The sequence below is a fragment of the Amycolatopsis albidoflavus genome (assembly GCF_039525725.1).
Classification (GTDB): domain Bacteria; phylum Actinomycetota; class Actinomycetes; order Mycobacteriales; family Pseudonocardiaceae; genus Amycolatopsis; species Amycolatopsis albidoflava.
In genome coordinates, this window is the sequence record NZ_BAAAHV010000007.1 from 1 (window position 1) to 55,818 (window position 55,818).

Sequence of the window (55,818 nt, forward strand, 5' to 3'; positions counted from 1 at the left end):
CGGTCAACCCACCATGACCAGCACAAACCAAGATGAAAAACCCCCAATGTGGCATTGGGTGCATGCGACGCACCCAATGTGGCGTTCGGTGCGCCTGACGCACCCAATGCCGCGTTGGGGTTGTTCAGCGGTGGGCCTTGGGGAGGTTTGTGAAGGACGTCTGCGGGAGCGGGGAGCGGCGCGGCGAGGGTCGGCCGCATCGCCGCAGCTGCCAGCGGCCCCGCGCCGCATGCAACCGCGCAGCCCTGCGGGGAGACCCCGTTTTGCGCGGGGTTCTCGCGTAGCGCGGCCGGGCAGCAACGGAGCCACGCGGCCCGGCTGGCCGCAGGCGGTGCTCCGCATCTCCTGGCCAGCCACCGCTACAACGAACCCGCCACACACCGCACCACTGAGACAACCCCAATGTGGCATTGGGTGCATGCGACGCACCCAATGTGGCGTTCGGTGCGCCTGACGCACCCAATGCCACATTGGGGCGTTGCGGATCGTGGCGGCGGTGGCTCAAGATGCGGGCTTGCCCTGCTGCGGGATCGGGCGGCACGCCATTGCGGCACCTGATTTTTCGGATGGCACCACGCTCTGAACTGGGGTTTTGCTCTCAACGGTGCCGTAGTGGTGCCAAAGTGAGCCATGATGGCTTGTGGTGGTGCCAAGCGTGTGCCATAGTGGTGCCATGGACTTGACCACGTACGTAAGCAACCTCGGGCGGGAATTCGCGACGCTGGCCGAGGCCAGTGGCGAAGAGGGGCGCGCGCTGGTCGAGCGGCTGACCGGATCGCTCGAATCGGCGATTCGGATGACCCTCCTGGACACGCTGTCCGGCGCCGTCGACGAGATCACCCGGGACCTCGCGCCCGGCTCGGTCGAACTGCGCCTGCGCGGCCGCGACCCGAACTTCGTCGTGGCCGCGCCGCCCGCTGAACCCGCTCAGCCCGCCGCGGCCGCGGCCGAACCGGCTCCGGAGCAGAGCGAACCGCTGTTCTCCGAGGACGGGCCGTCGGCGCGGATCAACGTGCGGCTGCCCGAACAGCTCAAGGCCGCGGTCGAGGAGGCCGCCGCCAAGGAGGGTCGTTCGGTCAACGCCTGGCTCGTCCGGGCGGCCACCGCGGCGCTGCAGCAGCGGCCCGAACGCGAACAGCGCTTCGAGCAGCCCGGCGGCAGTTTCTCCAAGCAGAGCTTCACCGGCTGGGTCCGGTAGCTCCCTTCTTCGCTAACTCCTTCACCCGTCTCTGACCTGCGGAGACGGCACACCTAACCGAAATGTGGGGACAACCATGCCTAAATTCGACACTCCCGAACCGATTTCCGTCACCGTCGACCTCGGCGTCGGCCACGTCCGGTTCGCCGCGAGCGACCGCGCCGACACGGTCGTCGACGTCCGCCCGACCGACGAATCGGACGACTCCGATGTCAAGACCGCCAAGCAGATCCGCGTCGAGTACAGCAACGGCGCGCTGCACATCACCGGCCCGAAGATGCGGGCGTTCGACTTCTCCCGCAAGACCCGCTCGGTCGACGTGACGGTCGAACTGCCCACCGGCTCGCGGGTTTCCGCCGAGGTGCAGGCGGGCGCCTTCCAGGGCTCCGGCGAACTCGGGCAGGCGCGGCTCAAGACCGCGGCCGGGAACGTCAGCCTCGACCGCACCGGCCCGCTGCGCGTCGACACCTCGGTCGGCCACGTCACGGTCGACGCCATCGCGGGCGACGCCGAGGTCACCACCGCGTCCGGGCGGATCCGGCTCGGCCCGGTCGACGGGACCGCGGTGATCAAGAACTCCAACGGCGACACCACGATCGAGTCCGCGGGCGGCGACGTCCGGGTGCGCGCGGCCAACGGCGACATCACGGTCGAGCACGCCGGCGCGGGGGTCGACGCGAAGACGTCCAACGGCGCCATCTCGCTCGGCGAGGTCGTCCGCGGTTCGGTCGTGCTCGAGAGCGCGATCGGCGACCTGCGGATCGGCATCGCCAAGGGCACCGCGGCCTGGCTCGACGTGAAGACCAACTTCGGCCACGTGCGCAATCAGCTCGAGACCTCGGCCAGCCCGGGGGAGTCCACCGAAACCGTCGAGGTCCGCGGGCACACCGCGTTCGGCGAAATCGTCATCCACCGCTCCTGATCACAGTCTTGGAGAAACCTGTGTCCAGCAACCATTCCCGGCCGGCGATCGCCGCCGCCGGACTGCGCAAATCCTTCGGCGACCACCTCGTGCTCGACGGCATCGACCTCACCGTCGCCCGCGGCACCGTCTTCTCGCTGCTCGGCGCGAACGGCGCGGGCAAGACCACCACGGTCAAGATTCTGTCCACTTTGATCAACGCGGACGGCGGCGCGGCGCAGGTCGCCGGGTACGACGTCGCCTCGGAAGCCGACGGGGTGCGCGCCTCGATCGGTGTCACCGGGCAGTTCTCCGCCGTCGACAATCTGCTGACCGCCGAGGAAAATCTGCTGCTGATGGCGGATCTGCACCACCTCGACCGGTCCACTCGGCAGCGGCGCGCGGCGGAGCTGCTCGAACAGTTCGATCTCGTCGAAGCGGCGAAGAAGCCGGTGTCGACCTTCTCCGGCGGCATGCGGCGGCGGCTCGACCTGGCGATGACGCTCGTCGGGAGCCCGCAGGTGATCTTCCTGGACGAGCCGACCACCGGCCTCGACCCGCGCAGCCGCCGGGCGATGTGGGAGATCGTGCGCAAGCTGGTGGCCGGCGGGGTCACGATTTTCCTTACCACGCAATACCTCGAAGAAGCCGACGAACTGGCCGACCGGATCGCCGTGCTCGACCACGGCCGGATTGTCGCCGAAGGCACCGCGGAAGAGCTCAAGCGCCAGATCCCCGGCGGACACGTCCAGTTGCGCTTCGAGGAAGAGGCCGACCTCATCCACGCGCAGCGCGGGCTGAGCGAGGCGTCCCGGCAGAACGACGCGCTGGTGCTGCGTGTGCCGAACGACGGCAGCCTGCAGTCGCTCAAATCGCTGATCGACCGGCTCGACTCGCTTTCGGTGAAGGTCGACGAGCTTTCCGTGCACACTCCTGATCTCGACGACGTTTTCCTTGCCCTCACCGGCAACTCCACTGACGAAAAGGTGACTTCCCGATGACTGCTCCCGCTCTCGCCGGACCAGATCTGCGCTTCCACCCGGTCCGCGACTCGATGACCATGCTGCGCCGGAATCTCAAGCACATGCTCCGGTATCCGTCGCTGACGATCATGCTGGTCGGGATGCCGGTGGTGTTCCTGCTGCTGTTCGTCTACGTTTTCGGCGGCACGCTCGGCGCCGGATTAGGCGGGGCCGGCGGAGGCAGAGCCGAATACGCCAATTTCGTCGCGCCGACGATTCTGCTGATGACCATTACCGCCACCGTGCAGGGAACGGCGATTTCGGTGGCGATGGACCTGACCGAAGGCGTCATCGCCCGGTTCCGGACCATGCACATCGCCCGGGTTTCGGTGCTGACCGGGCACGTGCTCGGCAGTGTGCTGCAAGCGTTGTTCGGGCTCGTGGTGGTCACCGGGGTCGCGTTGCTGGTCGGTTTCCGGCCCGCCGCCAGCGTCGGTTCGTGGTTCGCCGCGGTCGGGTTCCTCGTGGTGGTGGCGCTCGCGCTGGTGTGGCTGTGTGTCGCGCTCGGACAGGTGAGCAAGAGTGTCGAATCGGCCAGCAACACCCCGATGCCGTTGCTGCTGCTGCCTTTCCTCGGCAGCGGGTTCGTGCCCGCGGATTCGATGCCGGGTGCGCTGCGGTGGTTCGCCGAGTACCAGCCGTTCACGCCGATCATCGAGACCCTGCGCGCGCTGCTGCTCGACAAGCCGCTCGGCAACCACCTGTGGTTCGCGCTCGGCTGGTGCGCCGTGATGGGCGTCGGCGGATATCTCTGGTCCAAGAAGCTTTTCAATCGCGAATACGCACACTGAAAGGGGCACGGGGATGACTGGGGAAGACGTTGTGCAAGGGGTTCCGATGGGGCGGGCGCAGGGGTGTCCGTTCGATCCGCCGCCGTCGCTGACCGAGGTGCGGGAGCGGGCTCCGCTGACGCGGATGGCGTTTCCGGACGGGCACGTCGGATGGCTGGCCACCGGGCACGCGGAGGTGCGGGCGATTCTGGGGGACCAGCGGTTCAGCAACCGGTACGAATTGTGGCACTACCCGTTTCCCGGGATGGAGCAGTTTTCGGAACTGCCGCCGGCTCCGGTCGGGGACATGACGGGGATCGACGCGCCGGAGCACACCCGGTTCCGGAAGTTGCTGACGGGGAAATTCACGGTTCGGCGGATGCGGTTGCTCAGCGACCGGGTGGCTGAGGTCGCGGACGAGTATTTGGATGTGATGGAGAAGGCCGGTCCTGGCGTCGATCTGGTCGCGGCTTACGCGCATCCGGTGCCCGCGGTGATGATTTGCGAACTGCTCGGGGTGCCGTATTCGGATCGGGCGTCGTTTCTCGGATCTGCCGCGGCGATCAACGATATCGGTCTTTCCGAAGAGGAGAGGATGATTGCTTATGGCCAGTTGCAGGACTATGTGGCTTCGTTGGTACCGGCTAAGCGGTCCACGCCCACGGATGACTTGTTCAGCGATCTGACCAGCAGTGATTTGACTGACGAGGAACTGGCTGGGCTGGGGACGTTCCTGCTCGCCGCTGGGCTGGACACCACGGCGAATATGGTGGCGTTGGGGACGTATGCGCTGTTGAGGAATCCGGAGCAGTGGGCTGTGGTCCGGGATGAGCCGGAGGCTGCCGGCGGGGCGGTCGAGGAGTTGATGCGGTATCTGTCCATCGCGCACACCGGGGTTCGGGCCGCGTTGACGGATGTTGAGGTCGGCGGACAGGTGATTCGGGCTGGGGAGTCTGTGGTGTTGTCCGTGCAGGCGGCCAATCGGGATCCGGTGAAGTTCGAGCGGCCGGATGAGCTGGATGTGCGGCGGGTCGCGACTGGGCATGTGGGGTTCGGGCACGGGATTCATCAGTGTTTGGGGCAGCAGTTGGCTCGGGTGGAGATGACGGTGGCGTTGCCTGCGTTGGTGCGGCGGTTTCCGACGCTGCGGGTGGCGGGAGAGGTGCCGTTGCGGTCTGAGTATCAGAATATTTTCGGGGTTGTGAAGTTGCCTGTTTCTTGGTGACGGGGTGGGTTGGACTCCCTCGCTTTTGATTGTTGAGCCAGTGCTAACTGCGGCGGGGGCGAGGGGCGGGGGTGGAGTGGTCGTCTTGGCGAGTTGCGAGGGAGGTGGCGGTTGTGGTTGTGGTTGACGCGGATGTGGTGTGTGCGGGGGTTCGGGAGTTGGGGGTTGCTGAGGGTGGGGTGGTGATTGTGCATTCGTCGTTGTCCGCGTTGGGGAACGTGGATGGCGGGGCGGATGCGGTGGTGCGGGGGTTGTTGCGGGCGGTGGGTTCCGCGGGGACGGTCGTGGTGCCTGCGTTTACGCCGCAGGTGGCGGATCCGTTTCCGGAGGTGCCGGGGCCGGGGGACGCTGAGGTTGAGGAGGCGCGGGGGCGGGTGCCGTTGTTTCACGAGGGGCTGGTGACGCCGATGGGGGCGGTTCCGAACGCGTTGCTGAGGTGGGAGGGGCGGCGCCGTAGCCGGCATCCGCAGGCGTCGGTGGCGGCGGTCGGGGCTCGGGCCGAGGAGGTGACGCGCCGGCAGCCGCTGGGGTATGCGGTGGGGGTGGGGTCGCCGTTTGACTGGCTGTATCGGGAGCGGGCGCGGATTGTGCTGCTCGGGGTCGGGCATGATCGGAACTCGTTCCTGCACTACGCCGAATCTCTGGTGCCGCGTCATCGACGGAAGGTTCGGCGGTTTCCCTACCTGGTGGACGGGGAGCGGGTGTGGGTGCGGACCGACGACGTCGGGGACGACAACGGGCGGTTCTTTCCTCAGGTCGGGGCCGAATTCGGCGAGGCGGGCGGCGTGCGTCGGGGGAAGATCGGTGCGGCGGACTGCCAGGTGATGGACTGTGTACCGTTCGTAGGCTTTGCCCAGCGGCGGCTGGGTGAGCTGCTGCGGTGAAACCGGCACCTATACTCGGGCGTTGTGACTGAAGGGTTCTCGCGGGTGGTGGAGCGGTGCCGGGCGTTCCTGGAGGAACGACGGCCGCCCACGCCGTGTCTCGTGGTGGACCTTGACGTGGTGCGCGGGAACTGCGAGCGGCTCCAGAAGATGGTGCCGGAAGCTCGGATGTACTACGCGGTCAAGGCCAATCCGGCGCCGGAAGTGGTGCGGGTGCTTCGGAAAGCCGGAGCAGGGTTTGACGTCGCCGGGCGCGAGGAGATCGAGTTGTGTCTCGCGCAAGGGGTGCGGCCGGAGCTGCTGTCCTATGGCAACACGGTGAAGAAGGCGCGGGACATCGAATTCGCGCACCGCGTGGGGGTGCGGCGGTTTACCTTTGACAGCCTTGAGGATCTCGAGAATCTCGCGGAGTTCGCGCCGGGGGCGACTGCTTCTTGCCGGATTCTCGTGGACAGTCCGGGTGCGCTGACGCCGTTCGGGCGGAAATTCGGGTGTGCGCCGGACATGGCGGTCGACCTGTTGGTTCGGGCGGCCGAGTTGGGGCTTGATCCGGAGGGCGTCGCGTTTCATGTGGGGTCTCAGCACAGTGATCCGCGGGCTTGGGACGCCGGGATCGCTGCGGCGGCGGAGGTGACGCGCGCGGTTGCGGAGCGCGGGGTTTCGTTGCGGGGCTTGAACATTGGTGGCGGTTTTCCGGTGGGGTATCTGACCGCGCCGCCGCCGTTGGAGGAGTACGCGGCGGTTATTCGCGAGTCGGTGGGGCGGCATTTCGCGGTCGCGCCCGCGTTGTCGTTCGAGCCGGGGCGGGCGGTGGTGGCGTCGGCGGGGGTGATTCGCAGCGAGGTGGTGCTGGTGTCGCGCAAGTCTTCAGCGGACGAGCGGCGCTGGGTGTACCTCGACATCGGCCGGTACGGCGGGCTTGCCGAGACGGAGAACGAGGCCATCGCGTATCGGCTGGTTACCGCGCATGACGGCGGTCCGGACGGGCCCGTGGTGATCGCGGGGCCGACGTGCGACGGGGACGACGTGCTTTATCAGCGCACGCCTTATCGGATGCCATTGGCGTTGCGGGCGGGGGATTACGTCGACATTCCGAGTGCCGGAGCGTACACACAAAGCTACTCTTCGGTGTCGTTCAACGGATTTCCGCCGTTGCGGTCGTACTTCGTCGGCGGGGAGGCCGCTGGGGTCGGGGAGTTCGCCGGACGGCATGTGCTGGCCGAGTTTTCCGGGGTGTCCGCGGAGTTGCTCGACGATCCGGCCTTGTTGTGCGAGAGCTTGGAACGTGCGCTGGACAAGGCCGGCGCGACGGTGTGCGAGTTGACGTACAAGCAGTTCGAGCCGCACGGCGTGACGGCGATGGCGCTGCTGTCGGAGTCGCACGCTTCGATTCACACGTATCCGGAGCGGGGGTCGGCGTTCGTGGATGTGTTCACGTGCGGGCGCAAGGCGGATCCGGAGCTGGCCGTTCAGGTGCTGCGCGATTTGCTCGGCGCGAGCGTTTCGCGGGTCACCACTATCCACAGAGGACAGGAAGACAGTTGAACATCGAGGAACCAGTCGGCGCTGGGCTGACCCGGTTGTGGCAGGTCTCGGACGTGCTGGTCGACACGCGGACTGCCTGCCAGCACGTGGTGATCGGCAAGACGGCGCAGGGGATTTCGCTGTTCTGCGACGACGAGCGGCAGAGCACCGAGTTCAGCCAGCTGGTGTATCACGAGGCGCTGCTGGTGCCCGCGCTGCTGCTGGCGTCCACTGTGGACCGGGTGTTGGTGGTCGGGTCCAGCGAAGGCGTGGTGTGCCAGATCGCGGCCGAGGCGGGAGCTTCGGTCGATCACGTGGACATCGATGTCGAGGCGGTTCGGCTTTGCGCGGAACATCTTCCGTACGGGTACTCGCCGGCCGAGCTGGCTCGGGCGGAGCGTGGCGAGGGGCCGGTGCGGGTGCATTACGCCGATGGGTGGGAGTACGTCCACACCTGCGGCGAGAAGTACGACGTGGTGCTGGTTGATCTGCCGGACGAGCAGGATTCCACGGAAGCTCAGCACAATCGGTTGTACAGTGCGGAATTCCTGGCTCAGTGCCGGTCGTTGCTGACGCCTGGCGGGGTGGTCGCGTATCAGGGCGGGTGCCCGACATTGTGGCGGAACTCGACATTGGTGAAGTGCTGGCGTCGGTTCGAGGAGGTCTTCCCGTCGCCGGTTTACTTTGGTTCGCCGGAGCACGAGTGGGCGTTTTTCTTCGGCACGGACGTGGACGCGCCGGTGGAGAAGATGGTGGGGCGGTTGGAGACGCTGTCGTATCGGCCCGTGACGATTGACGCTTTGACGTTGCGTGGGGCGACGGTTCCGCCGATCAGCCTTCGCCGGTGAGCGGTACCGGGCGGAGTCTGCAGTTCTCCGTGCGGCCTTTGCTCAACCGGACTGGTGCGTTCCCGGATTCGGCAAGGGCGTCGGGGTCGTGACGGGCTCGTCGGACGGGCCGGTGTTGCCGGACTTCGTTCCGGGTTCCCAACCGGCTCCGGGGACCTGGCCTTGAGGCCGCGGGTTGAGCGGTGGCTGGTAGACGCGATCGCGGATTGCGTCGCTGGGGGCGCGGTCGCTCGTCGCTGAATGTGCGGGCTTCGGCACCGGGTTGCTGTGGTGCGGGGGATGCGCGCTGGCGGGCTTCGCGGCGGGCGGCGGAGGAACCGGCGAAGTTGGCGAGGCGGCGGAGGGGGAGGGCGAAGCGGCGGCCGGGGAAGGGGACGCCGGAGCCGAGGAAGGGGCGGAAGCGGCAACCGGAGTGGGCTGTGGCTGTTCGGTGCTGGACGCCAGCCCCACGGTCACCGCGATTGCCGCGCCGGTCGTTGCGGCGGCGGCCAGCAGGATTCCCCGTCTTCGATGCATGAGCGGATCCAACTGCCGGTCCCGATCGGTGTCAAGCGCCGGAGAACCAGCCTGGCAGGTCCAGTCGGGCGGACTCCGGCGAGGCGACCTTCCGCAGGTCCTCTTCCAATGCGCGAAGCCGTCCGGCGCCCAGGGTTTCAGACCACTCCGCGCGTAGTCGGTCGAAGATCTGCGCTGACTTGGCGAGGCAGTCGAGGCCTCGGTCAGTCAGCCGCACCAGCATGCGGCGGCCGTCGTCGGGGTCGCGGTCTCGATGGACGTAGCCGAGTCGTTCCAGGGTGTCGATTGTCTTTCCCGCGGCCTGTTTGGTTACGCCGAGGGTGCGGCCAAGGTCGACGGCGGTCGTGCCGGACGGGCCGATCGCCTGGAAGACGAAGCCGTGCATCGGCCGTACGTCGGGGTGGCCTTGCTTCGCCAGTTCGGCGTGCAGGTCGTCGATCAGGCTGCGGAAGCCGAACAGCAGGCGCAGTGGCAGTTCGTATCCGGGCGGATCGCTTGACATAGGTAGACAACCTCGTTGACTATATGGACAACCGTGTTGTCGATTGTAAGGGGAGTGGCAAGTGGTGGTCATCAGGGACAGCCGTCGGACGGAGACGCCGAACGCGGTGATGACGACGCTGGCGTCGCCGACTCAGGGCGGCAGCCAGCAGGCGGTCTGGAGGGTTGAGATGGCACCGGGCGCGGTCGGGCCGGTGCATGCGTTCGACACCGAGCAGGTGTGGACGGTTCTCGGTGGCGGGGCGGAGATCGAGCTGGGCGGCGTCGTTGAGGTCGTGCAGGAGGGGGAGACGGTGGTGATGCCCGCCGACGCCGAGCGGCAGGTGCGGGCCGATGCGGACAACGGCATGGTGGCGATCGTGTGCGCGCCGGGCAGTACGCGGGTGTACCGGACGGGCGTGGTGCCGGCGTGCGCGACGGCGGACGGCGACAAGATTCTTCCGGACTGGGTGGCCTGAGCTGTGGCGGGCGTCACGGAATGTTCGGCGATCTTGAGCGCTACAACGGATATGTCTGCTCCCACCACGCCGCCCGCCGCGTCCGAAGAAACCGCCTCGGTCGTTCCCGTTCTGGACGACTTCGACTTTCCGCTCGTCGACGGCGCCGCCTGTCGCATCGACGACCCGGATTGCGAAGCCTGCCAGTAATAACGCACGTACGGGGCGTGACGGGTGGTCACAACACGAGTGACCGCTTGGTGACGGCTCGGGAAACACGGTAACTGCCGGGCACTTCCGGCAGTTACCGTCATTCCGCGGGCGTTGACATTGATCAAAGGTCATTTCCGGGTCGTCGGGGCTTCGCCGGACGGGGACTCGGTCCGGTTCTATCCCGACCGGGCGGACGCGTTTTCCGCCGCGAACCTCAAGGTGCGCACCAATTCCCGGGGCGGGGTGCAGTTGCGCCTCGACGGGATCGACGCGCTCGAGACGCATTACCGGCCGCGCGTCGCGGGAGCTGAGTTGTGGCGTCAGCCGAAAGAACTGGCTGACGCTGCCGGGGCGGAACTGTTGCGGTACCTCGGTTTTACGAAGGTCGAGCGCGACGAAGGCGGTCGCGTTTCCACCAGCACGCCGGGCGAGACGAGCGGGCACATCCTGACCCGGTTCGCCGACAAGTACGGCCGCGCGGTCGCTTTCGCGTTTCCCGGGCAGCGGGCGGGTCGGTCCACCGACGGCGGAGACGTGCATCTCGATCCGAAAGCGCTGAAGGCGTCGGCGAATTTCCGGCTGCTCGAAACTGGGCTGGCGTATCCGACGTTCTACTCCAAGCTCTACCCGGATCTCCGGCAGGCGATGGCCGACGCGGCGGTCGCGGCGCGCACCGCGGGCAAGGGCGTGTGGGAGCACGACGTGACCACCAGCGGGTTCCGGCTGACCAGCCGCGCCCAGTTGCGCGACGACGTGGTGCTGCTGCCGAAACTGTTCCGCCGCCTCGTTGATTACTTGAGCCTGGACGAGAGCGACGGCGTCTCGCTCGCCGGGTTCGCGGACTACGTCGACACCCGCAACGACCGGCTTTTCACCATCCCGGACGGGCACGCCACCGAACTCCACACGCTCCTGTCCGTCCGGCGGCAGACACTCAAGCTCACGACTCCGCCGGAGCAGATCGTGTTCCAAGAGGCTTGACCGGCTGCCGCAGAACCGTCTTCAACTTGTCCGGCGCGGTGCGGCGCGGGTCGCTCAGGTAGATCTCGTGGTGGTCGCCGTTGAAGGTCAGGCCGTGCTCAGGCAGGTATTCGTGGTGGAGCCGGTTCAGCGTGGGCGTTTCGTCGTCGTACGAGCCGAGGTGCAGGATCTGGACGCTCGTGCCCTCCGTCAGCGTGCGTAGCCGGACCCCGGCGAGCGCTGGGTTGTCTTTCTTCTTCGCGACGCTTTCAGCGGCCTCCCGGACCATCTCCTCGGTGACCCAATCCGGCTGGCTGATCAGCATCGTCCAGTCCCATTTCCCTTTGTCCCGAGCGAGAAAAACGCTGGGGTCGTCCGCTCGCCACAGGCCCTCGAGCGGTCCGACGACGAAGTCCCGGCCGAGGTTTTTCTTGCTCGCGAACTTCACCGAATAAGCGATTCCGTACAGCGCTTCGACGGCGTTCGTGTACTCCGGGGCGGTGTTCGGGTCGCCGTGACCGTCGGCGGCGAGGTACTGGAGCGCGGGCACGTCCACGACGGTGAAGTCCTTCGACGGCGGCGAATACAGCGCGCGGTGGGCTTTCTTGACGTCGTACTTGTCCACCGTGGTCTCCTTGGTGAGGACGCTTTCGGTCCAGGTGAGGTCGGCCGTGAGCATGGCTTCGCTGTAGTCGAAAATCGCCGCCGCCGCGTCCGGCAAGGGTTCCTGGCGGGCGCGCGTCGCCCGGACTTCGGCGAGTTGTTCGCGCAACGCGGCGAGCCGCGCGGTCAGCCCGGCGCGTACTTCCGGGTCCGGCAGGCCGGGGCTGTTGGCCATCGCGACAAGGACTCGTGCGTGGATCGGGGTCAGCGCGGTGAGCGCTTCGCGGGTGGCCTCCGCGCACAGTTCGACGCCGGCCCGCGTGGCCTGGATGGTCGCGCGCGATTTGCCGGAGCGGGGAGCGCCGGTGGCTTCGATCAGGCCGCGCTTGGCCAGCTTGTCGAGGACGTAATAGATCGAGGAGAAGCCGAGCGCGGTCCACGTGCGGATGCCGCGTTCCTCCACCACCCGCTCCAGCGCGTAACCGTGCTGAGGCTGCTCGACGAGCAGGCCGAGGATGGTCAGTTCGGCGTCGGTCAGGGCGGCCATGCCAGCTATTCTAGTACTAGAATAGCTGAGCCTCCAGGACCGCGACCTCCGGTGCCGGGTCGAAGCCGTGCCCGACCAGGAAGTGGACGACCCGCAGGCTGCGCAGCGACCACCACGCGCGGAGCACGTCGAGGTCGATGCCGCCGCCGTATCCCGCCAGGACGTCGTCGAGGTGTTCCTGGTGCGCGAGGGTCAAGGCGGCGAGGTCGAAGTGGGCGTCGCCCTGGGCGGCTTCGGACCAGTCGAGAACGCCGGTCACCTCGTCGCCCTCGATGAAGATGTGCGCGACCTGCAGATCGCCGTGGATGAACACCGGGGTCCGCGGCCGGAGCGCGGCTTCGGCGAGGCGGCGGTTGCCGGTGACCAGGTCGGCGGGCAGGACCTCGTTCGCGATCAGCGACGCGCATTCGCGGTCGAGGTCCGCGGCGAGTTCATCGAGGTTGAAGCCGGGGGTCGGCGGCAGCGGTGCTTCGTGCAGTTTTCGGGCGGCGGCTCCGGCCGCGGCCCAGGCTTCCGGCGACGCGGTCGACGGTTTTCCGGGACGACCGAGTTCCCGTCCGGGCAGCGCGGCGAGGGCGAGCACGGGCGGTTTCCGCCACAAGATCTCCGGCGTCGGGAGCGGTGCCAGCGCCATCGCGGCGACCTCGGCGTCGGCGCGCGCCTGGTCGGTGTCGACCTTCAGGAACACGTCGCCGACGCGCAAGGTCGCGCGTTCGTGGTGGGCGACGACGATTTCGACTTCCTCCATGCCCGCGATTGTCACGAAGACGATCACGGACGGCACCGGATTTTCGCTCGAGCGGCGGCGAGTACCCCCAGCACCCGCCCCTCCCCCCTCGATCCCGACGGCACCGAGATGCGGTCCGGAACCGGTTATGCGGAGGGTGTCCGCCCGGCCCCACCGCCGCCGGCCCCCGAGCCGGCGACCAGGTCCCCACCTCGGGGGCCGGACGTGGTTCCACCGTGCCCGGCGTCGTCCCCAACCTGTCCTCGGTCTGTCCCTTCCTCCTCCGCGAGGCCGTTGACCTGCGCGGGTATGCTCAGCCCCGCAGCGGTGCCGGAGCCGAGGGGGGAACCGCGGAATGGATTTTCGCGTGCTCGGAGCGCTGGAAATCCAGAATGGATCCGACCGGCTGACGCTGCCCGGCGCACGCCATCGCCGCGTGCTCGCGTGTTTGCTGCTGTCGCCGAACTCCGTCGTTCCGCTGCCGAAGCTGATCGAGGCGACCTGGGACGGCGAACCGCCCGCGACGGCCACCAAGCAGATCCAGAACTGTGTTTCGGTGCTCCGCGAGCGGCTCGCCGATCCCGGGCAACAACTGATCGTCACCGATGGCTCCGGCTACCGGATTACGGTCGACAATCAGCAAGTCGACTGGCTTCGATTTACCGACGCTGTCGCTGCTGCCCGCCAGTCGGCGGCGGGCGGCGCGCTGATCGAGGGCGTCGAGAAGATCCGGTCGGCGTTGAAGCTGTGGCGCGGTCCGGTGCTGGACGGTCTGGACGCCGCGGCGCTCGCCGGGCGGGCGGCGCGGCTGGAGGAGCAGCGGCTCGCCGCGCTGGAGCTGTGCATTGACTGGCAGCTGAAGCTGGGCCAGTACCGCGAGGTCGTGGACGAGCTGGCGGAGATCGTCGAGGAACATCCGCTGCGGGAACGGCCGTACGCACAGCTGATGCTCGCGTTGGATCGCAGCGGGCGGCAGGCGGACGCGCTGACGGTGTTTCAGCGGTTGCGGACGCAGCTCGCCGAGGAGCTCGGGGTCGATCCCGGTGCCGAGGTGCGCCGGTTGCACGAACAGATCCTGCGCGGCGAGACGGAAGAACCGGCGGCCGAGGAAACCCCGAGCCCGCCGGAGCAGCCGTCGAGTCAGCTCGATCGCGCGGCCGACGAGCTCGCGGCGGCGATCGTGCGGCAGTGGACCGCGGAGGCCGAGATCCGTTCGCTGCACCGTCCGGAGCCGGTACCGCTGACCTGGACGAGCACCGAGCGCCCGGTCGCCGCGGCGGCGTCGGCGGTGCTCGGCCGGCCCGGCGAGCAGAGCAGGCTGACGTTCAGCGGCGATCTCACCGACGTCGTCGCGAAGTTCCGGCAGGTTCCGGCACGGCAGCTGGTCGTGCTCGGCGAACCGGGCGCGGGGAAATCGGTGCTGGCCATTCTGCTGACGCTCGGGCTGCTGGCCGACCCGCCGCCGGGCGAACCGGTGCCGGTGCTGCTGCCGCTGTCGTCGTGGAATCCGCGCGAGGAACACCTGCACGGCTGGCTGGCCCGACGGCTGGTCGAGGAGTATCCGGGCCTGGCCAACATCGGCGCGTACGGCAAGGGCGCGGCGCTGCGGCTGGTGCTCGAAGGCCGCGTCATCCCGGTGCTCGACGGCCTCGACGAGCTGGCCCCCGGGCTGCACACCGCCGCGATCGACGCGCTGGACCAGGCGGTTTCCGGAGGCCGGCCGCTCGTGGTGACCTGCCGCAGCACTGAGTACGAGTACGCGGTGCGGCAGTCCGGGACGTTTCTGTCGCGGGCGGCGGTGGTGGAGATCGAACCGGTCGAGACCGAGGACGCGATCGACTTTCTCACCGCGCGGCAGCGCTTCGGCGAAACCCGTTGGGAGCCGGTGGTCCGGCAGCTGCGGCAGAACCCGGAAAGCCCATTGGCACAGGCACTTCGCACACCGCTGATGGTCGACCTGGCGAGGACGGCGTACGCGCATCCCTCGACCGATCCCGGCGAACTCTGCGAGACGACCAGGTTTCCCGACCGCGCGGCGATCGAGGGACATCTGCTGGACGAGTACCTGCCGGTGGTCTACACCTCCCGCCCGGCACCGCCCGCGCGGCTCGACCGGCCGACCCGGCCGCGCGATTACCCGGCGGACCAGGCACAGCGCTGGCTGAGCTTCTTCGCCCGGCAACTGGAACGCGACCAGAGCCGCGATCTCGCGTGGTGGCAGCTGGATCGCGCGGTGCCGAGGCTGGTCCTCGGGCTCTGCCTCGGGCTGCCGCCCGCGTTGCTGTTCGCGCTCACCGGCTGGATCGCGGCGGGGCCGGTGATCGGCGCGATCTACGGGTTGTCGTTCGCGGTGGCAGGTTGTGTAACGCATACCGTCGGCAGCCGACCGGGGCCGCTGCGGGTGGAGGCGCGGTTCCGCGGCACGGCGGGCCGATTCCTGCGGCGGTTCGCGGTCGGGGTGCTGATCGGGGTCTGCCTCGGGCTGGCGTGGTCGCTGTCGGCCGGGGTGATCGCGCTGCTCGCGGTGGTGTTCGGGCTGGCGATCGGGGTGCACGTCTGGCTGGACACGCCGCTGGAGGCGAGCCGGGTGTCGAGTCCGGCGAGCGTCCTGCGCAACGACCGCGCCGCGACGCTGTCGTTCACCTTGTCCTTCATTGTTTCGCTGGGCTTGTTCTACGGAATGGCGTTCGCCTTCACGAAGGAAACGCGGTTCCTCGGCGTTTTCCACGACCATTACGACCTGGCGCTGGCCTTCGCCGGCGGGCTGGCGTCGGCGTTGCTGGGCCGGTTTTTGGTGCGGAGCCCGGGAAGTCTCGCCTACGGCCTCGCTGGCGTGATCATCGGCGGCCAGGTCTTTTCGCGGGCTTCGAGCACGGCGCAGGCGATCGCGGCGGGGCTCGTGTTCGGGCTGGCGGTGGGGCTGAGCGTGTGGATCGCCCGGGCCTGGGGCGCGTACACGTTCAGCCGGTTGTGGCTGGCCTCCCGCAAGCGGATCCCGTTGGACCTCATGGGTTTCCTCGACGACGCGCATCGCCGGGGCGTCCTGCGGCAGGTCGGCGAGGTGTACCAGTTCCGGCACGCTCGATTGCAGGAACGGCTGGCGGATCCGTCCTAGGCCTGCAACCTCGGGTCCTGCGAAGGGTCGGCGTACATCGGCGGACAGCCATGGAGGACGGCTTCGGGACGAAGCTCGTAGTGCCACGGTTCGTTGTGGTAGATCTGGCACAGTCCATACGCGGCACCGTGTTTCGACAACCAGGCCGTGGCCTCGAAAGGGCCGAGGTCGATCGCGTTCCCCAAGACGTGCGCGGACCGGTCGGCGGTGGCTACCCAGCGCGCGGCTTCTTGTTCCGAGCCGTATCTGGCGATTGCCTTGCGCCGAAGCTGATTCTGATACGCCGGTGATCTCCAGCCGCTGTTGACGCGGAACTCGACGCCGTCGTTCGCGGCGTCCTTCGCCGCGCGGCGCAGCGCCGCCAGGAACGCCGGGTCGAGATTGGCCACGGCCGGAACCTCGGCGAACACCGTCGTGCCGGACGGGACGGCTCCGTCGGCCTCGCTGAGCGCGCCACGACGGCGAAGCACGCGGCGGACGGTTCGCCGGAAGGGACTTCGTGCTGATTCGCTGCGGGTCATGGCGTTCAGCCAAGGCGAAACGGTGTTGCCAGCGTGTACGCGGTTTCGGATATGCCAGCGATACGCGTCTGCTCGTAGCATCGACGGCATGCGTGTGCTGATCGTCGAGGACGAGCCCTACCTGGCCGAGGCCATCCGGGACGGGCTGCGGCTGGAAGCGATCGCGGCCGATCTCGCCGGGGACGGGGACACCGCGCTGGAAATGCTGAGCGTCAACGCGTACGACATGGCTGTGCTCGACCGGGACATCCCCGGCCCGTCCGGCGACGAGATCGCGAAACGCGTCGTCGCGTCCGGCAGCGGCATGCCGATCCTGATGCTCACCGCCGCCGACCGGCTCGACGACAAGGTCTCCGGCTTCGAACTCGGCGCCGACGACTACCTCACCAAACCCTTCGAGCTGCGGGAACTCGTGCTCCGGCTGCGCGCGCTCGACCGCAGGCGCGCGCACAACCGGCCGCCGGTCCGGGAAATCGCGGGACTGAAGCTGGACCCGTTCCGCCGCGAGGTTTATCGGGACGGCCGGTACGTGGCGCTCACCCGAAAGCAGTTCGCTGTCCTCGAAGTGCTCGTCGCCGCGGAGGGCGGCGTGGTCAGCGCCGAAGAGCTCCTCGAACGAGCCTGGGACGAGAACGCGGACCCGTTCACCAACGCTGTCCGCATCACGGTCTCGGCGCTGCGCAAACGGCTCGGCGAACCGTGGCTGGTCGCGACCGTCCCCGGGGTCGGCTACCGGATCGACGACGGATCGGCTCGCGGATGATCCGCGAGCCGGGGATGAGCGTCCGGCTCAAACTGACCCTCAGCTACGCCGGATTCCTCATGCTGGCCGGGACGCTGCTGCTCGGCGCGGTGGCCCTGTTCCTGCTGAACTACCAGGACCGGGCGCTGGAAGTGATGCCGGTGGTGATGGCCCCGTCCGGCCGCGACCTGATCAAGGACTTCGCGCCCGACGCGGCCGTCGTGATGCTGCTCCTGCTGGTATTCGGCCTGCTGGGCGGCTGGGTGCTGGCCGGGCGCATGCTCGCCCCGCTGACCCGGATCACCGCCGCGACCCGGCGCGCCTCGACCGGGTCGCTCGCGCACCGGATCGAGCTGGAAGGCCGCGACGACGAGTTCCGCGAACTCGCCGACAGCTTCGACGCCATGCTCGCCCGTCTCGACGCGCACGTCGCCGAGCAGCGCAGATTCGCCGCCAACGCCTCCCATGAGCTGCGCACTCCGCTGGCGATCACGCAGAGCCTCCTCGAAGTCGCCCGCAACGACCCGGACCGGGATGTCGGCGAGCTTCACGAACGCCTCCGCGTCGTGAACGCCCGGGCGATCGAGCTCACCGAAGCCTTGCTCTTGCTCAGCCGCGCGGACCAGCGGTCGTTCACTCGGGAACCTGTCGATCTGTCGCTTCTGGCCGAAGAAGCCGCGGAGACGCTTCTTCCGCTGGCCGAGAAGCACGGGGTCGTTATCGAGACTTCGGGAGACATCACTGCCGTTCGTGGATCGCGGGCGCTGCTGCTGCAGTTGACGACGAACCTGCTGCACAACGCGATCGTCCATAACCTGCCGGAAGGCGGGACTGTGCAGCTTCGCGCCTCTGCCTCCGCGACGGCGGGCACGCTCATTGTGGAAAACACCGGGGAGGAAGTCAGCCCGGAGAAGATCTGGACGTTCACCGAGCCGTTCCAGCGCGGTACCGAACGGATCCGTCGTGACCACGCCGGGGTCGGGCTGGGGCTGGCGATCGTGAAGAGCATCGCGCAGGCGCATGACGGGACGCTTTCTCTCGCGCCGGGCGCCGCCGGCGGGCTTCGGGTGACAGTGCGGCTACCTGGCGGGGCGATGTCGCTCGGCGATCGTCAGGACGTGCCGGGCTAGGACGGTGTCGGCGTTGGGTGCGCCTTTTGCGGAGGCGCGGGCGGACATCGCCGCGATTCGGGCTGGGTCGGTGAGGATCGGGATCAGCGTGGAGGCGATCCAAGCGGGGGTGAGTTCGGCGTCGGGGACGAGCAGTGCGCCACCTGCCGCGACGACTGGCCCGGCATTCAGGCGTTGCTCGCCGCCGCGGTCCGGCAGCGGGACGAACGCGGCAGGGAGTCCGACTGCGGCCAGTTCGGCGCAGGTCATCGCGCCTGAGCGGCAGATCGCGAAATCGGCTGCGGCGTAGGCGTAGTGCATTTCGTCGACGTAGGGCAGGACCACATACGACGGGTCGCTCGCTTCGACGGTGTGCTGGCGGCCGGTGATGTGCAGGACTTGGACCCCGGCTGCTCTCAACTGTTGAGCTGCCCCGGAGGCGGCGGCATTGATGGCCGTGGCGCCTTGGGAACCGCCGGTGATCAGCAGGACCGGGCCGTCGGGGTGCAGGCCGAACTTCCGGCGAGCTGCATCGCGGGTTGCGGGGCGGTCGAGTCCGGTGATCGCCGGGCGCAGCGGGATGCCGATCGCGGTGCCGTGCTTCAGCCGGACTTCGGGGGAAGCGGTGTACACGTGCGTCGTCATCCGGGCGGCGAGGCGATTGGCCGCGCCTGGGCGGACGTTCGCCTCGTGGATGACGATGGGCAGGCGTCGCTGGCGGGCGGCGAGGTAAGCGGGGGCGGCGACGTAGCCGCCAAAGCCCACTACGACGTCCGCCTGGACCTGGTCGAGGACAGTCCTGGCGGCGCGGACCGAATCGCGCAGCCGGGACGGCGTTTGCAAGAGGGCGCGGGTTACCTTGCGTGGCAACGGCGCGGGAGGGATGAGTTCCAGCGGGTAACCGCGGGCCGGGATGAGCGTCGTGTCCAGGCCGCGGACGGTGCCGAGCGCGGTGACCTCGGCGGCGGGGGCCAGCTTTCGCAGTGCGTCGGCGAAGTTCAGCGCGGGTTCGATGTGCCCGGCCGAATGGCCTCCGGCGACCACGACGCGGGGTGCTCTGGTGGTCATCTAGGCGACGAGGAAATCGAAGTACGTTTCCGGGTAAGGCTCGTCCTTCAGCGTGTAGTGCCACCATTCGGCTTCATAGGCGGCGAAACCGCAATCCTCCATAATGGACCGGAGATGCTGACGGTTCGCTGCCTCTGCTGCGGTGATGCTGCGCGCGCCGTGGTGCGAGACGGCGTCCATCAGGTCGAAGCCGCCGCCCATGGGGACGAGTTCGCCGGAGTCGAGGCGGTACAGCGTCAGATCCGCTGTGCTGCCTCGGGTGTGGCCGGATTTGGTTGCCACGTAGCCGTTTTCGAACATCTGCGACCGGTTGAGGTTCGGGTAGTGCTGGTGTTTCTTCCGGCCGTCTTCGGGTTGCTTCGCCCAGCGCAGGAAGCAGTCCACGGCGCGCTGCGGCCGGTAGCCGTCCCAGATCAGCAGGCCGAATCCCAGCGTCGCGGCCTTGTCCTGGGCGCTTCGCAGGGCGGTGCACAAGGCGTGGGTGCCGACGATCCGGTTCGCCAGGTATCCGTCGACCGGTTTGCCGGTGAAGTTGTCCCAGGTGGCGTACTTGGCGTCCCACCGGATCCCGGGCGCTGCCTCGTCCAGGAAGGCGAAACCGTGCTTCATCGGGATGCCCCGGCGAGCGCGAGCGACACCATCCGGTCGAGCATTTCGGGGAACGGCAACCCGGCCGCCGCCATCATCCGCGGGTACCGGCTGTAGGAGGTCAGGCCGGGGAAGGTGTTGACCTCGTTCAGCATGGCGGTGCCGTCTTCCAGCAGGAACAGGTCGACCCGGGCGAGTCCCTGGCAGCCCAGCGCGCGGTAGATGGTCCGGGCGGTCGCCTGGACGCGGGCGCGCGCCTGGCCGGAGATGTCCGCGGGCACGAGGATGGTCGAGTTCTCGGAGCCGCTTTCGGGGTTGTCTTCCTGATGGATCTTGAAGAACCCGTGCGACAGCCGGATCTGGTCCGGTTCGCCGACGAGCAGGTCCGCGCCGTTGCCCAGAACCGCGCAACCCACCTCGCTGCCTTCGACCGCTTCCTCGATCAGCACCTTGGAATCGAACTGCGCCGCCTCCGCGATCGCGGCCGGCAAGTCCTCCTCGCGCGAGACCTTGGTGACGCCGAACGACGAACCGGACCGGGCCGGTTTCACGAAGACGGGGTAGGCGAACTTGCTCGCGTCGACGTTCTCGTCCGCAGTCCCGGCCCAGAAGTTCGGCGTCGCGATGCCCGCGCTGCCGACGACCAGGTAGGCGAGGGATTTGTCCATGCACAGCGCGGAACTCTGCACGTCACAGCCCGCGTACGGGATCCCGGACAGCTCCAGGAGGCCCTGCATCGCGCCGTCCTCGCCGAGTTTGCCGTGCAGCACCGGCAGCACCACGTCCAGCCGGACCGGTTCGTATTTTCCCCGCTCCTCGACCAGCAGCCCGTGGACGCTCCGGTCCGGCGACAGCATCGCCGGGCGGCCGCCGTCCTCCCACGCTTCGACGGGGCCGTCGCACAGCTTCCAGGAACCGTCCTTGGCGATCCCGATCCAGTACGGCTCGTACTTTTCCCGGTCGAGGTTCTTCGCGACCTCTCGCGCGGATTTGACCGAGACGGGGTGTTCCTCGGAGATTCCCCCGAAGATCACGCCGACCTTGAGCTTAGTCATGGTTCGTCCAGCTTTCGAAATTCAGGCAGTTGAGGAGACTGTTTTCCACCGCGTCGCGCAAGGCGTGCTCGGTGTAATACGCGGTGTGCGGGCTGATCAGGACGTTCGGCAGTTTCTGCAATCGCGCCAGATTCGTGTTCTCGATCGGTTTTCGGCGGCAGTCGGCATAGAACATCCCTTCCTCCCCTTCGAGGACGTCCAATGCCGCGCCGCCCAGCCTGCCGCTTTCCAGCGCGGACAGGAGGGCTTCGGTGTCGATCAGCCCGCCGCGGCCGGTGTTGACGACGATCGCGCCGGGCTTCATCAGCGCGATTCGCTGCCGGTTCAGCAGGTGGCGAGTCTCGGGCGTGAGCGGGGTGTGGAGGGTGACGATGTCGCTCTGCCGCAGCAAATCGTCGAGCGGAACGTAATCCGCCGAGGTGCGCGGACGGAGGTCGTAAGCCAGCTTCTGGCCGCCGAAACCCCACAGCCGGTCGATGACCGCCGCGCCGATCCGTCCGGTTCCGATGACTCCTACGGTGAGGTCGCGCAGTTCTTTTCCGGGAAGATCGCTCAGCCGGTAATCGTGCGCGTCGGTCCGCCGGATGAGCGATTTCGCGCTGCGGATCGCCATCAGCATCAACATGAGCGTGTAGTCGGCGACGCTGTCGGGCGAGTACGCGACGTTTTCCACCGTGATGCCGATCTTCTCGGCGTAGGCGACGTCGAGATGATTGCACCCGATGCTCCGCGTGGAGAGATACTTGACGCCGACCTCGCCGAGCGCGCGCAAAGCGGCGTTGGTGATGCGGGTTTTGTGGCTGACACTGACGCACCGGTTCCCGGCGGCGAGGTCGGCGTTGGCTTCGGACAGCGCCGCCGAGGTGACAGCCGGTGCCACCCCCAAACGAGACACCGCCTCCCGGACCAAGGCGGCTTCCTCGGGCCCGCACCCGTAGATCGTGATGCCGGCCGCCGGAACCAGCGCCCGAAGCCCCGCGGCGCGTGCCGGTTCGCGGTAGGTCATGCCTGCCAGTCAAGGCAGAACGATGTTGCCAGCACGTATGCGGTTTCCGATACACGGACGATATCTCCGGCCCCGTGAAGAAGGAAAACCGCACCGCGTGCGGCAACGACCGGCGTGATAGCCACAAATCCGGGAGTGATACCACTGTTTTCGCAGTTCAGGTGCTCGGACGTCGTCGTGGACCGGCACCGGCGCGATATCGGGCAACTCTTGTCCAGCGGCAACAAACCGTGCGACCGTTGACCGGACGAGCGACCTGCCCGGATCACGCCGGTCGTTCGAGGTGGCGGGCCGGTGGCGGCGCTGGGGGCGAGAAAGGGCGGACGCGCAAGGGGAGAAGCGGCAGTGACGGCGGTCGTGGCAGTGCATGTCCCGCGCCGGACGGTTCTGGACGTCGTCTTCGTCCACGGGCTGGACGGCGATGCCCGCGCGTCGTGGCGGCGCGGCGGGGACGGCACGTTCTGGCCGCGGTGGCTGGCCGCGGACGTCGCCGGCGTCGCGGTCTGGACTATGGGGTACGAGGCTTGGTCGAGCGGATGGCGCGGCCAATCGATGCCCGTGCCGGACCGGGCGGTCAACCTGATGGCGCAGTTGCGGAACACCGGCCTCGGCGAGCGTCCGTTGTGCTTCGTCACGCACAGCATGGGCGGGCTGCTGGTGAAGGAGATCCTGCTGCACGCAGCCGAAGGCCGGACCGATTTCGCGTGCTTCGCGCAGGCGGCGAAGGGCGTTGTCTTCCTGAGCACGCCGCACACGGGTTCCGGGCTGGCGCGAGCGGTGGACGCGCTGGGCGTGCTGTACCGGGGCACGCCCGCGGTCGAGGACCTGCGCCGCAACAGCGCGTACTTGCGGCAGCTCAACGACCGCTACCGGGACTGGGCGGACGAGACCGGGATCGCGAACCTGGTGTTCTTCGAAACGCGGCTGACCCGCCGGGTCCGGGTGGTGGACGAGGCGTCGGCCAATCCCGGGCTGCCCCGGGTCCGGCCGATTCCGGTGGACGCGGACCACGTGGGCATCTGCAAGCCCGAGGACCGCGGTTCGCTCGTCTACGGGCAGGTCAAGCGGTTCGTGCTCGGCCTGCTGCCCGGGCGGGGCGACGGACAGTCCCGGCCGGCCGCGGTGCACCGGACGATTCTCGTCGCCGACGTCGAAGGGTTCAGCGACCGGAGCCGGACGAACCGGAACCAGCTGTCCGTGCGCGACGCGATGTACCAGACGCTGCGCCAGGCGTTCCGGGAAGCGGACATCCCCTGGGAGGCGTGCTACCACGAGGACCGCGGCGACGGGGTGCTGGTGCTCGTTCCTCCGGACGTGCCGAAAGCGGCGTTCGCCGAATCGCTTCCCGGCGCGATCGTCGAGACGCTGGAGGTGCACAACCGGGTCGCCGGCGCGGAGGAACAGATCCGGCTGCGGCTGGCGGTGCACGCCGGCGAGGTCCACTACGACCAGCACGGCGTGACGTCGAACGCGGTCGTGCTGGCGTTCCGGCTGGTCGGCTCGCCCGCGTTGAAGTCCGCGCTGGCCGGGTCCTCGAGCGTTCTCGCGACGATGGTTTCGGCGTGGTTCTTCGACGAGGTCGTGCGGCACGGCCGCGGCGGCCTCGCGGAGACCTTCCGGCCTTTTCCGGTGCCGCTGCGGGGAAGCCGGACGACCGGGTGGGTGAGCCTGCCCGGCGATCCCTGGCCCGCCGACCGGGCAGGCGAGGCTCCGGACGTCCTCGCTCCGCCCGCCGATCAGCCTCTCCGGTACTCGCCGGAGCGGGAAGACGGCGGCGCGAACGGCCAGCTGGCGAAACGGACGCTTCCCCGCGACGCGCCCGCGTTCACCGGCCGGACCGCGGAACTGGAGCACGTGCTCAGGGAAATCACCGACGCGGTGCACACCGGCCGGATGGTCGCGATTCACGCGATCGACGGCATGGCCGGAGTCGGGAAAACCGCGCTCGCCGTGCACGCCGGCCACCTTCTCGCGGACCGGTTCCCGGACGCACAGCTGTTCCTTCGGCTGCACGGGCACACCCCGGGCGAGCGGCCGGTCGGACCGGCGGACGCGCTCGCGTCGCTGCTGACCCTGATCGGCGTCACCGCACAGCAGATGCCCGCGGACCTGGACGCCAGGGCGGCGCTGTGGCGCGACCGGCTGGCGGGCAAACGGGCGCTGCTGATCCTGGACGACGCGCTGAGCCACCAGCAGGTCGAACCGCTGCTGCCGGCCGCGGCCGGATCGCTGGTGATCATCACCAGCCGCCCCCGGCTCATCGCTCTCGACGGGGCGGTTTCGCTGGCGCTGGACGTGCTGCCCGCCGAGGAGGCGTCCGCGTTGTTCGTGCGGCTGTCCGGCAGGACGATCCGGCCCGAGGAGGGCGAAGCGGTCGATCGGGTGGTGCGGCTGTGCGGATGGCTGCCGCTGGCGGTGACGCTGCTGGCGGGAAGGCTCCGCAGTCGTCCACAGTGGACGGTGACCGACCTGGCGGACGAACTGGACTCGACGCACGACCGGCTCGGCCGGCTGCGCGCGGAGGACATCGAGGTGGCCGCCGCCTTCGACCTGTCCTACCGCGAACTCGGCCCCGGCCAGCAACGGTTCTTCCGCCGCATCGGCCTGCACCCCGGGCCGGAACTCGACGCGCACGCGACGGCGGCGATGGCGGACATTCCGGTGGCCGAGGCCGGTGCGCATCTTGGAACCCTCTACGACGACCACATGCTCGAAGAACCGGCCTTCGACCGCTACCGGATGCACGACCTGATCCGCGAGTACTCCCGGAATCTCAGCCACGAGGACGGCGAGCAGGAGGCGGAACGAGCGGTCGGCAGGCTTTTCGACTACTACTGCGACACCGCCGCCGACGCGGCCGCGCGCATCGCCAAGGACGTGACCACCGACGGGCTCCGCGAAACCCGGTCGCTCCGGCGGCGGGCGGCCCGTGACACCCGGGTGGCCAGCAGCATCGAGGCGTGGCGGTGGATGCGGGTCGAGACCGTCAACCTGCTCGCCTGCGCCGACCACGCGATCCGGCACGGCTGGCACCAGCAGGTCGTCGATTTGTCGGCGTGCTTGGCCAAATTCCTCTACATCGCCGGGCCGTGGGACCGGGCGTCGCGGCTGCATCAGTCGGCGGTGCGCGCGGCGGAGCACAACGGCGACGAGGCGGCGCGGGCGCACGCCTTGAACCATCTGGGAAGCGTGCAGCGGCGCATCGGCGACTACCTGTCCGCGGCCACGTCGCACACTGCCGCCCTGGCGAGTTACACGGCATTGGGGGACGAGGCGGGACAGGCTGCCGCGCTAAGTCAGCTCGGGGCGGTGCGGCGCTGCCTCGACGACTATCCCGGTGCCGCCGAGGCCTTCCAGCGCGCGCTCGCCATGGCGATGAAACTCGGCGATCGCAGCGGGGAAGCGCACGCACGCAACGAACTGGGCATCCTGTATCTGGTCAACGGCGACTACCGGGCCGCGGTCGGCTCGCACGAGCACGCCTTGAGCATTTACGAGGAGCTGGACGACCTTCTGGGGCAGGCGGACGCCTGGAACGAACTGGGGGTCGCGCGGCGGGCGATCGGCGATTTCCCCGGCGCGGTCGACGCGAACACCCGCGCGGTCGGCGGCTTCCGCAGGCTCGGCGACGGCTTCCACGAGTCGTTCGCGCTCAACAGCCTCGCCGTGGCCTGGCGGATGATCGGCGAACCGCGGAAAGCGGCCGCCGCGCACAACGAGGCGCTGGCGATCTCCCGAGCGCTGGGCGACCGGCTCGGCGAAGGGTTCGGACTCAACGAACTCGGCGCGGCGCTGCGTCTTCTGGGGGAACTCGAGTCCGCGGAAAAGTGCCACACCGAGGCTCTGGACATCTTCTCCGAGCTGGGCAACCAGCTCGGCAAAGCCGAGACGCTGAACCACATGGGCGCGCTTCTGCTGGCGACCGGGCAAGTGGAGGACGCGGGCGAGCGGTACCGGAGCGCGCTGCCGCTGGCTCGCGAGGTGAACAGCCCGCTGGAAGAGGCACAGGCCCTGGCCGGGCTCGGCCGCTGCGCGCTTTCGTGCGGCGATCAGGACGCCGCGCGAGACTGCCTGCGTGCCGCGCTGGAGATCTTCGACCGCATCGGCTCGTCGGAAGCGGGTTCGGTCCGGGACTATCTTCGCTTCGGCCGTGGATCGCCTTGACCCTCGGGCGATTCGGGGAAACGCGGTGGAGTTCGCGGACTTGAGCGTGGTCGGATACCCGGATGCGAGAGTGGGAGCGGAAGTACGCCGAGCACCGGGCGAAGGTCTTGGCCCTGCCGACCGTTCCCGTCTGGCACCATGCGCGGATCGTGCCGCCGCAGCAGGGGGATGTGCGGATTTCGGAGTCGATCGGGCCGTTCGGCGAGTTGACGGCGCTGTGGTCGGGCCCCGAGAACCAGCTGGAGAGGTTTCCGCGCGCGCCCGAGTCGCGTCCGACGCCGGCGCGGGTGACCGTGCACGTGCCGGAGATGGCGGTCGCCGCGCGGATTCCTGATCTTCGGCTCGCGTATCCGAGCGTGCAGCCGCTGCCGGACGGTCGCGTGCTGGTGGTCGGCGCACGGTGCGAGTGGCGCCCGGACAGCCCGGACCGCAACGCGATCGTCTACGGCCCCGACGGCGAAGTGCTGGCCGAGCAGACGTTCGGCGACGGGATCGACCACGTGCAGGCCACGCGGAGCGGCGAGATCTGGGTCGGCTACTTCGACGAAGGCGTCCTCGGCTCGAACGGCTGGGGCGGCGACGGCGCCGCGTCTCCCGTCGGCCAGAGCGGGTTGGTCCGGTTCTCGGCCGGCTTGGCTGAGGAATGGCATTACCCCGGGTCCGTCCGGGCGGCGTGGGGCGACTTTCTGGATTGCTACGCACTCAACGTCGACGGCGACACCGCCTGGACGTGCTACTACACCGATTGGCCCATCGTCCGGATCCGCGACGACGGCGTGACCGGGTGGACCAACGACATCAGCGGCGCCACCGCCTTGGCAGTGCGCGGTTCCCGGGTGGCGTTGTACGGCGGTTACGAGCCGTTGCGTGATCGGCTGGTGGCCGGGGTCCTGGACGACGGCCGCTTCCGGGTGACCGGCGAGTACCGGCTCGTCCTGCCCGACGGGCAAGACGTGCCGCGGCGGGCTCGCGTCTTCGGAAGGGGCGCGGAGCTGCACCTCGTGAGCGGAGACGACTGGTTCCGGCTCAGCCTCGACGACCTCCCGGCGTAAGAAAATCCCTGCCACCGCCCGAATTTCGCCACCGCGCCACCGAAGACTCCGGTTGTTCATCGACCGTTCACGCGGAAACCCCCGTGCCGCGCGGCAAAAGCTGAAGGATTCGAGGTGACGCGTCGGGGGACGTGCGAGAGGGTGGATCGTGAAGCGCCGGTTGTCGATCGGGCTGGCTGTGGTTTTGGTGCTCGCCGTGGCGGGGGTGGTCGTCTGGGGGCGATCCGGGGACGACTCCGCCGCGGGTGGCGGGATTACCGTCGTGCGCGGGGTGATCGGGTCGGAGAAGCAGGCCTTCTTCACTGATCAGCGGGTGGTGGACGCGTTCGCCAGACAGGGGCTGAAGGTCGAGGTCGACACGGCGGGGTCGCGGCAGATCGCGACTGCCGTCGACCTCGGGAAGTACGAGTTCGCGTTCCCGTCCTCGTCGCCGGCGGCGCAGAAGATCCAGCGCGACAAGAAAGTCACGACGGTCTACACGCCGTTCCAGTCGCCGATGGCGGTCGCGACCTTCGAGCCGATCGTGCAGCTGCTGAGCGGCAACGGCGTGGTGCGCAAGGGCGCGGGCGACTACCAGGTGCTCGACATCGCGAAGTACCTGCAGCTCGCGGGCACCCGCTGGGATCAGCTGCCGAACAATACGGCCTATCCGGTGCGCAAGAACGTCCTCGTGACTACGACTGACCCGCGCGAGTCCAATTCCGCGGCGATGTATCTGTCGATCGTTTCGTTCGTGGCCAACGGGAACAACGTCGTCTCCAGCCCGGACCAGGAGGCGAAGGTCCTGCCCCAGGTCGCGAAGTTGTTCCTGGACCAGGGGTACACGCAGAACAGCACCGAGGGCCCGTTCGAGGACTACCTGTCGGCGGGCATGGGCAAGACGCCGCTCGCGTTGATCTACGAATCGCAGTACGTCGATCGGGTGCTGCGGAACGACGGCTCGATTCGGCCGGACATGCGGATGCTGTACACGGCGCCGACGGTGTATTCCAAGCATACGCTGGTTCCGTTCTCCGCCAACGGAAACAAGGTCGGCCAGGCCCTGTCGACGGATCCGGAGCTCGGCAAGCTCGCCGCCGCGTTCGGGTTTCGCACGACGAATCCGCAGGTGTTCCGCGAGGTCGCCGCGCGGGCCAAGGTGCCGGGGGAACTCGTCGACGCCGTCGAGCCGCCGAGTTTCGAGACCCTGGAACGGATGCTCGACGCGATCCAGAAGCAGTACTGATGGACGAATTCACCCTCACCCCGCCCGAACCGGTGGCGGCGGTGCCCGTCGAACGCGCTGCCGGGCTCATCACGCTCGGCGAGGAGATCCGGGCCGGGATTTCCCAGCGAGCCGACGAATTCGCCGAGCGACTCGAAGCTCTCGACGTCAAATCGCCTGAGTTCACCGCGCTGCTTGACGAGATCCTCGCGGTCGGCGAGGCGGACATGCGCACGGCGGCGACGGTCGCGGGCACGATGCTCGACCGGTCGACCAAGGCACTCGACACTGCGCGTTCGCCGCACCAGGAAGTGACGACAAGCCTGACCGAGTTGCGCCGCACGGTCGCGGAACTCGATCCGGCGAAGCTGCCGATCACCGGACGCAAACTGCTCGGGATCTTCCCCGCCGCGGCGAGCGCGAAACGAGCGCTCGACCGGTATCGGGCGGCGAACGAGCCGGTGAACGCACTGGTCCGCGAGCTGCGCGTGCGGCAGGACGTGCTGCGGCGCGACAACGCGGCGATCAAGGGCGAACGCGAGCGGCTCTGGGCGACGCTCGGCAAACTGGCTGAAGCCGCGGCGTTCGCCGAAGCGGTCGACGGGGCGATCGACCGGCAGGCGGGCGTCTTCGACCTCACGGATCCCGCGCACGCCAACGCCTTGCGCGCCGATCTGCTGTATCCGATTCGCCAGCGGCACCAGGACGTGCTGACGCAGTTGGCGGTGAGCGCGCAGGGGTATCTCGCGCTGGATTTGGTGCGGCGCACCAACGACGAGCTGATCCGCGGCGTCGAGCGCGCGGCGACCACGACGGTTTCCGCGCTGCGTGTCGCGATGCTGGTGAGCGCGGCGCTGGCCAACCAGCGTGACGTGCTCGACGAGGTCAACGCGTTGCAGGCGACCACGAACGGTCTGCTGCGGGCGAATGCGGAGTTGTTGCAGTCGCAGAGCGAGGAAATCCGTAAGGCATCGAGTGATCCGGCGGTCGCGGTCGACACCCTGCGCGAGTCGTTCGACCGGATTTACTCGGCGTTCGACGCGATCGACGGGTTCAAGGCCGAAGCAGTGTCGCGCATGGCGTCCACTGTGGATTCTCTGTCCGGGGAGTTGCGTCGCGCGGAGGATCGGCTGCGCCGGTCGCACGAGGGGGAGTTGTGAGAAGACTCGGCGTATTCGCGTTGGCCGTGTTGCTGCTGGTGGCTGGTTGTTCGTCGGCGGAACCGGCCGATCCGAGCCAGCCTGCGGCGGGCACGTTGCGGGTGTTCGCGGGCAGCGAGCTGGCCGATCTGCAGCCGGTCCTCGATGAGGCCGCGAAGGCGACTGGCGTGCAGGTCAAGTTCACGTTCACCGGCACGCTGGAAGGCGCGGAGGCGCTCGCGAAGGGCAGCGTCGACGGGAAGTACGACGCGGTGTGGTTCTCCTCGAACCGTTACCCCGCAGGCATTCCCGACGCGAACAAGCGGCTCGGCAATCAGGCGAAGATCATGCGTTCGCCGGTGGTGCTCGGGCTCTCGGCACCGGTCGCGCAGCGGCTCGGCTGGGACAAGAAGGCACCGACCTGGGGCGACATCGCGGCGGCGGCCGGGAGGAAGGAGTTCAGCTACGGGATGACCGACCCGTCGGCGTCGAACTCCGGATTCTCCGCGCTCGTCGGGGTCGCTTCGGCGCTCGCCAGCGCGGGGACGGCGATCGACGCGAAGCAGATCGAGACGGTCACGCCGCAGCTCACGCAGTTCTTCAGCGCACAGCAGATGTCGGCGGGCTCGTCGGGCTGGCTGTCCGATGCCTTCCAGAAGCGCGCGACCGGGCAGGATCCCGGGCAGAAGGTCGACGGACTGATCAACTACGAGTCCGTCTTGCTGTCGTTGAACGCCTCGGGCAAGCTGCCGCAGCCGCTGACGCTGATCTATCCGACGGACGGCGTCGTCACCGCCGACTATCCGCTCACCCTGCTCAACGGTGCGAGCGATGCCGCGCGCACGGCACACCAGAAGCTCTCGGACTACCTGCGCACACCCGATGTGCAGCGCCGGATCATGACCACTACGCAGCGCCGTCCGGCCGTCCCCGGCGTGCAGCTCGGGCAGCAGTTCGCGTCGCACGACCTGGTGGAGCTGCCTTTCCCGGCGACGCAGCAAGCCGTCGATGCGTTGCTTTCGGCCTACTTCAGCAAGATCCGCCGCCCGTCGCGGACGTTGTACTTGCTGGACACGTCGGGCTCGATGCGGGACGGCCGGATCGAGGCGCTGCGTTCGGCGCTGTCCGGGCTCACCGGCGCGGACAGTTCGCTGGTCGGCCGCTACCGGCAGTTCCGCAGCCGCGAGGAAGTCACCATGCTTCCGTTCAACACTCAGCCGGGGATGCCGACGACGTTCACCGTGCCCGAGCAGTATCCGCAGCCTGAGCTGGCGAAGATCAAGGACTACGTCGGCGGCCTGACCGCTAACGGCGGCACGGCCATCTACGACACCCTGCAGCACGGGTACCAGGTGCTGGAGCCGCTTGTCGCGAAGGATCCGGACCGCTTCAACTCGATCGTGCTGATGACCGACGGCCAGAACGAGAACGGCTCCGACCTCGCCGCGTTCAAGGCGGCGTTCGGCTCGCTGCCGCCCGCGATGCGGCAGATCCCGGTGTTCACAGTCCTGTTCGGCGAGGGCAGCGGCGACGAACTCGGCCAGGTCGCCTCGCTGACCGGGGGCAAGGTCTTCGACGCTCGGAACGTGCAGCTGGCCAGCGTGTTCCAGGAGATTCGCGGATACCAATGAGACGCTGGTTCGGGTCCACCAAGAACCTCTTCGGCTGCGTCGGCGCGCTGGCCGGGCTGCTGCTGTACGTGCTCGGCGTGATCGGTCCGTTGTGGCTGATGTTCGTGGTGCTGGCCGTGTTGTACGCCGCGGGCGCGCTGCTCGGCCCGCCGGAGAAGGTGCGGCTGGTTGTCGATCCGTCGGTGGAGGCCGCCGAGGTCCGTTCGTCGCTGGACACTCTGGTGCGGACGGCTTCCGGCCGACTTCCGGAGTCCACAATGGACGCGGTGCGGCGGGTGGCGGAGATGTTGTCGGACCTGCTCGCGGATCCTCGGCGGCTGGCAGGGAATCCGGATCTGCAGCATCGGGTGTTGTTGCTGGCGCGGACGGATTTGCCGTTGTCGGTGCAGACGTATCTCAACTTGCCGCGGTGGTTCGCCGCGCATCGGGGCGAGGCGGGGCAGGAGCTGGTGACCCAGTTGGGGTTGATCGAGCACCGGGCGCATCGGGTGGCGGAGGAGTATTACGCGGCGGAGGTCAACCGGCAGAAGGACCAGACGCGCTACCTCGGCGAGGAGCCGTAGCGAGATCCGCCGGGGCTTGCCACCGCGCGAGCCGGTCGTAGAGCCGGGACAGCCGGACATGGAAGGTCTCCAGCGCCCAGGCCAGTTGCCAACCGGCGGGGTTCCGTTCGAGCGTCGTCGCGGTGTGCTGCGCGGCAAGCAAACAGGCGTGTTCCGTATTGCACCAGGCCAGCGCTGCCAGCGCGTCGGGCAGCGGATGGAGCAGGACGTCCGGCGCGGGTGGATCGAGCGGGACCGAGTCCTGGCGTGGGTTCAGCAGCCGGTCGGCGGCGTGGGCGGTGTGCGTGTAGAAGTACAGGATCCGCCGCAAAGCCGCGTCGCGCGCGTCTTCGGTGACGGTGTGCTGCGCGGTGTCGCTGGCGTAAAGGCGGATCAGGTCGTGCATTCGATATCGGCCCGGAACGTGTTGCTGTACCAGGGAAGCGATCTCCAGTTCCCGCAACACCGTCCGCAGCTGGGCGGCCGGAAGCGCCACCAAAGCCTCGGCGGCGGCCAGGCTGATGTCCGGGCCCGGGGCGATGCCGAGCAAACCAAAGAGTCGCGTCGCTTGCGGGCTCAGCGCGCGGACTGACCAGGACAGCACCGCGCGCAGGTTTACCCGCAGGCCACCGGCGTTCAGGCCGTCCAGCCGGGCGGAGGCGTCGCGCAGTTCCTCGGCCAGCACGGCCAGCGGGAACGTCGGGTGGTGCTGGGCGCGGGCGGCCACGATCCGCACGGCCAGCGGCAAACCCGCGCACATCGTGAGCAGGTCGGCGACCGTGTCCGGTTCGGCGGCCAGGCGGTCCGGGCCGAGGTGTCCGGCGAGGAGTTCCCGGGCGTCGGAGTCCGGGAGCACGTCCAGGTTGAGCAGGTGGACGCCGTACAGCGCGGCGAGGCCGACCAGGTGGCGGCGGCTGGTGATCAGGACGGTGCAGGTGGGAGTGCCCGGCAGCAGCGGCGTGACCTGGTCGATGTCGCGGGCGTTGTCCAGCACGAGCAGCATCCGTTTTCCGGCGAGCAGGCTGCGGTACAACCCGATCTGGGCTTCCAGGTCGACCGGGATCGCGGAGGGGACGACGCCGAGCGCGTCCAGGAAGCCGCGCACCGCCTCGGCGGCGGACACGGGCTGTCCGGTGGGATCGAAACCGTGCAGGTTGACGTGCAGTTGCCCGTCCGGGAACCGGCTGAGCCGCTGATGCGCCCAGTGCAGCGCCAGCCAGGTTTTGCCGATTCCGCCGGTGCCGCCGATCGCCACCGTTCCCGCGACGTCCATGTGCCGGTCCAGTTGGACGAGTTCGCCGCCGCGGCCGGCGAACAGCCGGGGCGGGCACGGGAGTTGCCGGGGGACCGGCGGCCGGGTCGCGGGTTCCGGCGCGGGAGCGGTCAGCGCGGGGTCGGCGGCGAGGATCTGCCCGTGCAGTTCGCGGAGCGGACGGCTGGGGTCGGTGCCGAGTTCGTCGGCCAGAACGCGTTGCAGGCGGTGGTAATGCTGCAGCGCCTCGGCTTGGCGGCGGCTTCGGTAGAGGGCCAGCAGGTACTGCCCGGCGAGGCGTTCGTCGAACGGGTGGCTCGCGGTGTCGGCGGCGAGTTCGGCGAGCAGTTCGGCGTGTCTGCCTTGGCGCAGCCGGATGTCGGTCAGGTCGAGGCGCGCGGTTCGCTGGCGGGCGGTCAGCGCGGCGCGCAGCGCGCACAGCCACGGGATGTCGGCCGCGGCGGCGAGATCCGAGAAAGGCTTGCCTTGCCACAGGGACAGCGCCTGTTCGAGGGCGGTCGCGGCGACCTGGTCGGCGCGGGAATCGCGCTGCGATGCGGTGCGGGCTTGTTCGAGAAGCGTGTGGAAGCGATGCAGATCGATCGCGTCCGGTTCGACGGAAAGCCGGTAGCCGCAGCCGTTGCGGGTGAGGGCGACCCCCGGAATCGGAGCGAGAACCTTGCGCAGCAACGGAATGTTGTGCTGCACCGCCCGCCGCGGCTGCCGGGGGAGCGCGCCCTCGGGCCAGACGCGGTCGATGAGCTCGTCCATCGCGACCGTCTGGTTGGCTTCGATCAGCAGCACCGCCGCCATGCAGCGCAACTGCTGATGGCCGAGCGCGATCGCGCACTCGTTCACCGTCACGCCAACAGGGCCGAGCAGACGGAATCGTACCGTCATCGTGACCACCCGTGAGCCGGTCGCCGGACCAGGACTCAGTGTGTCTAGCGTCCGCCGCCCGGCTCGTGCAACGGCAAGGGCGGATCTGCGGCGCTACGGGCGAGCAGTTTCGGCCAAGCGGACCGGAAACGCGTCCGGGGCGGCCCCGCCGGATGGCCGCCCCGGACGCATTCCGGACTAGGACAAGGATTGCCAGTTAATGGTTCGCACCGGGACGCCCGGGCAGGAAAGAACGAAACGGTAGATGTTGCCCGCGTACATGACCGGGCCGTAGACCTGGGCATTGTTCGAGCAGACGAGGTAAACCCGCATCACGCCCGCCCGGACCGCGCAGCTGATGGCGACGTCGTGGAACGGGGCCCGGGAGTAATAGTTGCAGTTGAACACCGGCGGGACGGCGTCCGGCGCGGTGTGCGAGCCCGCTGAGCTGAGGGTTCCGGTCAGCGGCTCCGCGGCCGGGGCCGCCGTGGCGACGCTCGCACCGGCGAACAACGCGACGATAGTCAATGCGATGGCAATGAAGGGCTTGGCCGCTCTTTCGGAAAGAGAACCAGGGCCGGTGAATCGAACCATAACGAATATTCCTTCGCGCCTGGGCGCACCTCGGATGGTGTGCCTCGCGCCCCATGCTGTCGGGTCGCGGCGTCGCGGATGCGGCATCGATGCGTCATCGCGGAAACCGTGCCCGGCCCTTGCGCGGCTTCAGTTATTGCTAGCGCTGGCCGTTCTGATAGTTGAGCGCGTAGCGGACCGCGTCGGCGCGCGAGTGGAAACCCGCTTTGGCGAAAAGGTTGTTGATGTGGGTTTTCACCGTGGCTTCGCTGATGACTAATGCGGCCGCGATTTCCGGATTGCGCAGGCCGTCGCCGATCAGGCCGAGGATTTCCCGTTCGCGCGCGGTCAGCGAGAGATCCGGCTCGGCGGGTGGGGCCGGTTTGGCGGCCAGCGCGAGCAGCCGCCGCTGCACCTCGGGCGAGAGCACGGTCTGGCCCTGGGCCGCGGTGCGCACGGCGTGCAGGATCGTGGTGCGGTCGGCTTCCTTGGTCAGATAGCCGCTCGCGCCCGCCTGCAGCGCGGCCAGGATCGATTCGTCGTCGTCGAACGTGGTCAGCACGAGAACTGTCGTGTCCGGCTGGGCTTGGCGGATGCGCCCGGTCGCGCCGACGCCGTCCAGCACCGGCATGTTGAGGTCCATCAGCACCACGTCCGGACGGTGCTGCTGCGCCGCCTCGACGGCCTCGGCGCCGTTGGTCGCGGTCGCCACGACGTCGACGTCTTCGGCGAGGTCGAGCATGACCGCGAGCGCCTCGCGGACAGTCGCCTGGTCGTCGACGACAACGAGGCTGATCGGGCGGTCGGTCATCGAGGCAGCTCCAGTTCCACGGTCCAGCCGTCGCCGGCCGGGCCTGCTCGCAGGGTGCCGCCGAGCAGGGCGGCCCGTTCGCGCATTCCGACGAGCCCGACCCCGGAACCTCCGGCCAGTTCGGCGCGCAGCGGTTCGGTCGCGGGCCCGTTGTGCACGGTCAGCCTTACATGATCAGCCGTGAAGGCCAGCCGCAGGCCACGGGTCGCGCCCGGCGCGTACTTGGCCGCGTTGGTCATCGCTTCCTGCGCCGCCCGGACCATGGTGTGCGTGGTCTCCGGGCCGACCGCTCCGGCTTCGCCCTCGATGGCGAACTCCGCCGACGCGTGTTCGGCGAGTTGGCACAACGTCTCAGACAGCGGCAAGGTGTCTTCGCGCAGCGCGTGCACCGCGCGGCGGGTTTCGCTGATCGAGTCGACGGCGATGGCGCGTGCCTTGCGAACCGCGGCGGCTGCCTCGTCGTCACGGCCGCTGTCGCGCAGTGCGTCGGCCATGTCCAATTGCAGCGCGATCCCCGAGAGCGAATGACCGAGCACGTCGTGGATCTCGCGCGCGATCCGGCCGCGTTCGACGAGCGCGGCCTCGCGGGCTTCGGACTCGCGGGCGCGCTGCGCGGCGTCCGCGGCGAGCTGCGCGTTGCGGACGGCGTCGAGGCGGTCGTGGTGCGAGATGCCGACAGCGACCGGCAGACCCACGGTCAGCGTCACCCACACCGGCCACACCGGGAAGCCCGGTGACAGCTGTCCGACCGTCCAGGTCGCGGCGGCCGCGACGGCGGTGCCGGCGACCGCGATGGTCACCGCGGCCCGGCGGGACGCGAGCTTGACCCCCGAGGCGGATGCGGCGACGAACGGGAACATCGCCGCGAAAGTCCCGTGCGTCAGCGGCAGGAGCAGCGCGCCGAACAGCATGTACGCGCTCATCACGGCGATCTGCCGGTTCTCGGTCAGCCGGGTCCAGGGCAGCAGCGACGCGATCCCGGAAACCGAGGCGAGCACGAACAGCGGCAAGGCCAATGGCCGGTACGCGATCTGCGCGTCCGGCCACTGAACCGCGGTGCAAGCGATGGCGGTGAGGACGAGGACGGGCTGGATCAGCTCGTCCCGGTACTGCCCGAGAAGCGACAGCGACCGCTGGTCCGGCGTGCTCATGGGACCAGGTTCCTCCTCGCCGGGGCGGTGTCGTGGGCGGGCTGAGTGTTCCACTCCGCCGGACGGCCGGCGAGGTTGCGCTGGATGTTGTCCAGCAGCGGCGAGGTCTGCGCGGGGGCTCCGTCGCTGCCCTGGGTCCACACCACCTGGTGCCCGGCGCGCAGTGCGCGGTAGAGCACGACCAGCCCCTCGGCGAGGATGCCGACGCCGATGGTGAGCAGCATGCTGTTGGCGACGCCGCCGGCGTCCTGCGGGGCGAACGCGTCGAGCGCGAGGTTCACGCCGATCTTGACCACGATGTTCGCCACCCACAGCGCGACGGTGAGCGCGGTGTAGCGGACGAAAGCGGTGCCGTCGCGCCGGGAAATCCGGACGCTCATCCCGCGCAGGACGCCGAGGGCGACGCTGACCGCCGCGGTCCCGACGAGGAAGATCATCGAGGCGGGCGTCTTCACCTCGCCGGACAACGTGCTGAGACCGACGACGGACAGCACCGCGGGCAGGATGAGCATCTGCTTGGCCTGCGCGGGTTCGCCCATCAGCCGCCGCACCATCAGGTAGCCGATCGCCGCCACGATCAGGACGATCTCCACGGGTCCGCTCATGAGTTGTTCCTGCCTTTCGCATCCGTTCCGATGCCGAGAAACCTACGGAGGAACGGGCTCGAAGTCGTGCGGTGCGCGGCGTATCCCCGGGTGGAGAAATCCCTCCACCCGAGCCTGGATTTCTCCACCCGGGATACGTCCGGAGCCGCAAGACGGCGGCGGGCGGCGACCGTAGCGTTTCTCGGCGAATCCCAGCAATCAAGCCGAAAACGGGGAGCCCGGCATGACCAAGTCCACCCGCACGATGATCACTACGATGTTCCTGGACGTCGGTTTGTCCGTCGTCGTCTACTACGCGGCCAACCTGCTCGGCGCGAGCGCGTACGTGTCACTGCTGGCCGGCACGATCGTCGCGGGACTGCGGACGATCTGGGTCGCGGTCGCGCAGCGCCGCCTCGACCTGTTCTCGTCGTTCCTCGTGCTGCTTTTCGGTCTGGGCTTAGGGCTGAGCTTCCTGACCGGTGATCCGCGCTTCCTGCTGGCGAAGGAATCGGTGACCACTTTCTGCGCCGGCGTGGCCCTGGTCGGCAGCTGCGCACTCGGCCGTCCTCTCGCGTATTACGCGGCGCGGCGCCTCGCGCATTCGGCGGGCGGTGCCCGGCAGCGTGAGTTCGACGCCACCGCACAGGACGCGACCCTGCGGCGGCGCTGGTACCAGATCTCGCTGGTGTGGGGTGTCGGGCTGACTGCTGATTCGGTGCTGCGCATCGTGGGCGTGTACACGCTGCCGTTCGACACCGCGGCTGCGCTCTCGCAGGCGCTGTTGATCGTCGCGTTCGCGGGGTTGATCGGTTGGACAGTGGTGACGAAGCGGCGGTTTGAGCAGTCGGTTCAGGCGTGACGGTCGTAGGCGCGCATTGCGGCCGCGACGTCGTCGAGGAATGACAGGACGACAGGGACGTGCTCGGGGTCGAGACGGTTGGTGATGGTCTCGATCTCGGCGAGCAGCGGCGTCAGCGCGGTGCGGACGTCCTCGCGGGCGTGGGCGGTGGCCTCGAGGTGGACGCGCCGCCGGTCGGCCGGGTCGGCGCGGCGGGCCAGGTGCCCGGCCGCGGCGAGGCGGTCGACCAGCACCGTCGCGGACGCCGACGTGATGCCGAGCCGGTTGCCCAGTTCGCCCGGTCCGAGCGGTTCCGGGCTGGAAACCACCTGGTCGATGGCCTGGACGTCGGTGACCCGCAGCGACAGCCTGCGCGCCAGCGCCGCCTGCATGCCCCGGCCCGCTTGCAGCAGCCGCCGCACCGCCAGGGAGACGTCCCGCGCCGTTCGTTCGTCCGCTACTCGTTCGTCCGACACGGACGAATGGTAGCTAGAAGTTCTAGGTAAGCGGTACGCTGGGCGATATGGCTAGAAAATCTAGCGAACTGTCCCAGGTCAACGCCGAGATGGTGCGCAAGCTGCTCGACGCCGATCCGCGCCCGGTGCCGGACGGCGGCTACGGGTTGCGCGTGCTCGAGACGACCGGACGCCGCAGCGGCCGGACCCGGCAGACGCCGCTCGGAGTGCTCCGGCTCGGCAGCGACCGCTACCTCGTGTCGCCGGACGCGAACCGCGATTGGGTACGCAATCTCGTCACGGTTCCGGCTTGCCGCGTCCGGGCTGGCGACATCAGCGAAAGCGTGCGCGCGCAACCGGTGCACGGTGCCGAGGCGGTGTCGGTGCTCTCGGCTTATCTGGCCGCGGTGCAGGCTCCGTGGGCGCTCGCCGCGTTCCCGGTCGGCCCCGGTTCGCCGGCGGATGAGATCGCCGCGCACCTCGACTCGATCGCGGTGTTCCGCCTCGAAAAGGGTGCCTCGTGACGGACCCCGTGGTCGTCGTCGGCGGCGGACCGGGCGGGATGATGCTCGCCTATCTGCTCGGCCGAGCCGGCATGCCCGTCACGCTGCTGGAAGCGCACCGCGACTTCGACCGCGACTTCCGCGGCGACTCGCTGCATCCCTACACCCTCGAACTGCTCGACCAGCTCGGTCTGGCCGACCGGCTCCTCGCCCTGCCGCACCACAAAGCACGCTTCTTCCGCTTCCACACCCCGGCCGGGTCGATCACCACCGCGGACTACGGCAAGCTCGCCTCGCCGTACAACTACGTCGCCCTGATGCCGCAGGCGCGATTCCTCGACTTCCTCGCCGCCGAGACCGCCGCATTGCCCGGCGCGAGCGTGCGCACGGGGGCTAAGGTCGTCGAGCTGATCCAGGACGGCCGCGTCACCGGCGTCCGCTACCGCGACGACGCCGGAACCCACGACCTGCCCGCCTCGCTGGTGGTCGGTGCGGACGGCCGCTTTTCCCGGATCCGCCGGCTCGCGGACGCTCCGGCCCGCTCCCTCGGCGCCACGACCGACCTGCTGTGGTTCCGCTTGCCGCACCGTCCCGAGGATCCGCCGGACGCCGACGTGGACCTCTTCTTCGGCCGGGACCACTACGTCGGCCTGCTCGCCGGGACGAACGGCTGGCAGGTGGGGTACAGCCTGCCCAAGGGCGGATACGCGCAGGCCCGCGAGCGCGGGGTCGGCCCGATCCGGACGTTCCTCGCCGACCATGTGCCGTGGCTGGCCGACCGCGCCGAACTGCTGACTGATTTCGGCCAGACGACCCTGCTGTCGGTCGACATCTCCCGGGTGGAGCGCTGGTGGCGTCCGGGGCTGCTGCTCATCGGCGACGCCGCGCACGTCATTTCGCCGGTCGGGGGCAACGGAATCCTCATGGCGGTCCAGGACGCCGTCGTCGCGGCCAATCACCTCGTGCGGGATCGGTCCGATGCCGCCCTCGCGCGGATTCAAGCCGAGCGTGAGCCCGCTATCCGGCAAGTGCAGGCACAGCAAGTCCGGTTGGAACAACGCGCCGCCCGTGCGCGGGAGCGTGGTCGTCCGGCCGCTCCGCCGTATCGGTTGTTGCGGTTGCTCACCGCTATTCCTGGTGCCCGCGCTCGTGCGGCCCGCGCCAATGCCTACGGACCCACTCCACCCGAGTTGGACTGAGGCGGGAAGAGCCGGGGCAGGAAGCCGATCATCAGGGCGGACCAGGTCACGTGCGTCAGCAACGGTGCCTGCACGCCGCCGCCCCAACGGCGTTGCAGCGTAAAGAGCGTCCCCATGGTCGCGGACGCCAGCACCAACGCCGGGTTCCGTGTCGCCGTCGTGGAAAGCACGTACAGCGCGGTCGATCCTCGCGGGCCGAACGTGTCGTAAAGCGTGCCGCGGAAGAAAACCTCTTCTGCGGCACCAGTTACGAGGGCAGTCGTCACCACCGTCGGCGTCGAGCCGTGGTGAGCATGGCCGAGTACGCCGGTGATTGCCCGGCGCAGCAACGGAATCCGGCGAGCGACCAGCGCGCAGCCGTAGAACACCCCGAACGCGCCCGCGCCCGCCAGCACCGGCTGTACGACGTCCGTACGACCCCGTGGCACCGGCCCGGCCGCTCGCGCACCGGCGAACCAGGTCGCCGCGACCGACGCGGTCAGCACATGGAACCGCCGCGATCCCGGTTTGCTGGCCAGCGACGCGCCCAGCAGTCCGGAACCCGCCGCGGTCACGGCCTTTAGGAACGTCTTCACCTGGCCTGCCGCCGTCGCGCGCGTTCGCCGAGCGCTTGCAGCACGGCGTCGTTGTAGCTCATCGGCTCGAACTCGACGATCCGGCGGATCGCGTCGTCGCGGACGACGACCTCGTTGCCCATCGAGTCGATCAGCGCGCGCCCGGTCGTCGCGTCGACGTCGGTGACCAGCGCGAGCCAGTAGGACGACAGCCGGGGCGAGAGCAGCGGGACCGGCACGATCGGCAGCATCCTGCCCTCGATGACCGCGACGCGCCGCAGCATGTCCCGGTAGGTCAGCACTTCCGGGCCGCCGATGTCGAACGTCCGGCCCTCGGTCTCGGGATGCTCCAGCACGCCGGCCAGATAGCGGACGACGTCGGCCAGCGCGATCGGCTGGGTGCGCGTGCTGACCCAGCGCGGGGTGATCATGGCGGGCAAGTGCTCGACGAGTTGGCGGGTCAGTTCCCACGACGTGCCGCCGTGCCCGATGACGATCCCCGCGCGCAGCACGGTCACCGGCACGCCGGTCTCCGCCAGCAGCCGTTCGACCTCGCGCCTGCTGGCCAGATGCTCCGACAGCGAGTCGCCGTCGTCGCCGAGACCGCCGAGGTAGACGATCCGGCGTACTCCGGCCTCCGCCGCGGCGCGGGCGAACGCGCGGGCCGCGTTGGCGTCGCGCTGCTGGAAGTCGGTGCTGTCCAGGGAATGCACCAGGTAGTAGGTGACTTCGACGTTCTTGAGCGCGTCCCGCAAGGACCCGATGTCGGCGACGTCGCCGTGGACCGGCTCGCCCGCTCCGCGGTAGTTCTCCGGACGGCGAGTCATGGCGAGCACGTCGTGCCCGGCTTCTTCCAGCGCCGGGCACAACCGGCTGCCGACGAACCCCGAGGCTCCGGCTACCAATGCGCGCATGCTTGCGACGGTAGCCGGACGAGCGGGATCCCGCTGATCACCGGGGGCGCTGCCGATCCTCCATGAGCTTGCCCATCAGCTGCGCGAGCGCCTCGTCCAGCTGCCCGCCGAGCCGACGGCCGAGCCGCTCGGCCAGTTCGTTGTCGACGGCCGCCGCGAGCGCACCCATCTCGGCCAGCAGGGATTTCCCTCCGTCGGTGACGGTGAGGATGTGCTTGCGCCGGTTCTCCGGGTCTCGCCGCCGCTCGATCAAATCGCGCTGCTCCAGCTGGTCCGCCAGCCGGACGACCAGGCTGGGACTCACCCGCATGAGTCGCGCGATGTCGTCCTGGGTCCGGGCGAAGCCCTGCTCGACCATGGCAAGCGTCCCGAGGTGTTTGGGGGTCAGGCCGGTTTCGCGCAGGTGCTCGGCGAAGTCGTTGGCCAGGTCGGTGCCGAGCACCATGAGCCGGAACGCCGAGGTCTCGGGCAAGGAGCTGTTGGTCGCCACGCTGGTACTCTATCATCCGTGAACAGTTCAATCTGTGAATAGTTGATGGGTGAAGTAATGATGACCGTCCTGGTGGTGGCCAATGCCGTGCTCGCGGTGGTCAGCGTCGCGTTCGCGGTAGTGGCAGCAGTGCGACCGGCGGCGTTGAGCCACAGTGCGGAGCCGACGAGCGGCGAGAAGTTCTACGGCTGGATGTATGCGGTGCGAGCCGTGCCGCTGGGCTGCGCGGCCGCGGTGGTGCCGTTGATCTGGTCTGGACCAGTCTGCGCGGTGGTTCTGCTCGCGGCCGCGGTCGCGCAGGCGGGCGACGTCGGCATCGGAGTGTTCCGCGGGGAACGGGGCATGATCGCGGGAAGCTCCGTGGTGGGCGCGGTGCATGTGCTCACCGCCGTCGCGTTGTGGTGAGCGAACCCTCCTGAAAGCCGCGCGTCAGCGTCGCGTCAGTGCCGATTGCGACTCTGTCGGGGTGACGTGCCTGATGTCTGTGTCCAGTTACCTGCCCGCCGCGGTGCCGATCGCGTCGCTGCAGGACGAACTCGACCTCACCGACGCCCAGTTGCGCAGGCTGCATCGCATTTACGGGCTGTCCGAGGTCTGCCGGTCGCCCGAGTCCGAGGCCGAGATGCTGCTCGGCGCGGTCGCGAAGCTCGACGGGTTCGCCGGGGTGGAGGAACGCGTCAGGTATGTGCTGCGGCCCAAGACAGTGCCCGCGGCGTCGCCGTTTCCGTTCGATCCGCTGGCCGAAGTGCGGCAGCGGCTCGGGCTCCAGAACGCGCTGGCCTTCACGGTTACTGACCACGCCTGCGCGTCCGGCCTGCTCGCCCTCGACCTCGCCGGCGCGCTGCTCGAACAGGACGGCGACCCCGACGCGCTGGCATTGATTCTCGCCGGGGAGAAGGCTTTCACCCCGGCCGCGCAGATCATCCCGGACGTCGCGGTGATGGGCGAGGGGACCGCCGCGGTGCTGGTCGCCCCTGGCGGGCAACGGGATCGGCTGCTCGGCTACGCGACGACGACGCTCGGCGGGCCGGGCGGCGAGGTCATCACGAACGAAGAGCAGAACAAGGTCTTCCGGCAGATCTATCCGGACGCGCTGGGCGACGTCACCCGCGCCGCGCTCGAAGCCGCCGGTTGCGCGGCAAGAGATCTCTCGCTCGTGCTTCCGCACAACGTCAACAAAGTTTCGTGGATCCGCGCGGCCGAGGCGATGGATGTGCCGCGCAAAAAGATCTTCCTCGGCAACGTCCCGCGCACCGGCCATTGCTTCTGCGCGGACCCGTTCCTCAACTACCACACCGCGACCCGGCTCGGGCTGCTGAACCCGGGCGAGCGCTACCTGATGGTTTCGGTCGGCCTCGGCTCGACGTTTTCCGCGATGGTCTTCGAACACTAGGAGCAGAACCTGATGAGTACGGAACTCGAGATCGAGGGCGTCGGGATCACCGAGCTCGCGGACCGCTACGGCACCCCGCTGTTCGTTTACGACGGCGGCGAGCTGGCCGGTCGGATGTCCCGGCTGCGGCGGGAACTGCACGACAGCATGGAGGTCTTCTTCTCGCTGAAGTCGAACCCGAACGTGTCGATTCTCGCTGTGCTGCACGACAACGGGGCGCGCGCCGAGGTGTCGAGCCTCGCCGAACTGCGCACCGCGCGCCGTGCCGGGGTCGAGCCGCGCGACATTATTTTCCTCGGTCCCGGCAAGAGCCAAGCCGAGCTGGAAGCTTGTCTGGACGAGGACATCGCGGCGATCGTCTGCGAATCCTTCGGTGAGCTGGCGTTGATCGACCGGCTCGCCGGAGCGCGCGGGGTGAAAGCGCGGGTGGCGTTGCGGGTCAATCCGAGCTTCGCGGTCAAGGGCTCCGGGCTGACCATGGGCGGGAAGCCGCGCCAGTTCGGCATCGACGAGGAACAGCTGTTCGCCGCCGAGGACCTGGTTTCCCGGCACGCGAACGTGAACATCATGGGCGTCCAGGTGTACATGGGCACGCGCATTCTCAACGAGGAATCGGTGGTGGAGAACACCACCCGCATCTTCGCGCTGGCCGAGCAGCTGTCCGCGCGGCTGGGCTTCGGCCTGGACCTGGTCGACGTCGGCGGCGGCCTTGGCGTGGCGTACTTCGAGGGGGAACGCGACCTCGACCTCGATCTGCTGACCTCCCGGCTCAACCCGGTGATCGACGAGTTCGCCGCGCGGCATCCCGGCACCCGGCTCGTGATGGAGCTGGGCCGCTACCTCACCGCGATGAGCGGCACCTACGTCGTGCGCGTCCGTTACGTCAAAACCTCGCTCGGCCAGAACTTCGCGGTCGCCGACGGCGGCACGAACCACCACATGGCGGCGGTCGGGATCGGCTCCTACGTCAAACGCGATTTCCCGATGCGGCTGCTCAACCGGATCGACGAACCGGCCGCCGAAACCTGGCAGATCACCGGCCCGCTGTGCACGCCGAACGACGTGCTGGGCAAGAAGATCCCGCTGCCGCCGGTTCGCCCGGGCGACCTTATCGGAGTGGAACGCTCCGGCGCCTACGGCCCGAGCGCGTCGCCGGTGTTGTTCCTCAGCCACGGTTATCCCGCCGAAGTCTTGGTCCATGATGGACAGTCCTATGTGATCAGCGAGCGGGACCAGCCCGAGGACCTGTTGCGCCGTCAGCACCTGCACCGGCTGCCGGTTCCCGCGGTGGAGGGCTGATGTTCAGTGCCGGTGCTCCCGTAGCAGCGACGCGCACTTCGCCGTTCGCCGTGCTGCCGATGGGGTTGAAAACCGTGCTGCATCGGCGATTCGAGTCCGGCACCGACCGGCTCGACGGTCCGATCATGACGCGGTACTTCACCGATCTGGCCGCCGGACACGAGGTCGGCTACTCGCCGGACCTGGTCGCTCAGGCACAGGGCAACACGTTCATCTCCCTGGCCAGGCAACTGCTCGACGGCCAGTTGAGCGAGCCGGTCGACCTGGTCGTCGTCGCGCACGACGGCCCCGATTTCGACCCGCGCCTGTCCGCTCCGGTCAACCTGACCGCGGTGCTGCCGGGCGGTCCGATGACGTACTCGGTTTCCGGGCAAGGCCCGCTCGCCGGTTTCCTCGCCCTGCGAGTAGCGGCCGGATACGTGCGGCGGAAGCCGATGCACCGCGTGCTGATCCTCGTCATGGAGCAGCGAGGCATGCCGTACGCCGGGCAACGTCCGTCGGCGGACGCGGCGGCCGCGCTGCTCTTCGAGGCCGGAATGGGCAGCACCCGAGTCGCGGTGCTGCCCGGAATCGCCCCGGCCGACGCGCGAGCCGAGGCCGATGGGCTCGCGCCAGCAAACCGTTACGGACCAGGCCTCACCGGCGAGCCGATCACCGAAGGACGCTCCGCCACCGAGCTGTGGGCCGAGCCGCCCGCGGTGCTCGCCGATTACGACCCGGTTCGCGGAACTCTCGGAATCTGCGCCTTCGCCCGGGAAATCGAGCCGTCCGCGCCCCTATAATCAGGAGCGGAACAGCCGCGGCGAAGAAAAGGTGAAGCTCTGTGCGCGTGGTCATCGGCGAAGACCAGTTCCTGCTCCGCGACGGGCTGGTCCGGTTGCTCGAAGCGCACGGGATGACGATCGTCGCGGCGCTCGACAACGGGCCGGATCTGCTGAACGCGCTGGTCGCGGAGAAGCCGGACATCGGCGTCGTCGACATCCGGCTCCCGCCGTCGTTCACCGACGAGGGCCTGCGCGCGGCGATCGAGGCGCGCCGCCAGGTGCCCGGGCTGCCGGTGCTGGTGCTGTCGCAGTACGTCGAACGCTTGTACGTCAACGAATTGCTGGCCGACGGCGCGGGCGCGGTCGGCTACCAGCTCAAGGACCGGGTGCTCGACGGCGACCACTTCGTCGACGTGCTGCGCGGGGTCGCCGCGGGCAACACCATGATGGATCCCGAGGTGGTGTCGCGGCTGTTCACGCACAACACCCGCGACCGTGCGCTGGAAAGCCTCACTCCGCGCGAGAACGACGTGCTCCGGCTGATCGCCGAGGGCCGGTCCAACAGCAACATCGCCGCCGAGCTGTTCGTCACCGAGAAGGCGGTGTCCAAGCACATCAACAACATCCTGGCGAAATTGCAGCTGCCGGTGTCCGAGGACAGCAACCGCCGCGTGCAGGCCGTGCTGGCCTACCTGCGCCACTGACGCTTCACGGACCGCAAACTTGCCCCAGCGGCGGAGTGTTCAGCCGACCGGTGAGCAGGGGATTTCGATGACCACCGAGGTCGGGCCGCCGAGCGGGCTGAGCACGGTGAGGAACCCGTCCAGCGGGGCGAGCCGGCGTTCGAGTTCCCGCAGGCCGGTGCCCTTGGCCGGGTCCGCGCCGCCCTTGCCGTAGTCGGTGACCGTGATGGACAGCCGGCCGCCGGAATGGTGCACGTCGATTTTCCCGGAATCCGCGCCGGAATGCTTCATCGCGTTGTTGAGCACCTCGGAAACGGTGAAATACGCGGCTGTCTCGACAGCGGGCGCGAACCGGCCGGGAAGGTCGACGGTGGTTTCCATCTCCAGCGTCGCTTCCATCCCGAGCTCGCGGACGGCGTCGGCGAGACCGCGGTCCACCAGCACCGGCGGCTGGATCCCGCGCACCAGATCGCGCAGTTCCTGCAGGGCTTTCACCGAACTCGCCTTGGCCTCTTCCAGCAGGCTCTTCGCGGCTTCCGGCTGTCGCTCGGCGAGTTTCGCCGCCGCGTCGAGCGTCATTCCCATCGCGACCAGCCGGGCTTGCGCGCCGTCGTGCAGGTTGCGTTCGATCCGGCGCAGCTCCAGCGCCTGATGGCCGACGGCGTCGTCGCGCGTGGTGGTGAGGTGCTGGACGCGCTGCGCGAGGACGGTGCTTTCGGACGGGGAAAGGAGTTTGGCCGCCAGCGCCGCGTGCAGCTTCAGCAGATGCGGAGCGGCCCAGAGCGCGAGCGGGAAATGCAGCAGGCCGAGCACGACGGCGGCCCAGGCGACCGTCGGGTTGTCCACCGGCCACGCGACGTACCAGTCTCCGAGCCACAGATCGTCCAGAATCGGGTAGAGCAACGGCATCAACAACCCGCGCACGCCGTCGATCACGAGGGCTAACGGGGCGAGCGTAAGCAGGCAGCCGATGGTGCAGTCCACCAGCAGCCAGGCGGTGTCCCGCCAAGTGGCACGGTCGGCCAGCAACCGGGCGAAAACCTGAAAAAACCGGGTGCCCTCGGGCAACGGCAGATACGGTCGCGGCACCGTCCGTCCGGTCCAGGTGCCGTGCAGTTTCCGCTGCAGATTGGCGACCGCGCGAACGCCGTAGACCACCGGCGGAATCAGGAAAACCCCGACGCCGACGCCCAGCAGCGAAGCGGCGCAGGCCAGCAGCCCGAAAAGCACCGCCTCGACCGGTGCGAGCAGGCCCAGCGCGGTGCTGTGCAGCACGGCGAGGCCGCCCCTCGCGAACCAGGGCTTCGGCGCCGCCGGCTCGCGGACATCGGTTGAGGGCATATCCCGATTATGTGCTGTTCCCGGCTTTCCCGGCAGGGGTGCTAGGACCAGTCCGGATCGAAGAGCTAGCACCATCGGAATCCGGCCCCAGCGCTCGTAGCTTTCTTCTGTAGCCCGACGCGCCTGGGAGAGTGACCGATGTACCAGTCCGGACAGCCAAGCACGGATGCGGTGACGCTCCGCTCCGTCACCAAATTCTACGGAGGGAACCGGGCCCGCGTCGTCGCACTCGACGGGATTTCGGTTTCGTTCGCCCGCGGCAGTTTCACCGCGGTGATGGGACCGTCCGGTTCGGGCAAGAGCACGCTGCTGCACTGCGCGGCGGGACTCGACCAGCCGGATTCGGGCACCGTCGTGCTCGCCGACCAGGACCTCGGCCGGCTCGACGAGGCCGCGCTCACCCGGATGCGCCGCGACCACATCGGATTCATCTTCCAGCAGTTCAACCTGCTGCCGTCGCTGGACGTCGTCGACAACGTGACGCTGCCGCTGCGGCTGGCGGGCAAACGGGCCGATCCGGCGCTGGTGAACCGGATCATCGAGCAGGTCGGGCTCGGCGGACGGCGCGGGCACCGGCCCGGTGAATTGTCCGGCGGCCAACAGCAGCGCGTCGCGATCGCCCGCGCGCTGGTCAGCCGCCCGCACGTGACCTTCGCCGACGAGCCGACCGGTGCGCTGGACACGACGTCGGCGAGCGAGATCCTGGACCTGCTGCGCACCGCGGTGCGCGCCGAACGGCAGACCATCGTGATGGTGACGCACGATCCGGTCGCCGCCTCCTACGCCGACCGGGTGCTGTTCTTGGCCGACGGCCAGTTCGCCGGCGAGCTGCACGAACCGACCGTGGACGAGGTCGCGCGCGGGCTGACCGCGTTGAGCTCGCGTGCGTCGCGGCTCGGCCGCGACGGCCGGAACACCGTCGGGACGGTGCGCTGATGCTGCGCCTTGCCCTGAGCACGCTGCGGTTCCGCAAGGCCGGATTCACCGCGACGTTCATCGCGCTGCTCGTCGGCACCGCGATCGTGATGGCGTGCGGCGGGCTCATGCAGACCGGGATCTCGCCCCGCGTCCCGCCGCAGCGGCTGGCCGAGGCGCCGGTGGTCGTCGCGGGCGACCAGCACTACAACCTGCCGCCGACGAACCCGGGCACCGAGGACGAGGACCACGAATCCGCGACACTGCCCGAACGCGTGCGCCTGGACGCGTCGCTCGGGGCCAAGATCGCGGCCGTTCCCGGCGTCGCGAAGGTCGTCCCCGACGTGTCGATCCCGGCGACCCTTCCGGCCGACCCGGACGTGAAGCTGGTGCGCGGCACCGCGTTGGGGCACGACTGGGCGACCGCCGAGCTGGCCCCGTATTCGCTGACGGACGGCCGCGCTCCGCAGCGCAGCGGCGAAGTGGTGCTGGACCAGGCGACGGCCGCGGCCACCGGCGTCGCGTCGGGCGGTTCGGTGCAGATCGCCGTGCGTGGCGGGGTCCGGCCCTTCCAGGTCGTCGGAATCGCCGTCGCGGGCGGGAAAATGGCTTCCGACGCGGTGTTCTTCTCTCATGAAGACGCTCTCGCGCTGACGCCCGCGACCGGGCAGGTCGACGCGTTCGGCGTGCTTCCCACGGCGGGTACGGACCCGGCCGCGCTGAGCACCCAGATCGCGAACGCGGTGCGGGACCAGCACGCTGTCGCGCTCACCGGCGTCGCGCGGGGGACCGCCGAGTTCGCGCAGGCGAGCGACGGCGGGGAAATCCTCGTGATCCTGGCCGCGGTGTTCGGCGGTCTGGCGGTGCAGGTGGCGTTGTTCGTGGTGGCCAGCACGCTGGGCCTTTCGGTGCAGCAACGTCGGCGCGAGGTCGCGTTGCTGCGTGCGGTCGGCGCGACTCCGAAGCAGGTCAGCCGCATGATCACCGCGGAGTCGATGGTGATCGGCGTGCTCGCGACCGTGCTTGCCGCGTTCCCCGGCGAGCTGCTGGGGAACTGGCTGTTCGACCGGTTGTCCGGGTTCGGCGTCTTCGAACCGGTGCTGGCGTATCACCAGGACTGGATTCCGACCGCCGCGGGGGTTCTTGTCGGCTTGCTGTCGGCCTGGGGCGCGGGGTTTGTCGCGGCGCGGTACGCCGGGCGGACGCGTCCGGTGGAGGCGATGCAGGAACTGGTCTCGCCGAAGCGCTGGCTGACGTCGTTCCGGCTTTGGTGGGGCATCGGCAGCCTGATCGGCGGCGTGGCGCTGGCGTATCTGACGATCACGGTGATGGACGGACCGCTCGCGGCCAGCACGGCCGGACCGGCGGTCACGCTGGTGGCGGCGGCGGTCGCGCTCTTCGCACCGGGGATCACCCGGTTGATGGTCGCGGTGCTGCGGGTTCCGGTGCGCGCGGTGAGCGGGCTGTCCGGCTATCTCGCGATGGCCAACGCCCGGGTGCGCTGGCTGCCGATGTCCGGTGCCGTCGTGCCGGTCATGCTCGCCACGACGCTGGCCGTGTTCATGCTCTATTTCCAGACCACGCAGGTGGAATCGGCGAAGCAGAAGTACGCGTCGAACCTCTCGGCGGACGCGGTGGTCACCTCGTCGACCGGTGATGTCGGCACCGGGTTGCTCGACAAGGTCCGGTCGCTGCCCGGCGTCGGCACCGCTTCGGCGTACGTGACCAGCAAGGGCTACAACGAGAAGCCGTCGGACTCTGGCCAGGACGAGGACGGGCTCGCACTGACCGGGGTCACCGGCGACGCGGTCGCGAAGACGCGGGCCGCGGAACTCGCTTCCGGTTCGCTCAACGACCTGCAGGGCAACACCATCGCGCTTCCGGTCGATAACGCGAATCGGCTGCACGTCAAGGTCGGCGACGAGATCGGGCTGCGGCTCGGCGACGGTGCGCAAGTGCGGTTGCGAGTAGTGGCGACACTGCGGTCCGCGCCGTCTTTCGCGACGGCGTTGATGCCCGCGGGCACGCTGGCTCCGCACACCACCGACGGGATCGCGTCGCAGGTCCTCGTCACCGCGGCGGCGGGAACAAGCGTCTCGCAGCTGATGACCACGCTCGACGGGCTGGCGCAAGCCTCGCCCGGGGTGCAGGTCGCGAACCGGGACACGCTCACCGCCAAGTTCGTGCAGGAACAGGAAGCGAACGCGTGGGTGAATTACCTCGTGGTCGGCATGATCCTGCTCTACGCGGCGATCTCGGTGGTGAACACGCTCGTGCTCTCGACCGCGCACCGGCGGCGCGAGTTCGGCCTGCAGCGCCTCGCCGGGTCGAGCCGGGGCCAGGTGCTGGGCGTGATGGCCGTGGAGGGGATGGTGGTCGCGGTGATCGGCGTGGTCCTGGGCACCGCCGTCTCGCTGGCGATGCTGGTTCCGTTCAGCCAGGCGGTGTCCGACAGCTGGCTGCCCTACGGTCCATTGTGGATTTATGCAGTGGTGGTGCTGCTCGCGGTCGTGGTAAGCATGGTCGCCACGCTCTTCCCGACCTGGCTCGCGGTGCGCGGCAAGACCTCGATCGCCATGCTCTCTCCTGAATAGGTGACCCCTGGGCGACCGCCTGCTGCTGACTGCCCCCAGCTGTCAGCGCGCGGTCAGCCCGGGGTCACCGCCCCGCCGTAGCGTCAGCGGCATGAGTCCGAACGAGGCGGGAAGCTCTTCCTGGGACGCGATCGTGATCGGGTCCGGGATCGGCGGCCTCGTCTGCGCCGGGTACCTCGCCGCCTTCGGCCGCCGGGTGCTGGTGCTGGAGCAGCACGACGTGGCGGGCGGCAACTGCCACATGTTCCGGCGGCGGCGCGCCTACGAGTTCGACATCGGCGTGCACTACCTCGGCGACTGCGGGCCCGGCGGGCTGCTCCCGTCGCTGCTGGCCGGGCTCGGCGTCGGCGACCGGGTGCGGTTCCGCCGGCTCGACCCGGACGGCTTCGACCGGATCGTGCTGCCGGGCCTGCGCTTCGACGTCCCGGAAGGCTGGTCCAAGTACGGAGACCGGCTGCTGGAGACCTTTCCGGCGGAGGCCGCGGGGCTTCAGGAGTACCTCGCGATCTGCGGGGAGATCGCCGCGGCGGCGCGGTACTCGGCGAGTGCTCGGCCGGTGCTGGGCAACTCGGCCGCGGTGGTGCGCTGGAGCCGACGCAGCTTGAGTCGTCTGTTCGACCATTGTGGACTGTCGACGGCCGCGCGGACGGTGCTGGCCGCGCAGTCCGGAAACTATGCTTCCTCGCCAGCGAATACCGTTGTAGCGGCGCACATTCGCATGCTCGACGACTACCTGACCGGGGGCGCGTACTACCCGGAGGGCGGCGGCCAGATGCTGGCCGCCGCGCTGGTGGAGCAGCTCGAAACGCACGGCGGCCAGTTGCGCACTAAAGCGCGCGCCGCCCGGATCCTGATCGAGCACGGCCGCGCGGCCGGGGTCGAACTGGCCGACGGAGACGTGCTGCGTGCGCCGCTGGTGGTGTCCAATGCGGACTATCGGCGCACGGTGCTGGAGCTGTGCGGTGGCCGGGAAAACCTCCCCGAGGGCATCGTCCGGCGCACCGAAGACGCGGTCATGCGGCTGCCGTTGGTGACCAGCTATGCCGTGGTGGACACGGATTTGGCGGAAGCGTCCGAGGCCAACATCTGGTACTGGCCGAGCGGCGACGTCGAAAGTGCTTACGCCCGAACGGAAGCGGGCCAGTTCGACGAGCTGCCGTTCGTATTCATCTCGTCCGCCTCGCACAAGGACCCCGGCAACCCCGCCGTCTGCCCGCCCGGGTACACGAACCTCCAGATCATGACCGCGTGCCCGCCCGGCTACGAGCAGTGGGGCGTAACCGACGGGCCAGCGTCCGGGCTTCGGTACCGGCGCGTGGCCGAATACCGCGCGGCCAAAGAGAAACTCGCCGCCTGCCTGCTCGACCGCGCCGAAGAGGTGCTGGGCCCGTTCCGCGACCGCATCGTCTACCTCGAATCGGCCACCCCGCTCACGCAAGAGCGCTACACCCTCGCCACCGGCGGAGCCGCGTACGGACTGCAATCTTGGGGTCCGCACGGACGGCGGCCGGATGTCCGCACCGACGTCGAAGGACTGTTCGTCGCCGGACAGGACATCCACGGCGGGGGAGTCGTCGGCGCCGCGGTCGGCGGTGCGCAGTGCGCCGAGGCGATCCTCGACCGGCCGGTGCTGGCCGAAGCGTACGACGGCGCGGTTTTCGCCGACCGCGCCCTGCTGCCCGAACGCGGCCACGACTGGGATCCGCTGCGGATCTCCCGTGGCCAGGCCCGCCGCGACGCCCGCGGATTCGCTCCGACGGCGCGCTGAACCCCGTATAAAAGAAGGAGAGTCATGACTGAGACCGCGCAGACCCTGACCGAGGACCGGATCGTCGAAGGCATCACCGGCGCGCTGGGCGCGGTGCTCGAACGGGACGTCGCCGACCTGTCCGCGGACACCCGGCTGTCCGACGCCGGCCTCGACTCGACCGGCGTGCTGGAGCTGCTGATGCAGCTCGAGGACACGTTCGGCATCGAGTTCGACACCGAGAACCTGGAAATGCAGCACTTCGAATCGGTGCGTTCGCTCGCCGCGTTCGTCATCGCGGAGATCCGTGCCTGACCCGGCACCGTGGCAGGAGTACCGGCGCGTCGCCCGGAAGCAGGGCGTCGCGCCCGCGCTCAAGCTGCTGCCGACGGCGTGCCGCGACGGCGCGATCGCGGCCGTCCCGGCGGGAGAACTGCCCGCCGGGACGGAGATCCTGCGGGAGGCTGATCTCCCGGGCGGCGCGGTCGCGTTCGCGCGAGGTCTGGCGGGAGATCCTGCGGGGCTGGAGCTGGTGTGGGTGCGGCTGGGGCTTTCCCAGGGGCTGCTGGACGAGTGTCTCCGCTACCTGGGCGAGCGGCGTTCGGGCGAGGAGTCCTTGCTGCGCAAGCAGATGATCCAAGACTGCCTCGCCAGTGCGCTCAACGGGCAACTGGCGGTGGAAGCGGATCTGCTGGCGGACGGGAGCGCGGCGCCCGCGCGAGCGCGGTATCTGCATCAGTGTCTGTCCGATGTGGACCGAAAGCTGCTCGGCCTGCTGGGAGCGAAGGGATTCCTGGCTGGCGGACCGGGCGAGATCGCCGACGTTTCGGAGCTGCTCGCGAGCGTTCACGAAATGGGGACAACGTGACGGGCACGGTACTGACCGAACCCTTGCTGGCGCTGAGGGATCTCGCCGCGGAATGGGCGACCGACCTCCGCGCCGCCGGAGCGGTACTCGACCGCGATCCCGAGGCCACCGCCCAGCTCGCCGATCTGCCCGCGGTGCGCTGTATGGCGCAGCTGCTGGTCCCGGCGGAGTACGGAGCGGAAGGGATCCGGGTCGCCGGGCACCGGTTCAACGGGATGACCGCGCTGGAACGGACCGTGCTGCTGGAGGAGTTCGCCCGGGGCGACGCGGGCGCGACGCTCGCCGCGCCGGGAGCATCGATGTCCGGCGTCCTGATCGACGTACTCGGCGACGACGAACAGAAAGCCTGGTTCTACGGCAGGCTCATCGACCGTCCAACGTGGACCTTCTTCGCGCTCACCGAACCCGACATCGGCTCCGACGCGAACGCGCTGACCACCAGCCTGACGCCCGGCCCAGACGGCGATTTCGTTCTCAACGGCCGGAAACGCTACGTCGGCAACGCTTCCCGCGCAGGCATGGGCGTGGTCTTCGCCCGCACCGCACCCGGCCCGCTCGGCGTGCGCGCGGTCCTCCTGGACACCGCTTCTCCCGGCTTCCACGCCGAACCGCTGGGCATGCTCGGGTTGCGCGGCGCACGATTCTGCGCCCTGGAGTTCGACGGCGTACGCATCCCGGCGAACCGGGTGCTGGGTAGGCACCTTTCCCCGACCCGACGCGGAATGTGGGCCGCGACGCTCACGTTCAACCGACTCCGCCCCGGCGTCGCCGCCATCGCCGTCGGCATCGCGCGGGCCGCGCACGAATACGTCCGCGCCGAGGGCAGCCTGCTCACCGGCGGCGCGGCAGCCGAATGGGATCAGCTGGGCTACCGGATCGAGAGCGTCCGGAACCTGGTGCAGCTCGCGGCGATGGAGGTCGACGCGGGCGGAAGCCGCGGCGGGCACCTCGCCTCGTCCGCCAAAGCCGAGGCGAGCCGGCTCGCCGAGGACGCGACCAGGGCCGCCTGCCGGTTCTTCGGACCGAGCGCGCGCTGGACGCATCCCTTGCTGGACAAGCTGATTCGCGACGCGCGCGGCGTCGAGTTCATGGAAGGCGCCGCGAACATCCAGAAACTCATCGTCTTCACCGGGCTGCTCGCCGGCAAAGTCGGCCATGGCGAGTCGTTCCCGGCGCTGAACCGCCCCTTGGGCACCGGAGGTTTGCCGTGCGGGTGATATCCGCCCCTCAGGAGTTCACCGTCCCGGATCTCTATGTCGACCTGCGCCGGTTCGTCGGCCGCGACCTGTTCGTCAAATGCGAGGGGTTCAACTTCGCCGGGTCGATCAAGCTCAAGGCCGCGCTGGAGATCGTCGAGCGCGCCGAGCGGGACGGCAGGCTGCGCCCCGGCGCCACGATCGTCGAAAGCTCGTCCGGGAACATCGGCGTCGCGCTCGCGATGGTCGCGGCCAGCCGGGGTTACCGGTTCATCTGCGTCACCGACGACCACTGCACGCTGTCCGCGCGGCAGCTGATGCAGAACTACGGCGCCGAGGTCCACGTGCTGACCGAACCGCATCCGGTGGAAGGCCTGGTCGGCGCGCGGCAGCGGCTGGTGGAGAGCCTCTGCGCGGAGCACGCGGACTACGTCTGGCTCGACCAGCACACCAACCCGGGCAACTGGACCGCGCACTACCGGACCACCGGCCCGGAGATCCTGCGCATGTTCCCCGGCCTCGACGTGCTGTTCGTCGGCACCGGCACGGCCGGGACGCTGATGGGCTGCGCCCGCTACCTGCACGAGGCGCGCCGGTCGATCCGCGTGGTCGCGGTGGACAGCGTCGGCTCGGTGAGCTTCGGCGGCCCGCCCGGGCCGAGGCGGATTCCCGGGCTGGGCTCCGCGATCCGTCCGGCGCTGCTCGACGAGTCCTTAGTGGACGATGTGGTGCACGTCGAGGAGACCGCGACCGTCGAGATGTGCCGGACGCTGGTGCGGCACGGCTTCCTGTTCGGCGGCTCGACCGGCACCGTCGTCGCCGGCGCGCTGTCCTGGCTCGCCCGCGAGGACCGCGACCTGACCGCCGTCGCCATCTCCCCGGATCTGGGCGACCACTACCTGGACACGGTCTACCGGGACCACTGGGCCGCCGACGCGCTCGGCCGCGTGCCCGAGCAGACCACCGACCGACTTTCCGAGGTGCCGCGATGACTGCTGTC

At 69.1% G+C, this 55,818-nt stretch carries 54 protein-coding genes and 1 pseudogene (1 of these 55 only partly in view); 37 read left to right on the forward strand and 18 right to left on the reverse strand.

Annotated elements, in window-relative coordinates; all coding sequences use genetic code 11:
- The first annotated feature begins 673 nt into the window (after positions 1-673).
- From ABD156_RS09410 to ABD156_RS09450, 9 genes and pseudogenes are all read left to right on the forward strand, one after another.
- Positions 674-1,198: a YlcI/YnfO family protein gene (locus ABD156_RS09410; protein WP_344269273.1), complete on the forward strand. Its 525-nt coding sequence runs from the start codon at positions 674-676 to the stop codon at positions 1,196-1,198.
- A 76-nt stretch (positions 1,199-1,274) separates the two neighbouring features.
- Entirely contained in the window at positions 1,275-2,120 is an 846-nt protein-coding gene (locus tag ABD156_RS09415) for a DUF4097 family beta strand repeat-containing protein (RefSeq protein WP_344269276.1), read from the forward strand.
- Positions 2,121-2,140: 20 nt separating this feature from the next.
- Entirely contained in the window at positions 2,141-3,100 is a 960-nt protein-coding gene (locus tag ABD156_RS09420) for an ATP-binding cassette domain-containing protein (RefSeq protein WP_344269278.1), read from the forward strand.
- Positions 3,097-3,912, forward strand: coding sequence for an ABC transporter permease (locus tag ABD156_RS09425; RefSeq protein ID WP_344269280.1), 816 nt, complete (start codon positions 3,097-3,099; stop codon positions 3,910-3,912). The genes ABD156_RS09420 and ABD156_RS09425 overlap by 4 nt, the downstream gene beginning before the upstream one ends.
- Positions 3,913-3,925: 13 nt before the next feature.
- A complete protein-coding gene (locus ABD156_RS09430) occupies positions 3,926-5,116 on the forward strand; it encodes a cytochrome P450 (protein ID WP_344269283.1) in 1,191 nt (396 codons plus the stop codon).
- Between the two features lie 104 nt (positions 5,117-5,220).
- On the forward strand, positions 5,221-6,000 hold the full coding sequence (locus tag ABD156_RS09435) for an AAC(3) family N-acetyltransferase (RefSeq protein ID WP_344269286.1): 780 nt from the start codon (positions 5,221-5,223) through the stop codon (positions 5,998-6,000).
- Between the two features lie 117 nt (positions 6,001-6,117).
- Positions 6,118-7,092 (forward strand): annotated as a pseudogene (locus tag ABD156_RS09440) (type III PLP-dependent enzyme); the annotation flags it as partial.
- A gap of 60 nt (positions 7,093-7,152) precedes the next feature.
- Positions 7,153-7,545 (forward strand): adenosylmethionine decarboxylase, encoded by a 393-nt coding sequence (gene speD / locus ABD156_RS09445; RefSeq protein WP_344269788.1) that lies wholly within the window; start codon positions 7,153-7,155, stop codon positions 7,543-7,545.
- On the forward strand, positions 7,542-8,372 hold the full coding sequence (locus ABD156_RS09450) for a spermidine synthase (protein ID WP_344269288.1): 831 nt from the start codon (positions 7,542-7,544) through the stop codon (positions 8,370-8,372). The genes speD and ABD156_RS09450 overlap by 4 nt, the downstream gene beginning before the upstream one ends.
- Before the next feature lie 547 nt (positions 8,373-8,919).
- Here ABD156_RS09450 and ABD156_RS09455 read toward each other — a convergent pair.
- A complete protein-coding gene (locus ABD156_RS09455) occupies positions 8,920-9,390 on the reverse strand; it encodes a MarR family winged helix-turn-helix transcriptional regulator (RefSeq protein ID WP_344269290.1) in 471 nt (156 codons plus the stop codon).
- A gap of 61 nt (positions 9,391-9,451) precedes the next feature.
- Here ABD156_RS09455 and ABD156_RS09460 point away from each other — a divergent pair, with 61 nt between their 5' ends.
- The 3 genes from ABD156_RS09460 (at position 9,452) to ABD156_RS09470 (ending at position 11,020) form a co-directional block, all read left to right on the forward strand.
- The gene (locus tag ABD156_RS09460; protein ID WP_344269292.1) at positions 9,452-9,847 is read left to right on the forward strand and encodes a cupin domain-containing protein; all 396 of its coding nucleotides are present in this window, start codon (positions 9,452-9,454) and stop codon (positions 9,845-9,847) included.
- A 51-nt stretch (positions 9,848-9,898) separates the two neighbouring features.
- The gene (locus ABD156_RS09465; RefSeq protein WP_344269295.1) at positions 9,899-10,036 is read left to right on the forward strand and encodes a hypothetical protein; all 138 of its coding nucleotides are present in this window, start codon (positions 9,899-9,901) and stop codon (positions 10,034-10,036) included.
- Positions 10,037-10,150: 114 nt separating this feature from the next.
- Entirely contained in the window at positions 10,151-11,020 is an 870-nt protein-coding gene (locus tag ABD156_RS09470; protein WP_344269298.1) for a nuclease, read from the forward strand.
- Here the strand turns inward: ABD156_RS09470 and ABD156_RS09475 are convergent.
- A complete protein-coding gene (locus tag ABD156_RS09475; protein WP_344269301.1) occupies positions 10,980-12,149 on the reverse strand; it encodes a GyrI-like domain-containing protein in 1,170 nt (389 codons plus the stop codon). The two genes, ABD156_RS09470 and ABD156_RS09475, sit on opposite strands and share 41 nt — an antisense overlap.
- A 16-nt stretch (positions 12,150-12,165) precedes the next feature.
- The gene (locus ABD156_RS09480; protein ID WP_344269304.1) at positions 12,166-12,897 is read right to left on the reverse strand and encodes a phosphotransferase family protein; all 732 of its coding nucleotides are present in this window, start codon (positions 12,895-12,897) and stop codon (positions 12,166-12,168) included.
- 334 nt (positions 12,898-13,231) lie between these two features.
- Between ABD156_RS09480 and ABD156_RS09485 the strand changes: the two genes are divergently transcribed.
- A complete protein-coding gene (locus ABD156_RS09485) occupies positions 13,232-15,991 on the forward strand; it encodes a BTAD domain-containing putative transcriptional regulator (protein ID WP_344269307.1) in 2,760 nt (919 codons plus the stop codon).
- Here the strand turns inward: ABD156_RS09485 and ABD156_RS09490 are convergent.
- Complete coding sequence (locus tag ABD156_RS09490) at positions 15,988-16,512, reverse strand: M15 family metallopeptidase (protein WP_377927767.1); 525 nt, start codon at positions 16,510-16,512, stop codon at positions 15,988-15,990. The genes ABD156_RS09485 and ABD156_RS09490 overlap by 4 nt on opposite strands.
- An 88-nt stretch (positions 16,513-16,600) precedes the next feature.
- Here ABD156_RS09490 and ABD156_RS09495 point away from each other — a divergent pair, with 88 nt between their 5' ends.
- Both ABD156_RS09495 and ABD156_RS09500 read left to right on the forward strand, forming a co-directional pair.
- Entirely contained in the window at positions 16,601-17,275 is a 675-nt protein-coding gene (locus ABD156_RS09495) for a response regulator transcription factor (protein WP_344269313.1), read from the forward strand.
- On the forward strand, positions 17,272-18,384 hold the full coding sequence (locus tag ABD156_RS09500) for a sensor histidine kinase (protein WP_344269315.1): 1,113 nt from the start codon (positions 17,272-17,274) through the stop codon (positions 18,382-18,384). Before ABD156_RS09495 ends, ABD156_RS09500 begins: the two co-directional genes overlap by 4 nt.
- Here ABD156_RS09500 and ABD156_RS09505 read toward each other — a convergent pair.
- From ABD156_RS09505 to ABD156_RS09520, 4 genes are read right to left on the reverse strand one after another with little or no spacing between them, the layout of a single operon-like run.
- Positions 18,334-19,431, reverse strand: a complete 1,098-nt coding sequence (locus tag ABD156_RS09505; protein ID WP_344269317.1) for a UDP-N-acetylglucosamine--N-acetylmuramyl-(pentapeptide) pyrophosphoryl-undecaprenol N-acetylglucosamine transferase — start codon at positions 19,429-19,431, stop codon at positions 18,334-18,336. The two genes, ABD156_RS09500 and ABD156_RS09505, sit on opposite strands and share 51 nt — an antisense overlap.
- Complete coding sequence (gene vanX / locus ABD156_RS09510; RefSeq protein ID WP_344269320.1) at positions 19,432-20,040, reverse strand: D-Ala-D-Ala dipeptidase VanX; 609 nt, start codon at positions 20,038-20,040, stop codon at positions 19,432-19,434.
- The gene (vanA, locus tag ABD156_RS09515) at positions 20,037-21,074 is read right to left on the reverse strand and encodes a D-alanine--(R)-lactate ligase (RefSeq protein ID WP_344269323.1); all 1,038 of its coding nucleotides are present in this window, start codon (positions 21,072-21,074) and stop codon (positions 20,037-20,039) included. Before vanA ends, vanX begins: the two co-directional genes overlap by 4 nt.
- On the reverse strand, positions 21,067-22,080 hold the full coding sequence (locus tag ABD156_RS09520; RefSeq protein ID WP_344269326.1) for a D-isomer specific 2-hydroxyacid dehydrogenase family protein: 1,014 nt from the start codon (positions 22,078-22,080) through the stop codon (positions 21,067-21,069). The genes vanA and ABD156_RS09520 overlap by 8 nt, the downstream gene beginning before the upstream one ends.
- 345 nt (positions 22,081-22,425) lie before the next feature.
- Here ABD156_RS09520 and ABD156_RS09525 point away from each other — a divergent pair, with 345 nt between their 5' ends.
- The 6 genes from ABD156_RS09525 to ABD156_RS09550 all read left to right on the forward strand — a co-directional run bounded on the left by ABD156_RS09525 (position 22,426) and on the right by ABD156_RS09550 (position 31,833).
- Positions 22,426-26,244, forward strand: a complete 3,819-nt coding sequence (locus ABD156_RS09525; protein WP_344269329.1) for a tetratricopeptide repeat protein — start codon at positions 22,426-22,428, stop codon at positions 26,242-26,244.
- A 62-nt stretch (positions 26,245-26,306) separates the two neighbouring features.
- The gene (locus ABD156_RS09530; protein ID WP_344269332.1) at positions 26,307-27,296 is read left to right on the forward strand and encodes a hypothetical protein; all 990 of its coding nucleotides are present in this window, start codon (positions 26,307-26,309) and stop codon (positions 27,294-27,296) included.
- A gap of 148 nt (positions 27,297-27,444) precedes the next feature.
- Positions 27,445-28,521, forward strand: coding sequence for a hypothetical protein (locus ABD156_RS09535; protein WP_344269335.1), 1,077 nt, complete (start codon positions 27,445-27,447; stop codon positions 28,519-28,521).
- On the forward strand, positions 28,521-29,660 hold the full coding sequence (locus ABD156_RS09540) for a toxic anion resistance protein (protein WP_344269338.1): 1,140 nt from the start codon (positions 28,521-28,523) through the stop codon (positions 29,658-29,660). The genes ABD156_RS09535 and ABD156_RS09540 overlap by 1 nt, the downstream gene beginning before the upstream one ends.
- The gene (locus tag ABD156_RS09545; protein WP_344269341.1) at positions 29,657-31,270 is read left to right on the forward strand and encodes a substrate-binding domain-containing protein; all 1,614 of its coding nucleotides are present in this window, start codon (positions 29,657-29,659) and stop codon (positions 31,268-31,270) included. Before ABD156_RS09540 ends, ABD156_RS09545 begins: the two co-directional genes overlap by 4 nt.
- Positions 31,267-31,833, forward strand: coding sequence for a hypothetical protein (locus ABD156_RS09550; protein WP_344269344.1), 567 nt, complete (start codon positions 31,267-31,269; stop codon positions 31,831-31,833). Before ABD156_RS09545 ends, ABD156_RS09550 begins: the two co-directional genes overlap by 4 nt.
- Here ABD156_RS09550 and ABD156_RS09555 read toward each other — a convergent pair.
- The 5 genes from ABD156_RS09555 to ABD156_RS09575 all read right to left on the reverse strand — a co-directional run bounded on the left by ABD156_RS09555 (position 31,787) and on the right by ABD156_RS09575 (position 37,083).
- Positions 31,787-33,964 carry an AfsR/SARP family transcriptional regulator gene (locus ABD156_RS09555; RefSeq protein ID WP_344269347.1) on the reverse strand — a complete coding sequence of 726 codons (2,178 nt, stop codon included), beginning with the start codon at positions 33,962-33,964 and terminating at the stop codon, positions 31,787-31,789. The genes ABD156_RS09550 and ABD156_RS09555 overlap by 47 nt on opposite strands.
- A gap of 177 nt (positions 33,965-34,141) precedes the next feature.
- Positions 34,142-34,537 carry a hypothetical protein gene (locus ABD156_RS09560; RefSeq protein ID WP_344269350.1) on the reverse strand — a complete coding sequence of 132 codons (396 nt, stop codon included), beginning with the start codon at positions 34,535-34,537 and terminating at the stop codon, positions 34,142-34,144.
- Between the two features lie 139 nt (positions 34,538-34,676).
- Positions 34,677-35,327: a response regulator gene (locus ABD156_RS09565; RefSeq protein WP_344269353.1), complete on the reverse strand. Its 651-nt coding sequence runs from the start codon at positions 35,325-35,327 to the stop codon at positions 34,677-34,679.
- Positions 35,324-36,478 (reverse strand): sensor histidine kinase, encoded by a 1,155-nt coding sequence (locus ABD156_RS09570; RefSeq protein WP_344269356.1) that lies wholly within the window; start codon positions 36,476-36,478, stop codon positions 35,324-35,326. Before ABD156_RS09570 ends, ABD156_RS09565 begins: the two co-directional genes overlap by 4 nt.
- The gene (locus ABD156_RS09575; protein ID WP_344269360.1) at positions 36,475-37,083 is read right to left on the reverse strand and encodes a DUF1453 domain-containing protein; all 609 of its coding nucleotides are present in this window, start codon (positions 37,081-37,083) and stop codon (positions 36,475-36,477) included. Before ABD156_RS09575 ends, ABD156_RS09570 begins: the two co-directional genes overlap by 4 nt.
- Positions 37,084-37,306: 223 nt before the next feature.
- Here ABD156_RS09575 and ABD156_RS09580 point away from each other — a divergent pair, with 223 nt between their 5' ends.
- Positions 37,307-37,924 (forward strand): VC0807 family protein, encoded by a 618-nt coding sequence (locus tag ABD156_RS09580; RefSeq protein WP_344269363.1) that lies wholly within the window; start codon positions 37,307-37,309, stop codon positions 37,922-37,924.
- On the opposite strand, the gene ABD156_RS09585 is transcribed toward ABD156_RS09580, so the two are convergent.
- Positions 37,915-38,379 carry a MarR family transcriptional regulator gene (locus ABD156_RS09585; protein ID WP_344269366.1) on the reverse strand — a complete coding sequence of 155 codons (465 nt, stop codon included), beginning with the start codon at positions 38,377-38,379 and terminating at the stop codon, positions 37,915-37,917. The genes ABD156_RS09580 and ABD156_RS09585 overlap by 10 nt on opposite strands.
- 47 nt (positions 38,380-38,426) lie before the next feature.
- Between ABD156_RS09585 and ABD156_RS09590 the strand changes: the two genes are divergently transcribed.
- Positions 38,427-38,882 (forward strand): nitroreductase family deazaflavin-dependent oxidoreductase, encoded by a 456-nt coding sequence (locus tag ABD156_RS09590; protein ID WP_344269371.1) that lies wholly within the window; start codon positions 38,427-38,429, stop codon positions 38,880-38,882.
- Complete coding sequence (locus ABD156_RS09595; RefSeq protein ID WP_344269374.1) at positions 38,879-40,060, forward strand: FAD-dependent oxidoreductase; 1,182 nt, start codon at positions 38,879-38,881, stop codon at positions 40,058-40,060. The genes ABD156_RS09590 and ABD156_RS09595 overlap by 4 nt, the downstream gene beginning before the upstream one ends.
- Here the strand turns inward: ABD156_RS09595 and ABD156_RS09600 are convergent.
- Genes ABD156_RS09600 through ABD156_RS09610 form a run of 3 tightly spaced genes read right to left on the reverse strand, consistent with a single transcriptional unit; the run spans position 40,030 to position 42,018 of the window.
- Positions 40,030-40,635 carry a CPBP family glutamic-type intramembrane protease gene (locus ABD156_RS09600; RefSeq protein WP_344269378.1) on the reverse strand — a complete coding sequence of 202 codons (606 nt, stop codon included), beginning with the start codon at positions 40,633-40,635 and terminating at the stop codon, positions 40,030-40,032. The two genes, ABD156_RS09595 and ABD156_RS09600, sit on opposite strands and share 31 nt — an antisense overlap.
- Positions 40,632-41,528: an NAD(P)H-binding protein gene (locus ABD156_RS09605; protein WP_344269381.1), complete on the reverse strand. Its 897-nt coding sequence runs from the start codon at positions 41,526-41,528 to the stop codon at positions 40,632-40,634. The genes ABD156_RS09600 and ABD156_RS09605 overlap by 4 nt, the downstream gene beginning before the upstream one ends.
- Before the next feature lie 37 nt (positions 41,529-41,565).
- Positions 41,566-42,018, reverse strand: a complete 453-nt coding sequence (locus ABD156_RS09610) for a MarR family winged helix-turn-helix transcriptional regulator (protein WP_344269384.1) — start codon at positions 42,016-42,018, stop codon at positions 41,566-41,568.
- Positions 42,019-42,063: 45 nt separating this feature from the next.
- Here ABD156_RS09610 and ABD156_RS09615 point away from each other — a divergent pair, with 45 nt between their 5' ends.
- The 5 genes from ABD156_RS09615 to ABD156_RS09635 all read left to right on the forward strand — a co-directional run bounded on the left by ABD156_RS09615 (position 42,064) and on the right by ABD156_RS09635 (position 46,178).
- The gene (locus ABD156_RS09615) at positions 42,064-42,423 is read left to right on the forward strand and encodes a hypothetical protein (RefSeq protein ID WP_344269388.1); all 360 of its coding nucleotides are present in this window, start codon (positions 42,064-42,066) and stop codon (positions 42,421-42,423) included.
- Positions 42,424-42,496: 73 nt separating this feature from the next.
- Entirely contained in the window at positions 42,497-43,411 is a 915-nt protein-coding gene (locus ABD156_RS09620; RefSeq protein ID WP_344269391.1) for a 3-oxoacyl-[acyl-carrier-protein] synthase III C-terminal domain-containing protein, read from the forward strand.
- Positions 43,412-43,423: 12 nt separating this feature from the next.
- Complete coding sequence (locus tag ABD156_RS09625; protein WP_344269394.1) at positions 43,424-44,710, forward strand: type III PLP-dependent enzyme; 1,287 nt, start codon at positions 43,424-43,426, stop codon at positions 44,708-44,710.
- Entirely contained in the window at positions 44,710-45,492 is a 783-nt protein-coding gene (locus tag ABD156_RS09630) for a beta-ketoacyl-[acyl-carrier-protein] synthase family protein (protein WP_344269397.1), read from the forward strand. The genes ABD156_RS09625 and ABD156_RS09630 overlap by 1 nt, the downstream gene beginning before the upstream one ends.
- A gap of 41 nt (positions 45,493-45,533) precedes the next feature.
- Entirely contained in the window at positions 45,534-46,178 is a 645-nt protein-coding gene (locus ABD156_RS09635; RefSeq protein WP_344269400.1) for a LuxR C-terminal-related transcriptional regulator, read from the forward strand.
- A 39-nt stretch (positions 46,179-46,217) separates the two neighbouring features.
- Here ABD156_RS09635 and ABD156_RS09640 read toward each other — a convergent pair whose 3' ends face one another.
- A complete protein-coding gene (locus ABD156_RS09640) occupies positions 46,218-47,498 on the reverse strand; it encodes a sensor histidine kinase (RefSeq protein WP_344269403.1) in 1,281 nt (426 codons plus the stop codon).
- A gap of 138 nt (positions 47,499-47,636) precedes the next feature.
- On the opposite strand from ABD156_RS09640, the gene ABD156_RS09645 reads away from it, so the two are divergent.
- The 8 genes from ABD156_RS09645 to ABD156_RS09680 all read left to right on the forward strand — a co-directional run.
- Positions 47,637-48,434 carry an ABC transporter ATP-binding protein gene (locus ABD156_RS09645; protein WP_344269405.1) on the forward strand — a complete coding sequence of 266 codons (798 nt, stop codon included), beginning with the start codon at positions 47,637-47,639 and terminating at the stop codon, positions 48,432-48,434.
- Positions 48,434-51,007, forward strand: coding sequence for an ABC transporter permease (locus ABD156_RS09650; protein ID WP_344269407.1), 2,574 nt, complete (start codon positions 48,434-48,436; stop codon positions 51,005-51,007). The genes ABD156_RS09645 and ABD156_RS09650 overlap by 1 nt, the downstream gene beginning before the upstream one ends.
- 91 nt (positions 51,008-51,098) lie before the next feature.
- Positions 51,099-52,775, forward strand: coding sequence for a phytoene desaturase family protein (locus tag ABD156_RS09655; protein ID WP_344269410.1), 1,677 nt, complete (start codon positions 51,099-51,101; stop codon positions 52,773-52,775).
- A 24-nt stretch (positions 52,776-52,799) separates the two neighbouring features.
- Positions 52,800-53,069 (forward strand): acyl carrier protein, encoded by a 270-nt coding sequence (locus ABD156_RS09660; RefSeq protein WP_344269413.1) that lies wholly within the window; start codon positions 52,800-52,802, stop codon positions 53,067-53,069.
- Complete coding sequence (locus ABD156_RS09665; RefSeq protein WP_344269415.1) at positions 53,062-53,622, forward strand: DUF2786 domain-containing protein; 561 nt, start codon at positions 53,062-53,064, stop codon at positions 53,620-53,622. The genes ABD156_RS09660 and ABD156_RS09665 overlap by 8 nt, the downstream gene beginning before the upstream one ends.
- Entirely contained in the window at positions 53,619-54,839 is a 1,221-nt protein-coding gene (locus tag ABD156_RS09670; RefSeq protein ID WP_344269418.1) for an acyl-CoA dehydrogenase family protein, read from the forward strand. The genes ABD156_RS09665 and ABD156_RS09670 overlap by 4 nt, the downstream gene beginning before the upstream one ends.
- Positions 54,830-55,810, forward strand: coding sequence for a 2,3-diaminopropionate biosynthesis protein SbnA (sbnA, locus tag ABD156_RS09675; protein WP_344269421.1), 981 nt, complete (start codon positions 54,830-54,832; stop codon positions 55,808-55,810). The genes ABD156_RS09670 and sbnA overlap by 10 nt, the downstream gene beginning before the upstream one ends.
- Positions 55,807-55,818, forward strand: partial view of an amino acid adenylation domain-containing protein gene (locus tag ABD156_RS09680; RefSeq protein WP_344269424.1) — the beginning only. Its footprint extends 9,669 nt past the window's final position; only the first 12 of its 9,681 coding nucleotides appear in the window; it begins with the start codon at positions 55,807-55,809; its stop codon lies beyond the right edge, outside the window. The genes sbnA and ABD156_RS09680 overlap by 4 nt, the downstream gene beginning before the upstream one ends.

What these genes read in the sequence shown, in the direction of transcription:
- ABD156_RS09410 (WP_344269273.1), top strand. Translation starts at nt 674, where the DNA reads ATGGACTTGACCACGTACGTAAGCAACCTCGGGCGGGAATTCGCGACG.
- ABD156_RS09415 (WP_344269276.1), top strand. Translation starts at nt 1,275, where the DNA reads ATGCCTAAATTCGACACTCCCGAACCGATTTCCGTCACCGTCGACCTC.
- ABD156_RS09425 (WP_344269280.1), top strand. Translation starts at nt 3,097, where the DNA reads ATGACTGCTCCCGCTCTCGCCGGACCAGATCTGCGCTTCCACCCGGTC.
- ABD156_RS09430 (WP_344269283.1), top strand. Translation starts at nt 3,926, where the DNA reads ATGACTGGGGAAGACGTTGTGCAAGGGGTTCCGATGGGGCGGGCGCAG.
- ABD156_RS09455 (WP_344269290.1), bottom strand. Translation starts at nt 9,390, where the DNA reads ATGTCAAGCGATCCGCCCGGATACGAACTGCCACTGCGCCTGCTGTTC.
- ABD156_RS09465 (WP_344269295.1), top strand. Translation starts at nt 9,899, where the DNA reads ATGTCTGCTCCCACCACGCCGCCCGCCGCGTCCGAAGAAACCGCCTCG.
- ABD156_RS09475 (WP_344269301.1), bottom strand. Translation starts at nt 12,149, where the DNA reads ATGGCCGCCCTGACCGACGCCGAACTGACCATCCTCGGCCTGCTCGTC.
- ABD156_RS09480 (WP_344269304.1), bottom strand. Translation starts at nt 12,897, where the DNA reads ATGGAGGAAGTCGAAATCGTCGTCGCCCACCACGAACGCGCGACCTTG.
- ABD156_RS09485 (WP_344269307.1), top strand. Translation starts at nt 13,232, where the DNA reads ATGGATTTTCGCGTGCTCGGAGCGCTGGAAATCCAGAATGGATCCGAC.
- ABD156_RS09490 (WP_377927767.1), bottom strand. Translation starts at nt 16,512, where the DNA reads ATGACCCGCAGCGAATCAGCACGAAGTCCCTTCCGGCGAACCGTCCGC.
- ABD156_RS09495 (WP_344269313.1), top strand. Translation starts at nt 16,601, where the DNA reads ATGCGTGTGCTGATCGTCGAGGACGAGCCCTACCTGGCCGAGGCCATC.
- ABD156_RS09500 (WP_344269315.1), top strand. Translation starts at nt 17,272, where the DNA reads ATGATCCGCGAGCCGGGGATGAGCGTCCGGCTCAAACTGACCCTCAGC.
- ABD156_RS09505 (WP_344269317.1), bottom strand. Translation starts at nt 19,431, where the DNA reads ATGACCACCAGAGCACCCCGCGTCGTGGTCGCCGGAGGCCATTCGGCC.
- vanX (WP_344269320.1), bottom strand. Translation starts at nt 20,040, where the DNA reads ATGAAGCACGGTTTCGCCTTCCTGGACGAGGCAGCGCCCGGGATCCGG.
- vanA (WP_344269323.1), bottom strand. Translation starts at nt 21,074, where the DNA reads ATGACTAAGCTCAAGGTCGGCGTGATCTTCGGGGGAATCTCCGAGGAA.
- ABD156_RS09520 (WP_344269326.1), bottom strand. Translation starts at nt 22,080, where the DNA reads ATGACCTACCGCGAACCGGCACGCGCCGCGGGGCTTCGGGCGCTGGTT.
- ABD156_RS09530 (WP_344269332.1), top strand. Translation starts at nt 26,307, where the DNA reads ATGCGAGAGTGGGAGCGGAAGTACGCCGAGCACCGGGCGAAGGTCTTG.
- ABD156_RS09540 (WP_344269338.1), top strand. Translation starts at nt 28,521, where the DNA reads ATGGACGAATTCACCCTCACCCCGCCCGAACCGGTGGCGGCGGTGCCC.
- ABD156_RS09550 (WP_344269344.1), top strand. Translation starts at nt 31,267, where the DNA reads ATGAGACGCTGGTTCGGGTCCACCAAGAACCTCTTCGGCTGCGTCGGC.
- ABD156_RS09555 (WP_344269347.1), bottom strand. Translation starts at nt 33,964, where the DNA reads ATGACGGTACGATTCCGTCTGCTCGGCCCTGTTGGCGTGACGGTGAAC.
- ABD156_RS09560 (WP_344269350.1), bottom strand. Translation starts at nt 34,537, where the DNA reads ATGGTTCGATTCACCGGCCCTGGTTCTCTTTCCGAAAGAGCGGCCAAG.
- ABD156_RS09565 (WP_344269353.1), bottom strand. Translation starts at nt 35,327, where the DNA reads ATGACCGACCGCCCGATCAGCCTCGTTGTCGTCGACGACCAGGCGACT.
- ABD156_RS09570 (WP_344269356.1), bottom strand. Translation starts at nt 36,478, where the DNA reads ATGAGCACGCCGGACCAGCGGTCGCTGTCGCTTCTCGGGCAGTACCGG.
- ABD156_RS09575 (WP_344269360.1), bottom strand. Translation starts at nt 37,083, where the DNA reads ATGAGCGGACCCGTGGAGATCGTCCTGATCGTGGCGGCGATCGGCTAC.
- ABD156_RS09580 (WP_344269363.1), top strand. Translation starts at nt 37,307, where the DNA reads ATGACCAAGTCCACCCGCACGATGATCACTACGATGTTCCTGGACGTC.
- ABD156_RS09590 (WP_344269371.1), top strand. Translation starts at nt 38,427, where the DNA reads ATGGCTAGAAAATCTAGCGAACTGTCCCAGGTCAACGCCGAGATGGTG.
- ABD156_RS09605 (WP_344269381.1), bottom strand. Translation starts at nt 41,528, where the DNA reads ATGCGCGCATTGGTAGCCGGAGCCTCGGGGTTCGTCGGCAGCCGGTTG.
- ABD156_RS09615 (WP_344269388.1), top strand. Translation starts at nt 42,064, where the DNA reads ATGGGTGAAGTAATGATGACCGTCCTGGTGGTGGCCAATGCCGTGCTC.
- ABD156_RS09620 (WP_344269391.1), top strand. Translation starts at nt 42,497, where the DNA reads ATGTCTGTGTCCAGTTACCTGCCCGCCGCGGTGCCGATCGCGTCGCTG.
- ABD156_RS09625 (WP_344269394.1), top strand. Translation starts at nt 43,424, where the DNA reads ATGAGTACGGAACTCGAGATCGAGGGCGTCGGGATCACCGAGCTCGCG.
- ABD156_RS09630 (WP_344269397.1), top strand. Translation starts at nt 44,710, where the DNA reads ATGTTCAGTGCCGGTGCTCCCGTAGCAGCGACGCGCACTTCGCCGTTC.
- ABD156_RS09640 (WP_344269403.1), bottom strand. Translation starts at nt 47,498, where the DNA reads ATGCCCTCAACCGATGTCCGCGAGCCGGCGGCGCCGAAGCCCTGGTTC.
- ABD156_RS09645 (WP_344269405.1), top strand. Translation starts at nt 47,637, where the DNA reads ATGTACCAGTCCGGACAGCCAAGCACGGATGCGGTGACGCTCCGCTCC.
- ABD156_RS09650 (WP_344269407.1), top strand. Translation starts at nt 48,434, where the DNA reads ATGCTGCGCCTTGCCCTGAGCACGCTGCGGTTCCGCAAGGCCGGATTC.
- ABD156_RS09655 (WP_344269410.1), top strand. Translation starts at nt 51,099, where the DNA reads ATGAGTCCGAACGAGGCGGGAAGCTCTTCCTGGGACGCGATCGTGATC.
- ABD156_RS09660 (WP_344269413.1), top strand. Translation starts at nt 52,800, where the DNA reads ATGACTGAGACCGCGCAGACCCTGACCGAGGACCGGATCGTCGAAGGC.